The 57,671-nt window shown below is 51.3% G+C and carries 54 protein-coding genes (1 of these 54 only partly in view); 22 read left to right on the forward strand and 32 right to left on the reverse strand.

Features of this window, described 5'->3' with window-relative positions:
* Positions 1-217 precede the first annotated feature (217 nt).
* The 3 genes from pfkA to cpxP all read right to left on the reverse strand — a co-directional run bounded on the left by pfkA (position 218) and on the right by cpxP (position 2,917).
* Positions 218-1,180, reverse strand: coding sequence for a 6-phosphofructokinase (pfkA, locus tag AC07NP_RS13455; RefSeq protein WP_162379691.1), 963 nt, complete (start codon positions 1,178-1,180; stop codon positions 218-220).
* A gap of 185 nt (positions 1,181-1,365) precedes the next feature.
* The gene (fieF, locus tag AC07NP_RS13460) at positions 1,366-2,268 is read right to left on the reverse strand and encodes a CDF family cation-efflux transporter FieF (protein ID WP_494660775.1); all 903 of its coding nucleotides are present in this window, start codon (positions 2,266-2,268) and stop codon (positions 1,366-1,368) included.
* A 148-nt stretch (positions 2,269-2,416) separates the two neighbouring features.
* Positions 2,417-2,917: a cell-envelope stress modulator CpxP gene (gene cpxP, locus AC07NP_RS13465; RefSeq protein ID WP_494660776.1), complete on the reverse strand. Its 501-nt coding sequence runs from the start codon at positions 2,915-2,917 to the stop codon at positions 2,417-2,419.
* A 150-nt stretch (positions 2,918-3,067) separates the two neighbouring features.
* Here cpxP and cpxR point away from each other — a divergent pair, with 150 nt between their 5' ends.
* Together cpxR and cpxA are read left to right on the forward strand one after the other, a co-directional pair.
* A complete protein-coding gene (gene cpxR / locus AC07NP_RS13470; protein ID WP_038635960.1) occupies positions 3,068-3,766 on the forward strand; it encodes an envelope stress response regulator transcription factor CpxR in 699 nt (232 codons plus the stop codon).
* The gene (gene cpxA, locus AC07NP_RS13475; protein WP_203359388.1) at positions 3,763-5,136 is read left to right on the forward strand and encodes an envelope stress sensor histidine kinase CpxA; all 1,374 of its coding nucleotides are present in this window, start codon (positions 3,763-3,765) and stop codon (positions 5,134-5,136) included. The genes cpxR and cpxA overlap by 4 nt, the downstream gene beginning before the upstream one ends.
* A gap of 35 nt (positions 5,137-5,171) precedes the next feature.
* Here cpxA and yiiM read toward each other — a convergent pair whose 3' ends face one another.
* Positions 5,172-5,846 carry a 6-hydroxyaminopurine reductase gene (gene yiiM, locus AC07NP_RS13480; protein WP_494660777.1) on the reverse strand — a complete coding sequence of 225 codons (675 nt, stop codon included), beginning with the start codon at positions 5,844-5,846 and terminating at the stop codon, positions 5,172-5,174.
* 153 nt (positions 5,847-5,999) lie between these two features.
* On the opposite strand from yiiM, the gene AC07NP_RS13485 reads away from it, so the two are divergent.
* The gene (locus AC07NP_RS13485) at positions 6,000-6,896 is read left to right on the forward strand and encodes a dihydrodipicolinate synthase family protein (RefSeq protein WP_494660778.1); all 897 of its coding nucleotides are present in this window, start codon (positions 6,000-6,002) and stop codon (positions 6,894-6,896) included.
* A gap of 45 nt (positions 6,897-6,941) precedes the next feature.
* Here the strand turns inward: AC07NP_RS13485 and sodA are convergent, their stop codons facing one another.
* Positions 6,942-7,562 (reverse strand): superoxide dismutase [Mn], encoded by a 621-nt coding sequence (gene sodA, locus AC07NP_RS13490; RefSeq protein ID WP_203359391.1) that lies wholly within the window; start codon positions 7,560-7,562, stop codon positions 6,942-6,944.
* Between the two features lie 286 nt (positions 7,563-7,848).
* Here sodA and rhaT point away from each other — a divergent pair, with 286 nt between their 5' ends.
* Positions 7,849-8,883 (forward strand): L-rhamnose/proton symporter RhaT, encoded by a 1,035-nt coding sequence (gene rhaT / locus AC07NP_RS13495; RefSeq protein ID WP_494660779.1) that lies wholly within the window; start codon positions 7,849-7,851, stop codon positions 8,881-8,883.
* Here rhaT and rhaR read toward each other — a convergent pair.
* Positions 8,880-9,728 carry an HTH-type transcriptional activator RhaR gene (rhaR, locus tag AC07NP_RS13500; protein ID WP_203359392.1) on the reverse strand — a complete coding sequence of 283 codons (849 nt, stop codon included), beginning with the start codon at positions 9,726-9,728 and terminating at the stop codon, positions 8,880-8,882. The two genes, rhaT and rhaR, sit on opposite strands and share 4 nt — an antisense overlap.
* 88 nt (positions 9,729-9,816) lie before the next feature.
* The gene (gene rhaS, locus AC07NP_RS13505) at positions 9,817-10,653 is read right to left on the reverse strand and encodes an HTH-type transcriptional activator RhaS (RefSeq protein ID WP_192613892.1); all 837 of its coding nucleotides are present in this window, start codon (positions 10,651-10,653) and stop codon (positions 9,817-9,819) included.
* Positions 10,654-10,956: 303 nt separating this feature from the next.
* On the opposite strand from rhaS, the gene rhaB reads away from it, so the two are divergent.
* The 5 genes from rhaB to rhaM all read left to right on the forward strand — a co-directional run bounded on the left by rhaB (position 10,957) and on the right by rhaM (position 16,186).
* Positions 10,957-12,426: a rhamnulokinase gene (gene rhaB / locus AC07NP_RS13510; protein WP_203359393.1), complete on the forward strand. Its 1,470-nt coding sequence runs from the start codon at positions 10,957-10,959 to the stop codon at positions 12,424-12,426.
* Entirely contained in the window at positions 12,423-13,682 is a 1,260-nt protein-coding gene (rhaA, locus tag AC07NP_RS13515) for an L-rhamnose isomerase (RefSeq protein WP_494660780.1), read from the forward strand. Before rhaB ends, rhaA begins: the two co-directional genes overlap by 4 nt.
* A 149-nt stretch (positions 13,683-13,831) precedes the next feature.
* Positions 13,832-14,656 (forward strand): rhamnulose-1-phosphate aldolase, encoded by an 825-nt coding sequence (gene rhaD, locus AC07NP_RS13520; RefSeq protein WP_203359395.1) that lies wholly within the window; start codon positions 13,832-13,834, stop codon positions 14,654-14,656.
* Between the two features lie 70 nt (positions 14,657-14,726).
* Positions 14,727-15,875: a lactaldehyde reductase gene (fucO, locus tag AC07NP_RS13525; RefSeq protein WP_494660781.1), complete on the forward strand. Its 1,149-nt coding sequence runs from the start codon at positions 14,727-14,729 to the stop codon at positions 15,873-15,875.
* Positions 15,872-16,186, forward strand: coding sequence for an L-rhamnose mutarotase (rhaM, locus tag AC07NP_RS13530; RefSeq protein WP_203359397.1), 315 nt, complete (start codon positions 15,872-15,874; stop codon positions 16,184-16,186). The genes fucO and rhaM overlap by 4 nt, the downstream gene beginning before the upstream one ends.
* A gap of 41 nt (positions 16,187-16,227) precedes the next feature.
* On the opposite strand, the gene AC07NP_RS13535 is transcribed toward rhaM, so the two are convergent.
* Together AC07NP_RS13535 and AC07NP_RS13540 are read right to left on the reverse strand one after the other, a co-directional pair.
* Positions 16,228-17,619 carry a carbohydrate porin gene (locus AC07NP_RS13535; RefSeq protein WP_494660782.1) on the reverse strand — a complete coding sequence of 464 codons (1,392 nt, stop codon included), beginning with the start codon at positions 17,617-17,619 and terminating at the stop codon, positions 16,228-16,230.
* A gap of 346 nt (positions 17,620-17,965) precedes the next feature.
* Positions 17,966-18,514, reverse strand: a complete 549-nt coding sequence (locus tag AC07NP_RS13540) for a helix-turn-helix domain-containing protein (RefSeq protein WP_203359399.1) — start codon at positions 18,512-18,514, stop codon at positions 17,966-17,968.
* Positions 18,515-18,614: 100 nt separating this feature from the next.
* On the opposite strand from AC07NP_RS13540, the gene AC07NP_RS13545 reads away from it, so the two are divergent.
* Both AC07NP_RS13545 and AC07NP_RS13550 read left to right on the forward strand, forming a co-directional pair.
* Positions 18,615-19,274, forward strand: coding sequence for an AzlC family ABC transporter permease (locus tag AC07NP_RS13545; protein WP_203359400.1), 660 nt, complete (start codon positions 18,615-18,617; stop codon positions 19,272-19,274).
* Positions 19,274-19,597 carry an AzlD domain-containing protein gene (locus AC07NP_RS13550; RefSeq protein WP_162381570.1) on the forward strand — a complete coding sequence of 108 codons (324 nt, stop codon included), beginning with the start codon at positions 19,274-19,276 and terminating at the stop codon, positions 19,595-19,597. Before AC07NP_RS13545 ends, AC07NP_RS13550 begins: the two co-directional genes overlap by 1 nt.
* A gap of 42 nt (positions 19,598-19,639) precedes the next feature.
* Here the strand turns inward: AC07NP_RS13550 and AC07NP_RS13555 are convergent, their stop codons facing one another.
* Positions 19,640-19,852, reverse strand: a complete 213-nt coding sequence (locus AC07NP_RS13555; protein WP_494660783.1) for a YdgH/BhsA/McbA family protein — start codon at positions 19,850-19,852, stop codon at positions 19,640-19,642.
* A gap of 129 nt (positions 19,853-19,981) precedes the next feature.
* Positions 19,982-20,818 carry a formate dehydrogenase accessory sulfurtransferase FdhD gene (gene fdhD / locus AC07NP_RS13560; protein WP_494660784.1) on the reverse strand — a complete coding sequence of 279 codons (837 nt, stop codon included), beginning with the start codon at positions 20,816-20,818 and terminating at the stop codon, positions 19,982-19,984.
* Between the two features lie 191 nt (positions 20,819-21,009).
* On the opposite strand from fdhD, the gene fdnG reads away from it, so the two are divergent.
* From fdnG to fdhE, 4 genes are read left to right on the forward strand one after another with little or no spacing between them, the layout of a single operon-like run.
* Positions 21,010-24,060 carry a formate dehydrogenase-N subunit alpha gene (gene fdnG, locus AC07NP_RS13565; protein ID WP_276293311.1) on the forward strand — a complete coding sequence of 1,017 codons (3,051 nt, stop codon included), beginning with the start codon at positions 21,010-21,012 and terminating at the stop codon, positions 24,058-24,060.
* A gap of 12 nt (positions 24,061-24,072) precedes the next feature.
* On the forward strand, positions 24,073-24,975 hold the full coding sequence (gene fdxH / locus AC07NP_RS13570) for a formate dehydrogenase subunit beta (protein WP_494660785.1): 903 nt from the start codon (positions 24,073-24,075) through the stop codon (positions 24,973-24,975).
* Positions 24,972-25,607, forward strand: coding sequence for a formate dehydrogenase cytochrome b556 subunit (gene fdoI / locus AC07NP_RS13575; RefSeq protein WP_192613906.1), 636 nt, complete (start codon positions 24,972-24,974; stop codon positions 25,605-25,607). Before fdxH ends, fdoI begins: the two co-directional genes overlap by 4 nt.
* Entirely contained in the window at positions 25,604-26,533 is a 930-nt protein-coding gene (fdhE, locus tag AC07NP_RS13580; protein WP_494660786.1) for a formate dehydrogenase accessory protein FdhE, read from the forward strand. Before fdoI ends, fdhE begins: the two co-directional genes overlap by 4 nt.
* 37 nt (positions 26,534-26,570) lie before the next feature.
* Here the strand turns inward: fdhE and AC07NP_RS13585 are convergent, their stop codons facing one another.
* Both AC07NP_RS13585 and AC07NP_RS13590 read right to left on the reverse strand, forming a co-directional pair.
* Positions 26,571-26,945, reverse strand: a complete 375-nt coding sequence (locus tag AC07NP_RS13585; RefSeq protein ID WP_494660787.1) for a type II toxin-antitoxin system VapC family toxin — start codon at positions 26,943-26,945, stop codon at positions 26,571-26,573.
* Positions 26,945-27,187, reverse strand: a complete 243-nt coding sequence (locus tag AC07NP_RS13590; protein WP_494660788.1) for a ribbon-helix-helix domain-containing protein — start codon at positions 27,185-27,187, stop codon at positions 26,945-26,947. Before AC07NP_RS13590 ends, AC07NP_RS13585 begins: the two co-directional genes overlap by 1 nt.
* A 200-nt stretch (positions 27,188-27,387) precedes the next feature.
* Between AC07NP_RS13590 and AC07NP_RS13595 the strand changes: the two genes are divergently transcribed.
* Positions 27,388-28,296 (forward strand): alpha/beta hydrolase, encoded by a 909-nt coding sequence (locus tag AC07NP_RS13595; protein WP_494660789.1) that lies wholly within the window; start codon positions 27,388-27,390, stop codon positions 28,294-28,296.
* 86 nt (positions 28,297-28,382) lie between these two features.
* Positions 28,383-28,472 (forward strand): type II toxin-antitoxin system ParD family antitoxin, encoded by a 90-nt coding sequence (locus tag AC07NP_RS13600; protein WP_494660809.1) that lies wholly within the window; start codon positions 28,383-28,385, stop codon positions 28,470-28,472.
* Positions 28,473-28,480: 8 nt separating this feature from the next.
* Here the strand turns inward: AC07NP_RS13600 and fabY are convergent, their stop codons facing one another.
* The 15 genes from fabY to yihU all read right to left on the reverse strand — a co-directional run bounded on the left by fabY (position 28,481) and on the right by yihU (position 47,332).
* The gene (fabY, locus tag AC07NP_RS13605; protein WP_203359406.1) at positions 28,481-29,422 is read right to left on the reverse strand and encodes a fatty acid biosynthesis protein FabY; all 942 of its coding nucleotides are present in this window, start codon (positions 29,420-29,422) and stop codon (positions 28,481-28,483) included.
* Positions 29,423-29,466: 44 nt separating this feature from the next.
* A complete protein-coding gene (gene dtd, locus AC07NP_RS13610) occupies positions 29,467-29,904 on the reverse strand; it encodes a D-aminoacyl-tRNA deacylase (protein ID WP_494660790.1) in 438 nt (145 codons plus the stop codon).
* 213 nt (positions 29,905-30,117) lie between these two features.
* A complete protein-coding gene (locus tag AC07NP_RS13615; protein ID WP_494660791.1) occupies positions 30,118-30,960 on the reverse strand; it encodes an AraC family transcriptional regulator in 843 nt (280 codons plus the stop codon).
* A gap of 127 nt (positions 30,961-31,087) precedes the next feature.
* Positions 31,088-32,869 carry a DUF2264 domain-containing protein gene (locus AC07NP_RS13620; protein ID WP_494660792.1) on the reverse strand — a complete coding sequence of 594 codons (1,782 nt, stop codon included), beginning with the start codon at positions 32,867-32,869 and terminating at the stop codon, positions 31,088-31,090.
* A gap of 38 nt (positions 32,870-32,907) precedes the next feature.
* Positions 32,908-34,098 carry a glycoside hydrolase family 88 protein gene (locus AC07NP_RS13625; RefSeq protein ID WP_494660793.1) on the reverse strand — a complete coding sequence of 397 codons (1,191 nt, stop codon included), beginning with the start codon at positions 34,096-34,098 and terminating at the stop codon, positions 32,908-32,910.
* A 16-nt stretch (positions 34,099-34,114) separates the two neighbouring features.
* Positions 34,115-35,362 (reverse strand): oligosaccharide MFS transporter, encoded by a 1,248-nt coding sequence (locus tag AC07NP_RS13630; RefSeq protein WP_494660794.1) that lies wholly within the window; start codon positions 35,360-35,362, stop codon positions 34,115-34,117.
* A gap of 401 nt (positions 35,363-35,763) precedes the next feature.
* Positions 35,764-36,630 carry a virulence factor BrkB family protein gene (locus AC07NP_RS13635; protein WP_494660795.1) on the reverse strand — a complete coding sequence of 289 codons (867 nt, stop codon included), beginning with the start codon at positions 36,628-36,630 and terminating at the stop codon, positions 35,764-35,766.
* Positions 36,624-37,223 carry a glucose-1-phosphatase gene (gene yihX, locus AC07NP_RS13640; RefSeq protein WP_494660796.1) on the reverse strand — a complete coding sequence of 200 codons (600 nt, stop codon included), beginning with the start codon at positions 37,221-37,223 and terminating at the stop codon, positions 36,624-36,626. Before yihX ends, AC07NP_RS13635 begins: the two co-directional genes overlap by 7 nt.
* 140 nt (positions 37,224-37,363) lie before the next feature.
* Positions 37,364-40,138 carry an autotransporter outer membrane beta-barrel domain-containing protein gene (locus tag AC07NP_RS13645; RefSeq protein ID WP_494660797.1) on the reverse strand — a complete coding sequence of 925 codons (2,775 nt, stop codon included), beginning with the start codon at positions 40,136-40,138 and terminating at the stop codon, positions 37,364-37,366.
* 522 nt (positions 40,139-40,660) lie between these two features.
* Positions 40,661-41,536 carry an aldose epimerase family protein gene (locus AC07NP_RS13650; protein ID WP_494660798.1) on the reverse strand — a complete coding sequence of 292 codons (876 nt, stop codon included), beginning with the start codon at positions 41,534-41,536 and terminating at the stop codon, positions 40,661-40,663.
* A gap of 4 nt (positions 41,537-41,540) precedes the next feature.
* A complete protein-coding gene (locus AC07NP_RS13655; RefSeq protein ID WP_494660799.1) occupies positions 41,541-42,893 on the reverse strand; it encodes an MFS transporter in 1,353 nt (450 codons plus the stop codon).
* 89 nt (positions 42,894-42,982) lie between these two features.
* Entirely contained in the window at positions 42,983-44,416 is a 1,434-nt protein-coding gene (locus AC07NP_RS13660; protein WP_203359412.1) for an MFS transporter, read from the reverse strand.
* 69 nt (positions 44,417-44,485) lie between these two features.
* Entirely contained in the window at positions 44,486-45,496 is a 1,011-nt protein-coding gene (locus AC07NP_RS13665; protein ID WP_203359413.1) for a zinc-dependent alcohol dehydrogenase, read from the reverse strand.
* Between the two features lie 32 nt (positions 45,497-45,528).
* Positions 45,529-46,416 (reverse strand): aldolase, encoded by an 888-nt coding sequence (locus AC07NP_RS13670; protein WP_301702205.1) that lies wholly within the window; start codon positions 46,414-46,416, stop codon positions 45,529-45,531.
* A gap of 25 nt (positions 46,417-46,441) precedes the next feature.
* Positions 46,442-47,332, reverse strand: coding sequence for a sulfolactaldehyde 3-reductase (gene yihU / locus AC07NP_RS13675; protein ID WP_494660800.1), 891 nt, complete (start codon positions 47,330-47,332; stop codon positions 46,442-46,444).
* A 172-nt stretch (positions 47,333-47,504) separates the two neighbouring features.
* Between yihU and AC07NP_RS13680 the strand changes: the two genes are divergently transcribed.
* Together AC07NP_RS13680 and AC07NP_RS13685 are read left to right on the forward strand one after the other, a co-directional pair.
* Positions 47,505-48,401, forward strand: a complete 897-nt coding sequence (locus AC07NP_RS13680) for a sugar kinase (protein WP_203359416.1) — start codon at positions 47,505-47,507, stop codon at positions 48,399-48,401.
* Positions 48,402-48,440: 39 nt separating this feature from the next.
* Positions 48,441-49,229 (forward strand): DeoR/GlpR family DNA-binding transcription regulator, encoded by a 789-nt coding sequence (locus AC07NP_RS13685; protein ID WP_203359417.1) that lies wholly within the window; start codon positions 48,441-48,443, stop codon positions 49,227-49,229.
* Between the two features lie 65 nt (positions 49,230-49,294).
* Here the strand turns inward: AC07NP_RS13685 and AC07NP_RS13690 are convergent, their stop codons facing one another.
* From AC07NP_RS13690 to typA, 4 genes are all read right to left on the reverse strand, one after another.
* Entirely contained in the window at positions 49,295-50,560 is a 1,266-nt protein-coding gene (locus tag AC07NP_RS13690) for an MFS transporter (protein ID WP_203359418.1), read from the reverse strand.
* A gap of 104 nt (positions 50,561-50,664) precedes the next feature.
* Entirely contained in the window at positions 50,665-51,645 is a 981-nt protein-coding gene (locus AC07NP_RS13695) for a sugar phosphate isomerase/epimerase family protein (RefSeq protein ID WP_494660801.1), read from the reverse strand.
* Positions 51,646-51,652: 7 nt separating this feature from the next.
* A complete protein-coding gene (locus AC07NP_RS13700; protein WP_494660802.1) occupies positions 51,653-52,363 on the reverse strand; it encodes a GntR family transcriptional regulator in 711 nt (236 codons plus the stop codon).
* A 242-nt stretch (positions 52,364-52,605) separates the two neighbouring features.
* Positions 52,606-54,429: a ribosome-dependent GTPase TypA gene (gene typA, locus AC07NP_RS13705; RefSeq protein ID WP_203359420.1), complete on the reverse strand. Its 1,824-nt coding sequence runs from the start codon at positions 54,427-54,429 to the stop codon at positions 52,606-52,608.
* 378 nt (positions 54,430-54,807) lie between these two features.
* Between typA and glnA the strand changes: the two genes are divergently transcribed.
* From glnA to glnG, 3 genes are all read left to right on the forward strand, one after another.
* Positions 54,808-56,217: a glutamate--ammonia ligase gene (gene glnA / locus AC07NP_RS13710; RefSeq protein ID WP_203359421.1), complete on the forward strand. Its 1,410-nt coding sequence runs from the start codon at positions 54,808-54,810 to the stop codon at positions 56,215-56,217.
* 351 nt (positions 56,218-56,568) lie between these two features.
* Positions 56,569-57,618, forward strand: a complete 1,050-nt coding sequence (glnL, locus tag AC07NP_RS13715; protein WP_276293329.1) for a nitrogen regulation protein NR(II) — start codon at positions 56,569-56,571, stop codon at positions 57,616-57,618.
* Between the two features lie 11 nt (positions 57,619-57,629).
* On the forward strand, positions 57,630-57,671 hold the 5' end (the start) of the coding sequence (gene glnG / locus AC07NP_RS13720; RefSeq protein ID WP_494660803.1) for a nitrogen regulation protein NR(I). The gene runs 1,368 nt beyond the window's last position; only the first 42 of its 1,410 coding nucleotides appear in the window; it begins with the start codon at positions 57,630-57,632; its stop codon lies beyond the right edge, outside the window.

A 57,671-nucleotide genomic window follows, 5' to 3' on the forward strand; every position in this document is an offset into this window, starting at 1 on the left:
AACTCTCTTATGCTGTGTTGTGATGATCAGAGCGTGCCAGAAAGGAATTCAAACATTAAAGAATAAAAAAAGATTTGCTATAACTATGGGGAATATAAATAAACGTAAAAAAGGCGGGATTCACTCCGCCTTTATACCTGATGGCGCTACGCTTATCAGGCCTACATGCTGCATTTGTAGGCCGGATAAGGCGCAAGCCGCCATCCGGCAATTGCGATCAGTACAGTTTCTTCGCGCAGTCCAGCCAGTCACCTTTGAATGGGCGCTTCATGTTTTCGATAGCGTCGATGATGTCGTGGTGAACCAGTTGTTCGTTCTGGATACCGACGCAACGACCGCCGAAACCTTCCTGCAGCAATTCAATGGCATACGCCCCCATGCGGGACGCCAGAATACGGTCGTAAGGCACCGGAGAACCACCACGCTGAATGTGTCCCAGTACGGTTGCACGGGTTTCACGTTTGGTCTCTTTCTCGATGAAATGCGCCAGTTCGTCAACGTCACACATGTGTTCAGTGATAGCGACGATGGCGTGTTTTTTGCCTTTCGCAATACCGGCTTTGATTTCAGCGACCAGATCTTCGCGGCTGAATTCCACTTCCGGCACCACAACAAACTCACAACCACCGGCAATCGCTGCCGCCAGGGTCAGGTCGCCACAGTAACGTCCCATCACTTCAACGATAGAGATACGTTGGTGAGAGGAGGAGGTATCACGCAGACGGTCAATCGCTTCAACCACCGTCCCCAGCGCCGTAAAGTAACCGATGGTGTAGTCGGTGCCTTTGATGTCGTTGTCGATAGTGCCTGGCAGACCAATGCATGGGAAGCCCATTTCAGTCAGGCGTTTTGCACCCATATACGAACCGTCACCGCCGATCACCACCAGCGCGTCAATGCCCCGTTTTTTCAGGTTTTCGATAGCCACGGCACGCACATTTTCATCACGGAATTCCGGGAAACGCGCGGAACCGAGGAAGGTGCCGCCACGGTTGATCATGTCGGACACGCTGTAACGGTCAAGCTGAACCATACGGTCTTCATACAGACCCAGGTAGCCGTCATAAATACCCATTACTTCCAGCCCTTCCGTCAACGCTGCGCGCACAACGCCACGGATTGCTGCGTTCATGCCCGGCGCATCACCGCCGCTTGTCAACACACCGATTTTCTTAATCATGACTACCTCTGAACTTTGGAATGCAAAATGAAATCTGTTGCCGGAAGCCGATTCTGCATATCGACACGATCCAACGCATATGCAGATAGTATAGCAATCACTTCCTGCTGAATTGATTCAGGTCAGGCCAAAAGGCGGTAATTTATACACAAAATGCTGGCCTGGTTCACTTTTTTTACAACGAATTACGAAAGCTCAAACCTTTTACCTTCCCTGGGTACGACGGAACACGGGTCCTGATGGATAATGACATCAGAGCCCGGAAAACGCCGTAAAATCGCCTGCTCCACCTGTTCAGCCACCAAATGGGCCTGAACGAGAGGCAGATGATCTTCCATTTCCAAATGAATCTGAATAAAGCGAGTCGGCCCTGACTGCCGTGTGCGAAGATCGTGAGCGCCGCTGACACCCGGCCATGATGTCACGATACCAATAATTTCCTGACGTTCGTCGTCGGGCAATGCGCGGTCCAACAACGATTGCACCGCCTCATATCCCATTCGCAACGCGCTATATAGAATATAGATGCCGATTCCCAACGCAAACAAGGCGTCTGCACGATGCCAGCCATACCAGGCGAGGCCAAGCGCCACAAGAATCGCTCCGTTCATCATAACATCAGACTGATAATGAAGCATATCTGCCCGCACAGCCTGACTTTGCGTCCTGCGCACGACCCAGCGCTGAAACGTGACCAAAATAAGCGTGCAGACCAGTGCGATAACCGTCACCACGACGCCAACGCCCGGATCCTTCATCGGCGTGGGTTGGATGAGGTGTTGAATGCCGGTCAAAAATAAAAACAGCGCAGAACCCGAAATAAACATACTTTGCGCCAGCGCCGCCAGCGATTCGGCTTTGCCGTGCCCGAAAGTATGTTCATCGTCTGCGGGTTGCAGCGAATAACGCACCACCAGAAGATTCGTTAGCGACGCGGCAATATCCACCAGCGAGTCCACCAGCGCCGCCAGAATACTTACCGACCCGGTGTACCACCACGCAAAAATCTTGATTAAAAGTAGCAACGACGCCATCACTGTTGCAGCGATTGCCGCCCGGCTTACCAGCCGTCCATAGGTTTGATTCATAAACACTCCTGCCAGGACATGCCGGTAGTATAACGGATGACGTAAAACAGTCAGACAATAACCGGATGACAAATTGAGGGCAAAAAAAACCCCCACATCATGTGGGGGAAGACAGGGATGGTGTCTATGGCAAGGAAAACAGGGTTTGTTACTGGGAACGTGAGCTGCTACTACTCAATAAATTCAACGATGAGCCTTTTTGCCATTGCGCCACGTCGCGCAGCTGCTCCATTCGTTGCTGATGTTTCTCATTTAAAACCGCTTGCTGCTCCGGCGTTAACAGGCGATACATCTGGTTGCGAACCCTGGCCATTTCGACCTGGCGGGCAACCTGTTCTTGTGCCATTTTTTCTGCCTGAGCGCGCACAGCGCTTTCATCAAATTTTTCTGCGGTGACAAGGCGATGCATTGTCTCCACTTCGCTAACATTAACAGGAGGCTGTTCGTGTCTTGCCTGCTGCATCAGATCTCTCATCTGTTGACGCTGATGTTCGGTTAAACTTATGCCGTCAAACATATGGCTCTGCGTACTGCGCTGCGTCGATCCTTCGCCCTGGTGCCAGTTATCGCCTGTAACGACTTCAGCAGCGTGGCTTAAAGAACTGAGTGCCAGCGTTGAGGCCATGACGGCAGCGGTAACTTTGCGCATCACTTGCTCCCAAAATCTTTTCTGTCGCGATTCAACGAGAGACAGTTTACGATTCGGGCTGCAAACATGCGTCAGGGGGTGTAAAACAACGTAAAGTCATGGATTAGCGACTCCTGATGACGTAATTTCTGCCTCGGAGGTATTTAAATAATGAATAAAATCCTGTTAGTTGATGATGACCGAGAGCTGACTTCCCTGTTAAAGGAGTTGCTCGAAATGGAAGGCTTCGATGTGCTGGTTGCCCATGACGGGGAGCAGGCGCTTGAACTTCTGGACGACAGCATTGATTTACTTTTGCTCGATGTCATGATGCCGAAGAAAAACGGTATCGATACATTGAAAGCGCTTCGCCAGACACACCAAACCCCCGTAATCATGCTGACCGCGCGTGGCAGCGAACTGGATCGCGTACTTGGTCTTGAGCTGGGCGCGGACGACTATTTACCCAAACCGTTTAATGACCGCGAACTGGTCGCGCGCATCCGCGCTATCCTGCGCCGCTCTCACTGGAGCGAACAACAGCAAAGCAGCGATAACGGCTCGCCAACGCTGGAAGTGGATGCCTTAAGTCTCAATCCAGGTCGCCAGGAAGCCAGCTTTGATGGCCAAACTCTGGAGTTAACCGGCACCGAATTCACCCTGCTCTATTTGCTGGCTCAGCATCTCGGCCAGGTGGTTTCGCGTGAACATTTAAGCCAGGAAGTGCTGGGCAAACGCCTGACGCCGTTTGACCGTGCGATTGATATGCATATCTCGAACCTGCGCCGTAAGCTGCCGGAACGTAAAGACGGACATCCGTGGTTTAAAACCTTACGTGGCCGCGGCTATCTGATGGTCTCCGCTTCATGATAGGGAGCCTTACCGCGCGCATCTTTGCTATCTTCTGGTTGACGCTGGCACTGGTGTTGATGTTGGTTCTGATGTTACCCAAGCTCGACTCACGCCAGATGACCGAGCTACTGGACAGCGAACAGCGCCAGGGGTTGATGATTGAGCAACACGTTGAAGCTGAACTCGCGAACGATCCACCCAACGACCTGATGTGGTGGCGTCGCTTGTTCCGGGCGATTGACAAGTGGGCGCCGCCTGGACAGCGGTTATTGCTTGTTACCACAGAAGGACGCGTGATCGGCGCAGAACGCAACGAAATGCAGATCATTCGTAACTTTATTGGTCAGGCGGATAACGCCGATCATCCCCAGAAGAAAAAGTATGGCCGCGTTGAGATGGTGGGACCGTTCTCCGTCAGAGATGGAGAAGATAACTACCAACTCTATCTGATCCGCCCGGCCAGCAGTTCGCAATCCGATTTTATTAATCTGCTGTTTGACCGCCCTCTGCTCTTGCTGATTGTGACGATGCTGGTCAGCACCCCGCTGCTTCTCTGGCTGGCCTGGAGCCTGGCAAAACCAGCGCGTAAGCTCAAAAACGCGGCGGATGAAGTGGCGCAGGGTAACTTACGACAACATCCGGAACTGGAAGCAGGCCCGCAGGAATTTCACGCGGCTGGCGCCAGCTTTAACCAAATGGTGACTGCGCTCGAGCGAATGATGACCACGCAACAGCGTCTGCTGTCGGACATCTCTCACGAGCTGAGAACCCCGCTGACACGTCTGCAACTCGGCACCGCCCTGCTGCGCCGCCGTAGTGGCGAGAGTAAAGAGCTGGAGCGTATTGAAACCGAAGCGCACCGACTCGACAGCATGATCAACGACCTGTTAGTGATGTCGCGTAATCAGCAGAAAAATGCGCTGGTCAGTGAAACGATGAAAGCCAATCATCTGTGGGGCGATGTGCTGGATAACGCCGCCTTCGAAGCCGAGCAGATGGGCAAATCGTTGACGGTGAATTTCCCGCCGGGACCATGGCCGCTCTATGGCAACCCGAATGCGCTGGAAAGCGCGCTGGAGAATATTGTCCGTAACGCCCTGCGCTATTCACACACGAAGATTGAAGTCGGCTTCGCGGTGGACAAAGACGGGATCACGATTACCGTGGACGACGATGGTCCGGGCGTCAGCCCTGAAGACAGGGAACAGATTTTCCGACCCTTCTACCGTACCGACGAGGCGCGCGATCGCGAATCCGGCGGGACCGGCCTGGGTCTGGCGATCGTTGAAACCGCCATTCAGCAACATCGTGGCTGGGTCAAAGCGGAAGACAGCCCACTGGGTGGTTTACGCCTGGTGATCTGGCTACCGCTGTATAAACGCGCTTAATTGTGGCGCCGGGCATCATCCCGGCGCGCAATTTTTTATTTTCCCCACAAACGACGCGAATTGTCTTCGATCTTGCCGCTTAAGCGCCGCTTCTGCATCGTTCTGGTCCAGCTTTTTGATAACCCTGCCGCCGACAACAAACGGTGATACTGCGCATCATCAAACGGCATATGCCAGGCAATAGCAATTGCCTCCTGTACCGTGACGTCACTGACGCGCGACACCAGAACCAGCGGCGCATCCGCCGAGACTTTCCCGGCAGAGATAACGCTGTACAACCAGCCCGTTTTACCAGCGTTTTGCATCTGGCTCGCCATGTCGCTGATGCCGAAATGATAGTTGAGTTTGAAGCAGGGCGAACGCGGTTGCGTTACCTGAATCAGCGTCTCTCCCCACTGGAAGATATCGCCAATATAGACATTCTGTTCAGTCAGACCGTCGGTTGAGAGGTTTTCACCAAACGCGGGCGCGACAAACCTATCCGCCTGTTCCGGGAATTCCCTGGCCCAGTGCAGATAATGCTCTCGCGGGTAATGGCACAGTGCGCGATCGGGCCCACCGTGGATTTTCGCCTCCGCCTGCTCATCGCCCTCCAGACCCAGTTCCGTCAGCATCAGTTCGCCATCCACCTGAATCTTCGCAATCGCGCTGGGGCGGCTTCCCGTATAGTCCAGAACCTTGCCTGTAAACACCTCGACTGGATATCGCATCTGTTCCCTCTCCCCGATAAATAATCCTCATTAGAGCATATTTATTTTACCTCAGCCGCTCAAAATGAGAGCCGGATTCACATGATGAATGGCCAGACATGCTATCAATTAGGATGATTTTAAAACGCCATTTCATAACAAGGAGTCAACAACGTGACAGTACAATCGCAATTTGCTGGTGTCTGGTGTCCCTCCATTACGCCGATGGATAATGATGGAAACGTCGATCTCTCCGGTCTGAAGCATCATCTCAAGCGTCTTACCGACGCCAAAATCGATGTTATTTTGCTGATGGGCAGCATCGGTGAATTTGCCTCTTTTAGCCTTGAAGAACGGCTGATGCTGATCCGGGAAGCGAGATCAATGAGCTCGCTGAAGATGGTCGCCAACGTCTCCTCCACCTGTATGAGCGACGTTTTACAGATGGCGCAGGAAGCCGACAAAGCGGGTTACGATGCGGTGATGGTATTACCGCCGTACTATTACGGACAAACAACAAAGCAGCTCCTGAGCTATTTCCGCAAACTTGGTGGCGCATTACGCGGAAAATGGTTTGCCTACAATTTCCCGGCACGGACCGGCTGTGATTTAACCCCCGACCTGGTCGCCACTCTCGCTGCCGAGTTCCCCAATTTTGCTGGTATTAAGGATACCGTCGATTGCCAGTCCCACACCCGCAGCATGATCCAGACCACCCGTGCCGTGCGTGATGACTTTGCCGTCCTCTCCGGCTATGACGAGTATTACATCCCTAACCTGATGGCGGGCGGCGCAGGGATCATTTCCGGCTTAAACAACGTGATGCCTGAGCTTTTTGTCGACGCGCGCGAGGCGTTTAAACAGGGCGATTTGCAAAAGTTGCGTGAAATTCAAGACAAGATCGGTACCTATATGTCCATTTACGCCATTGGTGAGGATTTTGTCACCACGATTAAAACCGTGGTATCGCGTAAATTTGGTTATTGCACCGGGGTTTCGCGAAATGCAGGCGGTGAGCTGAGTGAGAAGGACTGCCGAACGATTGACGAGGTGTTTTTGACAAAAGGTTGAGTCATGCAGCCTGATGGCGTTACCGCCATCAGGCAACAATCAGACTTATTTTTTCGCGGCGAAACGCGCTGCTGCTTCGTCCCAGTTCACCACGTTCCAGAACTCTTTAATGTAGTCCGGACGGCGGTTCTGGAATTTCAGGTAGTAAGCGTGTTCCCACACGTCCAGACCGACGATCGGGAAGCCAGACGCGCCAGAAACAGCTTCACCCATCAGCGGGGAATCCTGGTTCGCGGTAGACACGACGGCCAGTTTGTCGCCTTTCAGCACCAGCCACGCCCAGCCAGAACCAAAGCGAGTGGCAGCCGCTTTCTCAAACTCGGCTTTGAAATTATCAACGGAACCGAAGTCACGTTCGATAGCGGCTTTCAGATCGCCCTGCAGGGTAGTGCCGGTTTTCAGGCCTTTCCAGAACAGGCTGTGGTTAGCGTGACCGCCTGCGTTGTTACGCAGTACGGTTTTCTTGTCCGCTGGCAGTTGATCCAGTTTCGCGATCAGCTCTTCGGCAGACAGGCCAGCGAATTCTGGCAGGCTTTCCAGCGCCGCATTGGCATTGTTGACGTAGGCTTGATGGTGTTTGGTATGGTGAATTTCCATCGTCTGCTTATCGAAGTGCGGTTCCAGTGCATCGTAAGCGTACGGCAGGGATGGCAGGGTATAACTCATAATCATCTCCATTATTATCGAGCGGCTGGGTGTTAATGCCGCGTAAGCAGTTGGTTCATTATAGTTAATTAAATGATATTGAAAATGATTATCAATGCCGTACTTTTCGTAAGGATATAAACCCTCCCCCACTTACCAAAGATGTGAACTAAATCACCCGCTTAACGCGCCTATTGCCAAAAAGAACAAAAAAGCGGCAACGGGAAGAAGGTTAAGAATCTGCGCAATTTTTACACTCATCACGTCGAAGGGGTAACGCGACAATAAAAACGATGAGGATGACGTCATGAGTAACGCGATTACGATGGGTATTTTTTGGCATTTGATAGGTGCGGCCAGTGCAGCCTGTTTCTATGCCCCGTTTAAGCAAGTAAAACAGTGGTCATGGGAAACGATGTGGTCGGTTGGCGGGATTGTCTCCTGGATTATCCTGCCGTGGACCATAAGCGCCCTGCTGCTGCCCGATTTTTGGGCCTACTACAGCTCTTTTAACCTTTCTACTTTATTACCTGTTTTCCTGTTTGGCGCCATGTGGGGTATTGGCAATATTAACTACGGCCTGACCATGCGCTACCTCGGTATGTCGATGGGGATTGGTATCGCGATTGGCATTACGCTGATTGTCGGTACGCTGATGACGCCCATTCTCAACGGTAATTTCGATGTCCTGATCAACACGGAAGGCGGACGCATGACGCTGCTTGGCGTGTTGGTGGCGCTTATCGGTGTGGGGATTGTGACCCGTGCCGGGCAGTTGAAAGAGCGTAAAATGGGCATCAAAGCCGAAGAGTTCAACCTGAAAAAAGGTCTGTTGCTGGCAGTAATGTGCGGGATCTTCTCTGCCGGCATGTCCTTTGCGATGAATGCCGCCAAACCGATGCATGAAGCCGCTGCCGCCCTTGGCGTAGACCCGCTGTATGTCGCTCTGCCCAGCTATGTCGTGATCATGGGTGGCGGCGCACTGGTCAACCTGGGTTTCTGTTTTATTCGTCTGGCAAAAGTGAAGAATCTGTCGATAACCGCCGACTTCTCGCTGGCAAAATCCCTGATCATCACCAACGTGCTGCTGTCAGCGTTGGGCGGTCTGATGTGGTATTTGCAGTTCTTCTTCTACGCCTGGGGCCACGCACGCATTCCGGCGCAGTATGACTACATCAGTTGGATGCTGCACATGAGTTTCTACGTCCTGTGCGGCGGTATTGTCGGGCTGGTGTTGAAAGAGTGGAAAAACGCCGGTCGACGTCCTGTGAGTGTGCTGAGCCTGGGCTGCGTGGTGATTATCATCGCCGCCAATATTGTCGGAATGGGAATGGCGAGTTAGTCGTTGTGATGACTGAGATGACGCCACTGGCTTGGCGTCATCCCAGTTTCCCGCGTGAACACCACTGAAAAATAGTTACTGTCCTCAAACCCACATTGCATCGAAATCTCACCGATCATCAGGCGGCTATGCTGGAGCAAATATTGCGCGTGGCAGACGCGGATCTGGCGCAAATATTGGTTGATGGTCATACCGGTTTGTGCGCGAAACTGCTGGCGCAACACGCGTTCACTGCAGGTTTCCCTGGCGCAAAATTCATCCAGCGCAAACGGGTGCTCCAGGCTGCCCGCCAGCGCGGTGATCAGTTTATCCAACAGCGTTTCGCTTGAGGTAGCAGGAAGATTATCCGTGGCATAGCGATGGCGCTGCAGGATCATCACCAGTTGCCCAAACAGCAGTTCCGCCATACCGTTAGCCAACGGGCAGCTCTGCTGGCTTTCATGCTCAAGCTGGCTGATAACCTGCCGCGCCTGAGTCATACCGGCGCTGGTCAGACGCCAGTGTGGCTGCCATTGGGTTCCGTTAAATCCAGGTATCGCCTCTTCCCACCGCAGATTTAGCTTCAGCCGCTCCGGGCAGTAGATGATGTTCTGTAATACCAGATCATTAACAGACGTATAGGAGTGTTTATCTTCGGCACGAATGTAGAACAGGTCGCCGCGTGTAATGCGATAGGGACGTTCATTGAGCACATGCAAACCGTTGCCACGCCAGACCAGCACCAGTTCACAAAAATCATGGGTATGTTCCGCAAAGACATTTTGCGGATAGCGATCGGCGACAGCAACCGCCTGCGCGTCGCTTGCAAAAAAGTCGGCTTTATGAAGAACGAGCTGATTTGCCACCACATCACCTCTACCAATAACAACACTCTATTATGCGTCAAGCGGCGGCAAAAAATATTGATATACCCGTCATACTTCAGCATCTGCGTTATTGCAGCAATGCGTCGCGCCCCTGGCGGATATCACGCGGCGACCAGTCAAATTCGCGGCGAAAAAGCGTCGAAAAGTGGTTACTGTCGCCAAATCCGCAGCGATAGGCGATATCGGTAACACTGTCATCGCTATGGCGTAGCAAATGACGCGCTTTAATTAAACGCAGCCGGTTCAAATAGCGCTGCGGCGTCAGCCCGGTTTGTTGTTTCAACTGACGGTGCAAGGTGCGTAATGAGAGCGAAAACCGATCGGCCACGGCTTCCCAGCAGACCTCTTCGGCAAAGTGATCTTCCAGCCAGGCCATCAGGTGATTCAGCCGCGCATCATTATCCGTCGCCCCTTCCATCAGACTGCTTTTGCGCAGCAATACCAGCAGCTGCATAAACACGATTTCGCGATTGGCGACCGCTGGCGTGTCCATCTCTCCATCGGGTTGTTCCAGTTGAGCAACCAACTGGCGCACCTGCTGTAACACCCCCTGGTTTACCCGCCAGTGGGACGGATACAGCCCATCTTGTTCCTGCGGTAAAAGCTGGTTCAGCCCTGCCAGAAACTGGAACGCATCCGGCGAACGATAGAGCACGTTGGTCAGACACAGATTGTCAGTATGTTCATACATGTGTCGGTCATGATCGCGAACAAAACAGACGGTGCCGCCGCTGATGGTATACGGCTGTCCGTTGAACACATGAATGCCTGTGCCATGTTCAACGATCACGATTTCATGAAAATCATGATGGTGTTCAGGAAAAGCAGACTGCGGAAGCCGGGGTTCAATGGCGATAGGGACCTTACCTGACGGAAAAAAATCCACGCTGTGCAATAGGGTCATGATGGCTTCCTGACATGAAGTGGAACATGACTGAAATAGTAATTAAGGGGTCGCCACCTCACCTTAAAGTTTTGACACGAAAGCGCGCATATCCGGTCATTTTTTCAAGACAGGGCAGGAAAGTTCGCTAAATGCGGACGCCGTCACATCAGGTAAAAACAGGCTCATTACTGGAAACTGTGAACGTCATCACGTTCATCTTTGCTTTCTTGCCAGCGGCTAATTTTGGCTGTCAGTAGCAAGAAGGTACCTTTTCCCCGGGGTTCTTAGACTCATAGCCATCACTCCTGGAAGGACCTCATTATGACTTTTCGCCATTGTGTCGCTGTCGATCTCGGCGCATCCAGTGGACGCGTTATGCTGGCGCGTTACGACAGTGAACGCCGTTCCCTGACGTTGCGTGAAATCCACCGTTTCGTGAATTGCCTGCAAAAAACAGACGGCTTCGACGCCTGGGATATCGACAGTCTGGAAGGAGCCATTCGTCTTGGACTGGAGAAAGTCTGCGATGAAGGCATCCGCATTGACAGTATCGGGATTGATACCTGGGGCGTGGACTATGTTCTGCTGGATAAACACGGTCAGCGCGTCGGCCTGCCCGTCTCCTACCGTGACAGCCGCACCACAGGCGTGATGCAACAGGCGCAGGCGCAACTCGGGAAAGCGGAAATCTATCGCCGCAGCGGTATTCAGTTTTTGCCGTTTAACACGCTGTATCAATTACGCGCGCTGGTTGAACAACAACCGGAACTGATCCCCCAGGTGGCGCACGCTCTGCTAATTCCTGATTACTTCGCCTATTGCCTGACCGGCAAAATGAACTGGGAATATACCAACGCCACCACTACGCAGCTCGTCAATATTCATACCGACGGCTGGGATGACACGCTGCTGGCGTGGACCGGCGCGAATCACGCCTGGTTCGGCACGCCAACGCATCCGGGCAATGTCATCGGTCACTGGATTTGCCCGCAGGGTAATCAGATCCCGGTCGTTGCCGTCGCCAGCCACGATACCGCCAGCGCGGTGATTGCCTCTCCGCTGGCAGAAAAAAACAGCGCCTACCTCTCTTCCGGTACCTGGTCGCTGATGGGCTTCGAGAGCAGAACGCCTTATACCAATGATGCCGCGCTAAGCGCCAATATTACCAACGAGGGCGGTGCGGAAGGACGCTACCGCGTGCTGAAAAATATCATGGGACTGTGGCTGCTGCAGCGCGTCCTGAAAGAACGCCAGATTACCGATCTGCCTGCGCTGATCGCGCAAACGCAGGCACTGCCCGCTTGCCGTTTCGTGATTAATCCCAATGACGATCGCTTTATCAATCCTGCCGATATGGGCGCGGAAATTCAGGCTGCCTGCCGTGAAACCGGTCAACCGGTGCCCACGCAAGACGCCGAACTGGCCCGCTGTATTTTCGACAGCCTGGCGTTGCTGTACGCCCGCGTCCTGCAGGAACTGGCCGACCTTCGTGGTGAAGCCTTCACCAGCCTGCATATCGTCGGCGGCGGTTGCCAGAACGCATTACTGAACCAACTGTGCGCCGACGCCTGCGGTATCCGTGTGATGGCCGGTCCCGTAGAGGCGTCCACGCTCGGCAACATCGGTATCCAGCTTATGACGCTGGACGAGCTGACCAACGTTGATGATTTCCGTCAGGTAGTGAGCGCCAACTACGACCTGACCACCTTTATTCCTCATCCTGATAGCGAAATTGCCCGCCATGTTGCGCAGTTTCAATCCACACGACAGACAAAGGAGCTTTGCGCATGACCACTCAACTTGAACAAGCCTGGGAACTGGCGAAACAGCGTTTTGCTGCGGTAGGTATCGATGTCGAAGAGACCCTGCGTCAGCTCGATCGTCTGCCGGTCTCTATGCACTGCTGGCAGGGCGATGACGTCGCCGGTTTTGAAAATCCGGAAGGCAACCTGACCGGCGGTATTCAGGCGACGGGTAACTACCCGGGCAAAGCGCGTAACGCGACCGAATTACGTGCCGATCTGGAGCAGGCGCTGAGCCTGATCCCTGGGCCGAAGCGCCTGAACCTGCACGCGATTTATCTCGAATCCGACACCCCGGTTTCCCGTGATCAGATCAAGCCAGAACACTTCAAAAACTGGGTGGAGTGGGCGAAAGCCAACCAACTGGGTCTCGATTTTAACCCGTCCTGCTTCTCGCATCCGCTGAGCGCTGACGGTTTCACCCTTTCCCATCCGGACGCGAAAATTCGCCAGTTCTGGATCGATCACTGCAAGGCCAGCCGCCGCATCTCCGCCTATTTTGGTGAGCAACTGGGCACCCCGTCGGTGATGAACATCTGGATCCCGGATGGCATGAAAGACATCACTGTTGACCGTTTAGCACCACGTCAGCGTCTGCTGAATGCGCTGGATGACGTCATCAGCGAGAAACTGGATCCGGCGCATCACATTGACGCCGTAGAAAGCAAGCTGTTCGGTATTGGCGCAGAAAGCTACACCGTCGGCTCCAATGAGTTCTACATGGGCTACGCCGCCAGCCGCCAGACCGCGCTGTGTCTGGATGCGGGCCACTTCCACCCGACTGAAGTGATCTCCGACAAGATCTCCGCCGCCATGCTGTATGTACCGCGTCTGCTGCTGCACGTAAGCCGCCCGGTGCGCTGGGACAGCGACCACGTGGTGCTGCTGGACGATGAAACGCAGGCGATCGCCAGCGAGATTGTACGCAACGATCTGTTCGACCGCGTGCATATCGGCCTCGACTTCTTCGACGCGTCTATCAACCGCATCGCGGCTTGGGTTATCGGCACCCGCAACATGAAAAAAGCGCTGCTGCGCGCCCTGCTGGAGCCGACTGCCGAGCTGCGTAAGCTGGAAGCCGAAGGCGATTACACCGCGCGTCTGGCGTTGCTTGAAGAGCAGAAATCCCTGCCGTGGCAGGCCGTGTGGGAGATGTATTGCCAGCGTCACGATACGCCAGCGGGCAGCCAGTGGCTGGAGAACGTGCGCGCGTACGAAAAAGAGATTCTGAGCAAACGCGGCTAACTGAGCGCAATTGGTCTGTAGGCCGGATAAGAGGCATCGCGTCGCCATCCGGCAATCAATAAAACACGAATGCCGGATGGCGCTGTGCTTATCCGGCCTACGTAAGACCCGAGCGATTTCGGGCAACAAAATAGACAGGAACACCGAACATGCAGAACATTATGAATTCCTGGTTCGTCCAGGGGATGATCAAAGCCACGTCTGACGCCTGGCTGAAAGGCTGGGACGAGCGTAACGGCGGCAACCTGACATTGCGTCTGGATGAAGCGGATATTGCGCCATTTGCTGGCGATTTCCACGCAGAACCGCGCTATATCGCGCTGAGTCAGCCGATGCCGTTACTGGCAAACACCCCGTTTATCGTGACCGGCTCCGGTAAATTCTTCCGCAACGTTCAACTCGACCCGGCAGCAAACATCGGCGTGGTGAAAGTCGACAGCGACGGCGCGGGCTATCACATCCTGTGGGGTTTAACCCACGAAGCGGTGCCGACCTCCGAACTCCCGGCGCACTTCCTGTCCCACTGCGAGCGTATCAAGGCCACCGGTGGCAAAGACCGCGTGATCATGCACTGCCACGCCACCAACCTGATCGCCCTGACCTACGTGCTGGAAAACCGCACCGACGTCATTACCCGCCAGCTGTGGGAAGGTAGCACCGAGTGTCTGGTGGTTTTCCCGGATGGCGTCGGCATTCTGCCGTGGATGGTGCCAGGCACCGACGAGATCGGCCAGGCGACTGCGGTCGAAATGCAGAAACATTCGCTGGTACTGTGGCCGTTCCACGGCGTATTCGGCAGTGGCCCTACCCTGGACGAAGCGTTCGGTTTGATAGATACCGCAGAGAAATCTGCTGAAGTTTTAGTCAAAATCTATTCGATGGGTGGCATGAAACAAACGATCACGCGTGAAGAGCTGATTGCGCTCGGTAAACGTTTTGGCGTGACCCCGCTGGCCAGCGCCCTGGCGCTGTAATAGCACCGCCCGCACCCGGCGACACGGACACTGCCGCCGGACATACAGCTATAATTTAAGGAGAGTAATCATGAGCTTTATGTTGGCACTTCCGAAAATCAGTCTGCATGGCGCAGGGGCAATTGGCGATATGGTTAACCTCGTGGCGAATAAGCAATGGGGTAAAGCGCTGATCGTCACCGATGGTCAACTGGTCAAACTGGGTCTGCTGGATAGTCTGTTTGCCGCACTGGATGCGCATCAAATGTCTTACCACCTGTTCGATGAGGTGTTCCCAAACCCGACCGAAGCGCTGGTGCAAAAAGGCTATGCGGCATACCAGGACGCGAACTGCGATTACATCATCGCGTTTGGCGGCGGCAGCCCGATCGATACCGCCAAAGCGGTGAAAATTCTGACGGCAAACCCTGGTCCCTCAACGGCGTATTCCGGCGTCGGAAAAGTAAAAAACGCAGGCGTGCCGCTGGTCGCGATTAATACCACTGCCGGTACCGCAGCGGAAATGACCAGTAACGCGGTGATCATTGATTCTGCGCGCCAGGTCAAAGAGGTCATCATCGACCCGAACATCATTCCTGACATTGCCGTCGATGACGCCAGCGTCATGCTGGAAATCCCGGCATCCGTGACGGCTGCGACCGGTATGGACGCGCTGACACATGCGATCGAAGCCTATGTTTCCATTGGCGCGCACCCGCTCACCGACGCCAACGCGCTGGAAGCGATTCGCCTGATCGCCCTATGGCTGCCGAAAGCGGTAGACGAGGGTCATAACCTCGAAGCGCGTGAGCAAATGGCGTTTGGCCAGTATCTGGCGGGCATGGCGTTCAACAGCGCCGGTCTTGGTCTGGTTCACGCGCTGGCACACCAGCCGGGCGCCACCCACAACCTGCCGCACGGCGTCTGCAACGCCATTCTGCTGCCCATCATCGAAAACTTTAACCGCCCAAATGCCATTGCGCGTTTTGCTCGCGTGGCGCAGGCGATGGGTGTCGACACGCGCAATATGAGTGATGAAGCGGCCAGTATGGAAGCGATCAACGCCATTCGCGCATTGAGCAAACGCGTCGGTATTCCGGCAGGTTTCAGCCAGCTTGGCGTGACCAAAGAGGATATCGAAGGCTGGCTGGACAAAGCCATGGCCGATCCGTGCGCGCCATGTAACCCGCGTACCGCCAGCCGCGACGAGGTCCGCGAGCTGTATCTGGAGGCGTTATGATCCGCAAAGCCTTTGTGATGCAGGTGTATGCCGACACGCACGAAGAGTATCAGCGTCGTCATAACCCCATCTGGCCAGAACTGGAAGCGGTGCTGAAAGCACACGGCGCGCATCACTATGCGATTTATCTCGATAAAGAACGCAACCTGCTGTTCGCGACCGTCGAGATTGAATCAGAGGAGCGCTGGAACGCGGTTGCCAGTACCGACGTCTGCCAGCGTTGGTGGAAACACATGCGTGAAGTGATGCCAACTCACTCGGACAACAGTCCGTTGAGTGCAGAGCTAAAAGAGGTGTTTTACCTGGCGTGAGTTGTGTGCCCGGTGGTGAAAACGCCACCGGGCCATTTCGGTTAGAAATAGTATTTAAAGCGAACGCGGGCACCGTAACGATCGTCTGAGTCGTCGCCATTTATGCCATCACCATCGCTATCCAGAATCGAATAATACAGACCGAGGTAGATATTGAAGTTTTGCATATCCATCACGTTGGCGAACTGATACGAAGCGTGGATAGTATGGATGTCATAGGTGCCTTCATTGTTAATCCAGCAGTCGTCATCACACACGACCCCTTCAAAATCATCAATCTTGTTATGTGCATAGATATAGCCTAGCTCAAAGCGTTTCCACAGCGCATTCAGCCCGGCGGTAAAATCTTGTTCATCGCTGGCGTCAAGATACGCGGTATTCAGGTTCACCACCACGCCGTTATCCGCATCGGTCTTGAGTCCATTCCACGTCATTGTCAGACCGTAACCGGTTCGGTCGGACTGATCGACAAACTTGCCTTCGCCGTTGGTGTAGCCGTAAGCGTTATTGACCACGTTCGATTCCATCGCCGCAGCAACCGAGAACGCACCCTGCGACCACGAGATTACCGGACGCAAATAGGCAACGTTTTTCTGCTGCTCCATTGCGCGACCATGGAAATCGTCATCGTTATAAAGTGATGTACCGTCTTCCAACAGCGTGTTTAATTCAAAGTACCAGTTATCGATCTGTTTACTGACCAGGAAGTTACCGCCAGCATCAGAACGTCCACGGCCCTCTTTCATCATGTAGATATAGCCACTGCCGTCGTCATAAAGATCGTTGGCGGTATTACCCGAATGCTCAATAAAGGTATCCTGATTGAGTGGGAACATATCGTACGCTTCGAAGCGTCCAACCTTCACTTTCCAGTCATTCTCTCTGCCAAAGAAGAAGACCGAGTCATCGATATTCACCGAGCCTGACAGATCACCCAACGGTTGGGCGGAGAATCCGGCATAATAGCCATTATCCAGCTTACGCATGCCATCAAAGCCCAGCAAAATTCGGCCATTAATATTCCACTTTTCGTTAGTCGGATCATGATCAATATTGGCATTGGTCATCGCCAGCAGGCCATGATTACTTTCCGCATCCATATTGAATTCCACATCACCGTAAATTTTCAAATCGCCATATCCGGAAAGCAGTAGATTCGGTGTGGATACATTCTTTTTGGTCTCTTCCGCAGCCGTTTGACCATTGACTGGCGTATTCCCCTGTGCGGCTTTAATTTCGCGAATTTCACTCGTCTGTTGCGCCTCTAATTGCTGGAGCTGCGTTTCTGCTTTCGCCGCCCGGTTTTCAGCTGCCTCCAGCCGGGATTCAAGTTGCTCAAGACGTTGTTCCAGAGTCATTTTTTGCGTTTTAGCAATACTATTATTTGCTACTAATAATAGACCTATTGCTAACGCTAACGTCGATTTTTTCATTTATCCTCGTTCCTTGAAGTAAAGGATGACCCGCATATTCACTTAGGAATACGCGCAATGAATATAAAAATAAAATGTATTTTGTTTTTATATTTAATAGCAACAACAATCGAATGCATAAATAAATCACAATCGCTTGCCAGGTTGTCACAGGAGAATAAGTATTAGCATGCTGATTTTTTAGTGTAAATGCAGTGATTTTTCAGTTCGTGAGGAATATAACAATAGTGGCGAAATAAACGAAATATCGTAAAAACAAATAAATATAGTTTTTGTGAAGGGATAATCGTAATTAATAAATCAGCGTGGTTTGGTAAAAACCACGCATGAGAAAATCGAGGCTCGCTTAATTTTGCTCAGCCACCAGAATCGCCTGAGTGTCCGGTTCCAGCGCTTTGAAAATATGCTCCTGATCGGCGGGGTAACAAATATAATCACCCTCGTTTAACTCTTCTGGCGCTTCCGTCAGACCGACCAGCGCTTTTCCTTTCGTCACAAAAATGTGCTCAATCGCCCCCGATGAATGTGGATGTGAAATGCGATCCGCCCCGGGTTGCGTCAACAGCAGATAGATGTCACGCCGTGCGCCGGGTGGGCAACTTGCCAGCAAAATAGCCTGATAGTGCGCCAGCTCTGCCACGACTTTCGTCCCTTCTCCGCGACGGAGCACCTGCGTTTTTTGTACCTGGGGTTCAAGTAAGCGTGCAAAAGGAATATCCAGCGCAACGCAGAGCGACCAGAGCGTTTCCAGGCTAGGATTACCATTCCCCGCCTCCAGTTGCGAAAGCGTGGATTTTGCAATCCCTGCCCGCCGGGCGATTTCTGCCAGCGACAAGCCTGTACGTTGACGCTCACGCACCAGGCTTTTGGCAATCACGCTGATGGGTTGTGTCATACACGACTCCATGTTTTTTATATCGAACGAATCGTTCGTCTTGTAATGCAAATCTGTTGCGTTCATTATAATGGAAATTCGTTCGATATGGCTAAATAACATGAAGCACTTTCTCTCTTGTCTCAAAGGAGACACGATCAAAGCGATATTTTTAGTCTGTCTGGCTGTGGGGGTTGTCGGCATGTCTTACGGCTCGCTGGCGATGGCCTACGGTTTCCCTCTCTGGGTGCCGTTTGTGCTCTCCATCACCGTGCTGGCTGGCGCATCCGAATTTATGTTCATTGGCATTATCGCCAGCGGTGGAAATCCGTTAGCTGCCGCCGCTGCTGGCTTGTTGGTTAACGCCCGTCATATCCCGTTTGGCGTGACGGTACGCGACCTGGTAGGCACCCGCGCCGCGAGTTTTCTCGGCTGCCATATTATGAACGATGAAAGCGTCGTCTTTGGCCTGTCGCAAAAAACACCTGAACAGCGCAAAGCGGCCTACTGGCTGTGCGGCGCGGGTGTGGCGATTTTATGGCCGCTGGGCACACTGCTTGGCGCAGTGGTCGGCAAAATGCTGCCAGATCCGGAAACCATCGGGCTGGATGCCGTATTCCCGGCTATTTTACTGGCGCTGGTTGTCCCGGCATTCAGGAATCGAACCACACTGATCCGCGCCTGTAGCGGGGCGACACTCTCGCTCGCCGCCGTTCCTTTTGCTCCCGTGGGACTTCCTGTGCTGCTTTCCCTGCTTGGCTTACTGACGAGGAAAAAATAATGGGCAACATGACGCTGTTTATTATCGGCATCGCCATCCTCTCGGCAGGCACCTATCTGATGCGACTGGGCGGGGCAAAACTTGGGAGCCGCTTAGCCCTTTCTGAGCGTTCTCAGGCATTACTCTCCGATGCGGCCACCGTGTTGCTGTTTTCTGTGGCGCTGGCGACCACCTTTTATGAAAGCGACCATTTTGCCGGCATGGCACGCGTGTTGGGCGTCGCCTTTGCCGTATTTTTAGCCTGGCGCAAAATGCCATTGATTGTGGTGATTATCGCGGCGGCCGTGGTCACGGCATTGCTGAGACTGGCGGGCATAAACTAAAAAAGCGCCGCAAGGGCGCTCTTTCGACTGTTGGCTGGCTGCTTATTTCAGCAGTTCGGCCGTCATATGCACGCGGTTACCGGTGTAAGCCTGGGTGATTTTGTAGGCGCTGGCACCCGCCTGTTCAGCCTGAGCGGCAATTTTCGCTTCAGCGCTTTCCAGCGTCGAACCTGTCGCAGTAATCGACTGAGCGGCAAAAGAACCGAAAGACGTAGCGAGAGCGATAACTGCGACAAAAGTTTTGATGCTTTTCATGGTATAACCCTTTTAATTTAGTTGTTTGTATAAGGCATGCTGCCTTGATGTGATAAATAATAGCCTTCACATCACACAACTAAAAGCGGATGGATTTGCCAAACTCATTCAAAATAATTGACTGTTATTTTACTCAACAATCAATCGCTGTGGATGGGTATAAATCGTCGCTCTGCCCGGTTTGCAAAAACCCACCAGCGTCAGATTACAGCGCTCGGCGACTTCAATCGCGAGCGTGGTGGCGGCGGAAACGGCGAACAGAATCTCGACGCCGCACATCGCTGACTTTTGTACCATCTCATAGCTGGCGCGACTGGAAACCAGCGCGGCGCCGCTTCGCCAGGTGTCATCTTCCTTGCCACGCCGACCCAGCAGTTTATCAAGTGCAACGTGTCGACCCACATCCTCATGTCCCCCAGCCAGATGACCGGAGGGCAGAACCCATGCCGCGGCGTGAGTACATCCAGTGAGTTGCCCAATCGGCTGAAAATCGCTCAGATGCCTGAGGGCATGATCAAGGTTCGCAAGGTCAAACGTCTGGGTAAATGGCAGAGGTTGAACGGGTTTACCGATATCGTTGAGTTGCTCAACGCCACAAACCCCGCAACCGGTTCTCCCGGCCAATGCCCGGCGCCGTTCTTTCAGCCCCATGAAGCGCCGGCTGGAGAGCTCAACCTGGACTTCAAGGCCATTGCAGGAAGGTACAACCTCCATCCCATAAATATCGCGCGGGTGGTCGATAATGCCTTCAGAAAGCGAAAAGCCCATCGCGAAGTGCTCAAGATCTTTTGGAGAAGCCATCATCACGACGTGAGAAATCCCGTTGTATACCAACGCGACGGGCACTTCTTCAGCTACCTCATCCGGCTGAGGATGTTGTAAATCCTCACGTTTCCATAAGGTCACCTGGCGAGAACCTGTGACACACGTCACGTTTTTGACTTCTTCGGGATGTATCTTATTCACTTTCTTTTAACCGTATAAGAACACGCATACCAACATTGTGGTATTCTTTACAAACCCCTCCTGGATGGAGGGAAATTACCCCAATTCTGGACCTTTACGGGCATATCCGTAAAGAAAAATAACAACCACTCCCCGCGCATCTGGATACAAATGTAAAAGGGAAGTGACAATGTCGAAACAAGGAGCAAACCATGCAGGTCAGCAGAAGGCAGTTCTTTAAGATCTGCGCTGGCGGTATGGCAGGCACCACGGCAGCGGCACTGGGCTTCGCGCCCGGCGTAGCGCTCGCGGAAACACGGCAATATAAACTGCTGCGCACCCGCGAAACCCGTAACACCTGCACTTACTGTTCCGTCGGCTGTGGGCTGTTAATGTACAGTCTCGGCGATGGAGCTAAAAACGCCAAAGCATCTATCTTCCACATCGAAGGTGATCCGGACCATCCGGTAAACCGCGGTGCGCTCTGCCCGAAAGGGGCTGGTCTGGTGGACTTCATTCACTCAGAAAGCCGCCTGAAGTTCCCGGAATACCGTGCACCAGGCTCTGATAAGTGGCAACAAATCAGTTGGGATGAGGCATTTGACCGCATCGCCAAACTGATGAAAGAAGACCGCGACGCCAACTACGTTGCACAAAACGCCGAAGGCGTTACCGTTAACCGCTGGCTCTCCACTGGGATGCTGTGTGCATCCGCTTCCAGTAATGAAACCGGCTATTTAACACAAAAATTCTCCCGCGCGCTGGGTATGCTCGCGGTCGACAACCAGGCACGCGTCTGACACGGACCAACGGTAGCAAGTCTTGCTCCAACATTTGGTCGCGGTGCGATGACCAACCACTGGGTCGACATCAAGAACGCCAACCTGATCGTGGTGATGGGCGGCAACGCCGCTGAAGCTCACCCTGTAGGGTTCCGCTGGGCGATGGAAGCCAAAATTCACAACGGCGCGAAGCTGATTGTGATCGATCCTCGTTTCACGCGTACAGCGTCGGTGGCCGATTTCTATGCGCCAATCCGTTCCGGTACTGACATTGCCTTCTTGTCAGGCGTCATGCTGTACCTGCTGAACAACGAAAAATTCAACCGCGAATATACCGAAGCCTATACCAACGCCAGCCTGATCGTGCGTGAAGATTATGGCTTCGACGATGGCCTGTTTACCGGCTATGACGCGGACAAACGCAAGTACGATAAAACCAGCTGGAACTACGAGCTGGACGAAAACGGCTTCGCTAAACGCGATACCACCCTGCAACACCCGCGCTGCGTATGGAACCTGCTGAAACAGCACGTCTCCCGCTACACGCCGGACGTGGTGGAAAACATCTGTGGTACGCCGAAAGCCGACTTCCTGAAAGTCTGCGAGTACATCGCAGAAACCAGCGCGAAAGACAAAACCGCTTCGTTCCTGTATGCCCTCGGCTGGACACAGCACTCCGTTGGCGCGCAGAACATCCGCACCATGGCGATGATCCAGTTGCTGCTCGGCAACATGGGGATGGCAGGCGGCGGCGTTAACGCCCTGCGTGGTCACTCAAACATTCAGGGTCTGACCGACCTTGGCCTGTTGTCACAGAGCCTGCCGGGTTACATGACGCTGCCAAGCGAGAAGCAAACTGACCTGCAAACCTACCTTGCCGCCAGCACACCAAAACCGCTGCTGGAAGGCCAGGTGAACTACTGGGGCAACTACCCGAAATTCTTCGTCTCAATGATGAAGGCCTTCTTTGGTGATAAAGCGACAGCTGAAAACAGCTGGGGCTTTGACTGGTTGCCGAAGTGGGACAAGGGCTACGACGTTCTGCAGTATTTCGAGATGATGAGCCAGGGCAAGGTTAACGGCTATATCTGCCAGGGCTTTAACCCGGTCGCTTCATTCCCGAACAAAAACAAAGTGGTGGCATCACTCTCCAAACTGAAGTTCCTGGTGACCATCGACCCGCTCAACACTGAGACGTCCACCTTCTGGCAAAACCACGGTGAGTCGAATGACGTTGACCCGTCAAAAATCCAGACTGAAGTGTTCCGTCTGCCGTCCACCTGCTTTGCCGAAGAGAACGGTTCTATCGTGAACTCCGGTCGTTGGCTGCAGTGGCACTGGAAAGGTGCCGATGCCCCAGGGATTGCCGCAACCGATGGTGAAATCCTCGCCGGTATCTTCCTGCGCCTGCGCAAGATGTACGCCGAACAGGGTGGTGCGAACCCTGAGCAAGTGCTGAGCATGAGCTGGAACTACTCCACGCCACATGAGCCGGCTTCGGAAGAAGTGGCGATGGAGAGTAACGGTAAGGCGCTGGCCGATATCATCGACCCGGCAACGGGTGCCGTGATCGTCAAGAAAGGCCAACAGCTCAGTTCGTTCGCGCAACTGCGTGACGACGGCACCACCTCCAGCGGTTGTTGGATCTTCGCCGGTAGCTGGACGCCGGAAGGCAACCAGATGGCGCGTCGCGATAACGCCGACCCGTCAGGCCTTGGCAATACGCTGGGCTGGGCGTGGGCGTGGCCGCTCAACCGCCGCATTCTGTATAACCGTGCTTCCGCTGATCCGCAGGGCAACCCGTGGGATCCGAAGCGTCAGATCCTAAAATGGGATGGCGCAAAATGGAGCGGGATGGATATTCCGGACTACAGCGCCGCCGCACCGGGCAGCAATGTCGGACCGTTTATCATGCAGCCGGAAGGGATGGGGCGCCTGTTTGCTATCGATAAGATGGCGGAAGGGCCGTTCCCGGAACACTACGAGCCGTTTGAAACGCCGCTGGGCACGAACCCGCTGCACCCGAACGTTATCTCCAACCCTGCCGCCCGTATCTTTAAAGGCGACGAAGAAGCGCTGGGTAAAGCCGATAAATTCCCGTACGTCGGGACCACGTATCGTCTGACCGAGCACTTCCACTACTGGACCAAGCATGCGCTGCTTAACGCTATTGCACAGCCGGAACAGTTCGTGGAGATCGGCGAGAAGCTAGCGAATAAACTCGGCATCGCCCACGGCGATACCGTGAAAGTCTCTTCCAACCGTGGCTATATCAAAGCCAAGGCGGTAGTGACCAAGCGTATTCGCACGCTGAAAGCGAACGGCAAGGATATCGATACCATCGGTATTCCTATTCACTGGGGCTACGAGGGCGTGGCGAAGAAAGGCTTTATCGCCAATACGTTGACGCCATTCGTCGGTGATGCGAACACGCAGACGCCGGAATTTAAGTCCTTCCTGGTGAACGTGGAAAAGGTGTAACGGAGACGACTTATGGCTTATCAATCGCAAGATATCATCCGTCGTTCCGCGACTAACGGTTTCACCCCCGCGCCTCAGGCGCGGGATCATCAGGAAGAGGTGGCGAAGCTTATTGACGTCACCACCTGTATCGGCTGCAAAGCCTGTCAGGTGGCCTGTTCTGAGTGGAACGATATTCGTGATGAAATCGGTAGCAACGTTGGGGTGTATGACAACCCGGCGGATTTAACCGCCAAATCCTGGACGGTGATGCGCTTCTCGGAAGTAGAGCAGGACGACAAACTGGAATGGCTGATCCGCAAAGACGGCTGTATGCACTGTGCCGATCCGGGCTGCCTGAAGGCGTGTCCGGCGGAAGGCGCGATCATTCAGTACGCCAACGGCATCGTCGACTTCCAGTCTGAACAGTGCATCGGCTGCGGCTACTGCATTGCCGGTTGCCCGTTCGACGTGCCGCGACTGAATCCGGAAGACAACCGCGTCTACAAATGTACGCTGTGTGTTGACCGTGTGAACGTCGGGCAAGAACCGGCCTGCGTGAAAACATGTCCGACGGGTGCGATTCACTTTGGCACCAAAGAGGATATGAAAACGCTGGCAGGCGAACGCGTGGCAGAACTGAAAACGCGTGGCTACGACAATGCGGGTCTGTACGATCCGGCAGGCGTTGGCGGTACGCACGTAATGTACGTACTGCACCATGCCGACAAGCCGAATCTGTACCACGGTCTGCCAGAGAACCCAGAAATCAGCGCGACCGTGAAATTCTGGAAAGGCATCTGGAAACCTCTCGCAGCGGTCGGCTTTGCCGCGACCTTTGCAGCCAGTATCTTCCACTACGTTGGCGTAGGTCCGAACCGTACGGAAGAGGAAGATGACAATCTGCACGACGAGAATGACGAGGTGCGCAAATGAAACGACGTGACACCATCGTGCGCTACTCCGCGCCGGAACGTATCAACCACTGGGTCACCGCCTTCTGCTTCATCCTGGCGGCGGTGAGCGGGCTGGGGTTCTTCTTCCCCTCCTTCAACTGGCTGATGCAGATCATGGGCACTCCACAACTGGCGCGAATTCTGCACCCGTTTGTTGGCGTAATCATGTTTGCCTCGTTCATCATCATGTTTTTCCGTTACTGGCACCACAATCTAATCAATCGGGATGATATCTTTTGGGCGAAGAATATTCGTAAGATCGTCGTCAACGAGGAAGTAGGTGACACCGGACGATATAACTTCGGTCAGAAATGCGTTTTCTGGGCGGCCATTATCTTCCTGGTGCTATTGCTGGTGAGCGGTGTGATCATCTGGCGCCCGTACTTTGCGCCTGCTTTCTCAATCCCGGTGATCCGATTCGCGTTAATGCTGCATTCATTTGCCGCAGTGGCGTTAATTGTGGTTATCATGGTGCATATTTACGCCGCCCTTTGGGTTAAAGGCACCATTACCGCGATGGTGGAAGGATGGGTTACCAAATCGTGGGCGAAGAAACATCACCCGCGCTGGTACCGTGAAGTCCGCCAGAAACAGGAAAAGTCATCTGAATGAGTATTCGCATAATCCCGCAAGATGAGCTGGGTTCGAGCGAAAAACGCACGGCGGATATGATTCCGCCGTTGTTATTCCCCAGACTCAAAAATGTATATAACCGCCGCGCTGAACGTCTGCGCGAGCTGGCTGAGAATAACCCACTGGGCGATTACCTGCGCTTTGCCGCGCTGATCGCGCATGCCCAGGAAGTGGTGCTGTACGATCATCCGCTAGAGATAGATCTCACCGCACGCATCAAAGAGGCAAATGAGCAGGGTAAGCCGCCGCTGGATATTCACGTTTTACCGCGTGATAAACACTGGCAGAAACTTCTGCTTTCACTGATTGCCGAGCTGAAACCCGAAATGAGCGGTCCGGCACTGGCGGTGATTGAGAATCTGGAGAAAGCGTCCTCTCAGGAGCTGGAAATGATGGCCAGCGCGCTGTTTGCCTCTGACTTCTCGTTGGTGAGCAGCGATAAAGCGCCGTTTATCTGGGCCGCGTTGTCGCTCTACTGGGCACAGATGGCGAGCCTGATTCCAGGCAAAGCCCGTGCGGAATATGGCGAGCAACGCCAATTCTGCCCGGTGTGCGGCTCAATGCCAGTCTCCAGCATGGTGCAAATTGGTACGACCCAAGGGCTGCGTTACCTGCACTGCAACCTGTGCGAAACCGAGTGGCACGTGGTACGCGTGAAATGCAGCAACTGCGAACAGAGCCGCGATTTGCACTACTGGTCTCTCGATAACGAGCAGTCAGCGGTTAAAGCGGAAAGCTGCGGTGACTGCGGCACTTACCTGAAGATTCTCTATCAGGAAAAAGACCCGAAAGTAGAAGCCGTTGCCGACGATCTCGCCTCACTGATACTGGACGCGCGTATGGAGCAAGAGGGCTTTGCCCGCAGTTCCATCAACCCGTTCCTGTTCCCAGGAGAGGGGGAGTAAGTTCTCTTGTATTACCGGGCGGCGTAAGTCGCCCGAGTTACAGTTCATAGGGCGTCACGACGCCAGGTATTCCCGCAAAATCCTTCGTATTGCGCGTGACCAGTTCAAGGCGGTGAACCTGTGCCGTCGCCAGAATAATCGCATCCGGAAGCTTCATCGCATACTCCTGACGCAAAGCAACGCTTCGCTCAGCAATCTCCTGCGAAACACCAATGATGTTAAATGCGCTCATCGCAACCCGTGTGCGATGTTCCTGATTGTATTTCCTGGCGCCAACCAGCACTTCCATCCAGGTGATGAGGCTTATCGCGTTCTGTGGCGGCCATGCGTCCAGCGCTTGCTTTGCTTCCCCTCGCCCGCTGAACAAATCGATTAAAATATTGGTATCAAAAAGAGCCGATCCTTTAGCCATTACCACTCCTCGCGAAGTTTGCGCTGGTATTCAACGCCATCTTCTTCGCAGCCTTGCCACAGGCCGAGTGCGTTAGAAATCGTCGTATTTGACTGCCTTTCCAGATACTGCTCGACCGCTTCTCGCAACAGTTCCGCGCGAGGAAGATTGCGCTGCACCTTGAGGTCATCCAGCCGTTTAATCACTTCATCTGATAAATCGAGTAAAATTCTGCCCATATCCAGTCCAATCATTATGCTCATATATATTTCCAATATATCATCGCAGATTAAGGTATGAGCAATTTACACCCGGGATATTTTTAAAAATAGAGTGTTTGTGGGGGTATTTTCACTTTTGCGAGCACCTTTCCAGAATTCGTTTTTCCCTGCCGCCCCTATTCCCATCCGCCAAAAGTGAGCGTATAAAACTGTACATCTATACAGCAAAAAGGAATTTCACCATGGCACTGGAAAAGGGTATTGCTGAGCAAGTTGCCGCGTTTATCGCAGCGGGTCGCCCCTCTTCACGTCAACAGAGTATTGATGATCGAAGAGCGGGGTACATCGCCAGTGCAGTCCTGGCGGGAGAGACTGAGTCACGCGTCCATATCCAGACTATCGAACGGGAAGGGATGTCGTTTCGCGTCTATTCACCGCTTCGTGGTTCCACGATTCTGCCCACAATTATCTACTACCACGGAGGCTGTTTTGTGAGCGGTGGCTTTGCCACTCATGACAAGCAGCTGCGCCAGTTGGCATTCTATGGCGAATGTCGGGTGATCGCCGTCCAGTATCGACTGGCACCAGAATACACTTTTCCCGCAGCCCATGATGACGCTCTAAAAGGGGCAGACCTGATCTGGCAGCATGCCGAACTGTTTGGCGTGGATAAGCATCGCATCACGCTTGCAGGCGATAGCGCGGGCGGGCATCTGGCATTGGTGACGGCCTTACGGCTCAAGGCGGCAGGTGAGTGGCAACCTGCACAGCTTATCCTGATTTATCCCATGCTCGACGCAACGGCTTATTTTGAAAGTTATACCCGTAATGGACTGGACTACATCATCACCCGCGATACGCTGCTTAGCGGTTATGAAATGTACCTGCCGGGCATCGATCGCCACCATCTGGAAGCCAGCCCGCTGTGGCGAGATGATTTCAATGGCCTGCCGCCTGTTCATATCATTACTGCAGAATTCGACCCGCTATGCGACGAAGGGGAAGCGCTTTATCAGAGAATGACAGAGCAAGGCGTAGCGTGTACCTGTCAGCGCTATCTCGGAGTCATTCATGGCTTCTTTCAGTTGGGTGGGATCAGCGAGGCGGCACGCGAAGTCATACGAAATGTGGCATTGAAGGCGGGAAGGTAATATTCCCTGTGTCGTTTTGCATTGCCATCTGGTGCTAATAGATAACACACCATGATGAGTTGATGCCCGGTATAAACAGTATCACCATGAGCGATCACCCCGACCGTTTCATTATCAGAACAGTCGACACTGGCCGCTCTGGTTCAACCCGTGAAGTGGTCCGATCCGCCCTCTGAGCTAACCTCTACTCTTCCTCGTTACCACCCTCTTCGTACGCGCCAAACGGCTTCGCGGGTAGCACAATGTAAGTGCCTTCAAACACCACACCCGGCGCGTCATCACCGAATAGTTCCACCTGCATCTGCACACGGGCTTTACGTCCGCGAGCGAGCCTGTCCAGGTCCCCACTTAACGAACCTAAATCAGCGACTGCACTCGGTTTGCCGCTGATGGGCTTGCTGTAGCGAATATGGGCATCAGCAAGAATAATCGTGCCGCCAAGATGGCGTTCGCGCAGCATTAACCAGATAAGCCCCCACCCCGTCAGCGTTGCCAGAGAAAAAAGACTTCCGGCAAATAAGGTTTTATGCGGGTTCTGGTTGCCCATTTCAGGCATGGTGGTGATAAATTTTTGCCCGGTGTATTGCTGAATACGCACCCCCATTTTCTCACTCAGAGGGATGTGCTCATACCAGGCACTCTGTAGCTGCCCGCACCAGTCGCCGCGATGCAGAATGTCATCCAGTGTGGCGACAGGTTTAATCATTAAAAAGTGTCGAACCGGTGTGGTTTGCGGCGTGGTAATTTCGCCCTGATTAACAAAACCCAGTTTGGCGAAAAATTCGACGGCATCTTCACGGGCGCTACAGGTAACACGCTTTACCCCTTCCTGGCGCGCCACGGATTCCAGGGTCATCGCCATCAATGTTCCCAGCCCTTTCTCCTGCACCGCAGGATCAACAGCCATAAAGCGGATAGAGGCTTCGTTATCGGCATTGATATACAGCCTGCCAACAGCGACCAGATTCCCCTCTTCGTCCACGACCATCTGATGATGGGCCATGGCATCCCAGGCATCTCGTTCGGAGCCTTTTGGCTGATGCAGGGGTTTACGCAGCATTTCCCAGCGAAACTGATAGTAACGCTCTAATTCTTCTTCTGTTTGCGGTACTCGAAGGTGATACATAGCTGTACTCTCTCTTGTTACCCGCGGCCACACCGGAAGCTGGTTCATACCTGTAACCAGAACGTCACGGGGCCATCATTAACCAGCGAAACCTGCATATCGGCAGCGAAACGTCCGGTTTGCGTGTTCATTTCCTGTTGGCGGCAACGCTCAACAAAGTATTCATATAGCGCTTCTGCGCGATCCGGCGCGGCACCCTTTGAGAAACTCGGACGCATCCCGCGCTCGGTATCAGCTGCCAGCGTAAACTGTGAAACCACCAGCACGCTGCCTCCTGCCTGCTGCACGTTCAGGTTCATTTTGCCTTCGGCATCGCTAAAAATTCGGTAGCCCAGTACGCGTTCGCACAAGCGGTTCGCTTTCTGTTCGTCATCATCCTTTTCGACACCCAATAACACTAAAAGTCCTGGGCCAATTTCACCCGTCACCTCTCCCTCCACGGTGACGTTGGCACGGGTTACGCGCTGAATTAATGCAATCATAGCTGATCTGCTTCTTGTTTTTGTTTGCGGTAATTCTGAGAGTGACAGTTATTACTACGGCAGGCAAGACGAATACGCCACTCCAGGGCCCATTCAGATCAACAAATTAAGGCGTGTCTCCGGCACACCTTAAATCAGCTGACAGGAAAAATACCCTGCCAGGCACGGCGATCACCGCGCATGAAAGCGCTCCTGATGAGCGTGGGCGGGTACTTATGGGCGCTGTATTTTCTTATACTGCAAGGGAGTATATTTCATCAGTTTTTTAAAGCGCGTAATAAAATAAGTCACATCGTTAAAGCCTACGGATTTCGCAATATCCGATACCGATAAGTGGGTGGTTTGCAGGAGATCACACCCCTCTTTTATTCGTCGACAAAGAATATATTCCTGAAGTGTTCCGCCGGTTTGCTCTCTAAAAATTTTAGAGATATAGCCGGGTGAAAACCCTAACTCGGCAGATAACAATTCAAGCGATAACCGTTCAGAGTAATGACGCTCGACCCAATCCATAATATGCGTAGAGAGCGTGATATCTTTTTTCCTGAAGCTTTCATCGGTATCCGGCAGGCTATTCATCAGCTGCATAGTCAGCAGCATGACTTCGCTAATATGATAATCCGGCCCCTGATTAACCGCTTCAAACTGTTTTAACGTCGTCGCAATAAAATCCATTTTGTCTGATAAGTCATAAGCCTGCGCCGGCGATGAATCCGATGACAGATAGCGAAAATTTTTGTAGTGCCTGGGAAAGGACTCCAGTGCCTTCAGAACCTGGGTTTGATCAATATGCACAATAGTGCGTATGTAGGGATGCTTTTCACTTCCGTTGATTTGCACCTTGTGCAGGCGGAAGGGAGGGAAAATAAACATACGGCCAGGCCTTGCCGTATACTGCTGGTTATCAACCACCACCAGACCATAACCACTTAGAATATAGATAATTTCCAGACATGGGTGCCAGTGGTAGTAATGTGCGACGGCGGTATCTCTCTGGCGGAAAACCATAGAACTGCTGTCTAACTTGATGTTTTCAAATAAAGACGTCGATTTCATCTACCTGCACCTGGAATAATGTCTACTTAATTTGATCACATACTCTTTATCCATATTGCATAGCTTTCTGGAAAAACGCAAAAGCGGCAGCCAGTCAGTACGGCTGGCTGCCGCTTTTGCTGGCGCATCAGGTAATCGCTATTTCTACATGATTAATCACTAACTGCTGTGCAGAAACGTTGAAGTGAATCTCCGGCAAACGCTCCTGAACGCCGGTCAGCGATGAGTAATACCAACCCGCCAGCCAGTGCGTACCTGCCGACAAATCCATCGCCAGGCACGGCACGATAGAAGGTTCGGGGTACATAATATTACTGTTAGGCGGCGTCACAACTTTTGTCGAACGACGATTGCTCACCAGGTCCTGAACACCACTACCGCCATTTTCTGAACGTAAAAAGAGGGCAGACGTACTATCGACTGTATCCAGCAAATGATGATAATTAACCGCAAAACCACCCTCAACGCAGTCTATTTCTCTTGTTGTTTCAACGCGATGAATACGCACATGCCCCTGTTCACAGGGTACCAGCCAGGTCGTCACGTTAACATCAGACCAGGGGAGCCATTCACTACGAATAAAATTATCTGTTATCGTGACCGACTGACATTTCTGCCTTCCGCGGTAATAGTTATCATGCTCGCTGAAAAGCAACATCGAATCACATGACGCATGATTCAAACCATATGCCCCGCGTTCAATGGTAAACCCAAAATGGCTGGAATAAGCGAATTTGCAATATTTAGGGTCTGTGTTAACAAAATTAAGCGGGTGAAATTGATCTGACATTAACATCCAGGCATGACGATTATCTTCTGAATGGACAATAGCCTGAGTCGCCTGGACAATAAAATGCACTTTCTCCAGTTCAGGAAATGGCTCCGGCTCGCTTTGCCAGAATTCACTCTCGTCACTGATAGCCAGTATTAATAATGACTTCAACGCCCAATATGGAGAACCAGGGCTATTATAGTCGTCAGCCATGGCCAGATTAGGATAAGCATACCCAATCGAAAATAAACCATCGTTGTGGATAAACGGTTGCTGTAGCCACCAATCAATATGGCGAAGAATAATCCCTTTAATAATCCCGGGGCTAAAAACATCCAGCCCTGTCCAGGCAACCGCACTCCAGAATGCGGTCTGCACAAAACGGTAGGTCAGACTACGTCCAAAAGGAATGGCTGGCCCGTCAGAAGAAAACCAGTAGATATGCTCATGCGCAAATTCCCGGGCGCGCTGGCGGTATCGTTCACAACGTATCGGGTCGACATCCTGCATAAAGTGGCTGTAAAGCAAACCATAATAATGGAAGGCGGAAGAGTTATAGTAGTCGCGAGGCCTGCCCATCCCATCGGAATACCAGCCATTTCCCAGCCAGAAAGGTTCAATAGCGTCCAGATGCGCCTTAATGACGTTCATATCATAATCGCGCCCAACACACTTGAGACCCACCTGCACCAACACAGGGAAAAAATGCCAGTTATTATTCGGAACAGGAAGGTCCCTGCTTTGCTGTAGCCATGCAACCAAATTGTCCTGCTCCTGAGCAGACAACGATGCCCAAAGCAGCGACCCCGGAAGTGCCATTGCCAAAGCGTAGGCGGCCATTTCCACACAGCGCTGATCCGGCCCGTTCACCTCGCCCCAGTATTCTTCATGCTGTGGATCACAACCATGACGTACCCCGTCGGTATATTCCGCCAGCAAATCAACCGAATGACCCGCGCTCCAGAGAGGCAATAAACCCCAGAGCATCCTGGAGAAACCCTCCATTTGCGCCACATCATCAGAATAATGCGCCGCGGTATTTCCCATCTTTATACGACTATGGTGAGGAGAGAAAAAAGGTTTTGCCGATTCAGCCCAGTTTCTCATGATGTCGCAATAATCATTTTTTGATTTCATCAGAACACCTTAACTTACTAAACAGGTAAATCTTTCGACTACCAGTAGGGATTCCATGTCTGGTTTATCTTCGTCAGCGCTTCCACAAAGAAATAGTCACCAAAAATATTGCAGGCATCCACGCCCTTATTTTTATTCACATTACAGGCGCCATGTTTTAACAGCCCATCACAGGACTCCGCAATACACGATGAATAATTATCGATAAGTGAATTCACAATATTCAGCGCTGCGTCCTCATAATATGTTTTGTACCGATCGGTTGCCGGAAGCGCGCTGGCAAGATCGAGTAAACCGCATGCTGCAATCGCCGCAGCAGAACTATCACGGTAAACGTCCGCTCCGTTCAGGTCGAGATCCCAATAACAGACGAGATCGTCAGGTAAACGGTTTAGAAAGTAGTGCGCCAGGCTGCGTGTGATATCAACGTATTCACGTTGGCCTGTATATCGGTAACTCAGCATAAAACCATAGATCCCCCAGGCCTGCCCACGAGACCAACACGAGACATCGCTGTAACCCTGGTGGGTTTTCCCGTAGCGCGGCTGCCCGGTGTTGATATCAAGATAAAAAGTGTGATGTGTGGAAGCATCGGGGCGAACAATATAGTTGGCGACCTGCTGAATATGCTGCGCTGCCGCTAACGCAAATTTATCATCACCGGTTTGCTGCGAAGCCCAGTACAATAATGGCAGGTTCATATTACAGTCGATAATCATCCGACCTTGCTGTTCAGGGTCATTTAAATCACCCCACGCCTGAATCACTTTTGACACGGGATTAAACCGCTCAAACAGGGATTCTGCAGCCTGAATCGCCGTTTCCCTGGCCTGTACATTTCCGGTTAATTTCCAGGCTGAAACACAGGATAATGTATAAAGAAAACCCAGGTCATGGTGATCCACATCGATACGATTATTGAGACGCTCCGCAAAAGAGGAGATCAGCTGTTCTGCCTGTTGGCGAAACGACTCATGACGGGTTAACTCCCAAAGTAACCAGAGTTGACCCACCCAAAATCCCGTGGTCCAGCCGATATTTTCCGTGCGTGGCCAAACGCCCTCAATGCAAATCTCACCCGGTAGCTGCCCATCCAGCTTAGCGATATTCAGCAGCGTTTTTTGCGTCGCCGTATCAATGGCAGCCTGAACCTTCTGCTTAAGCAAAAACCGATTTGGCGTTGGCAAACAAACCTGTTTCAGATGTTCTGTTGAAATTTTTGACAGCATATTCCCCACTCCGTGACTAAGCTTTCGCGTCTACATAGGTATTATTTTCTTTCTTAACACCGGAACGGCATTTAGAAAGGGTAAATGAAGAAACAATAGTGAACATTAATGCCCACATCCCCATATAAAGGTAGGTTTGCTCAAAACCATACTTATCATATAAATGTCCTACCGGAGCAGAAACAAGGGTTGAACCGATATAAATCATCGTCTGGTATCCCAGCAGATACATAGTGGCATTGACTTTTTTATCAAAATGCTCAGCAATATATTTAAATGCTGACACGAGCAACAATGCCATTTCCAGACCATAGAATGTCTTAAGTACTGAAATAGCAATATGATTATGCACCACGCCACAAAGCATCAAACGTACGCCGATTATCGCTCCACACAGCAGTAAAGCGTTTTTTGCACCAATGCGGTTAACAATAACTGGCGCGAACAGCATGGTGACAAATTCAAACCCGTTTTTAACGGTCATCATATAACCATACCATTCATTACCCTTTTCTTTTGTTTCAAAGAACGTCACAAAGAAACGCGGGAATTGTTGCTCAGCAACAAACATCATCCACACCACGCCAGCAATATAAAGCGCAAACATCCAGAATTTTTTAGTTCTTAAAAGAGTAAAAATATCTTTTGATTGAATTCTTTCTTTTGATACCACACTGTTTTCAGCCAGTAATGTATCGTCAATTTTAACACTCAGCAGAACCAGCAGCATCAGGATCGCCCCTACACTACTGATAACCAAGTTAATATTTGGCGAAATATTAAAGAGTATCCCGGAGATTGACGCCCCCGCGGTGCTACCGATAGATCCCATCATCCTGATGCGCCCAAACTCGGTGCCATACAGGCGACTCAGCCGATCCATATAGGATTCATTGGCGGCAACCCCCGCATACCAACCAAGCGCAAGAAAGACTGAACCCGCAATTATTCCAGCCAGTGTATAATTTAGCAGCAAGGGTTTATAAACATATATAAAGAAAGGCGCCACCATCGTCGTAACTAACCCGATAAAATAAAGTAGCTTTTTACTCATCCCAATTTTATCAAGAGTGTAACCATAAAGCGGCTTAAATATAACTGCAAAGACACCATTTACAGCAAAGACAGTACCAATAGCAACACTATTCAGCCCTATGACTTCACTTAACCAAAGTGTATACAACGTAATAACTTCAGCCCACGTAAAGTAATAAATAAAAGAGTACACCCTCATTTTAGCAATGACATGCGAATTTCTATTCATATAAAACTCCTCATTGATGTATGAAAGCACCCAATGAAATAGTAATTCAAATTCAATTATGATTATCACAATCTACATTTAAAGAATGATAGTTTAATTTTTATTTAGCCATGCAGTCAGGACCTTCACTTATTCGGTGTAAACAGACTATACACAGAGCCTTCGCAAAGGTGATTTGACGCGCATCACAAAAAAAAACACACTGCTGTCAAAAACGAAAAACAGTTTTAAAAATGATTGAAAATTTAAATTATCGACACGAAAGTTTAATTTTCTTATTCAGCTACGGTTTGCTGGGAAGCACAGCCATTACAGACTACAGCGAAAAACATTTTTTGTGCATGAGAAAATAGGTGTGACACCTGCCGCCGCAGGAACGTCGCGCAGGTGCATTGAGAGGATTATTTTGCTTCTTCTTGTTCTGCGGCTAGTTTGAGTTTGCGGTATTCCCCGAGAGTGACAGTTATTTCTGCACCAAGCAAGACGATACACCACGTCCAGTAAACCCAGACAAACAAAATTGGGATCACCGCCAGGACGCCATAAATGAGCTGATAAGAGGGGAACATGGTGATATAGAGCGCAAATCCTTTCTTCCCCGCCTCAAACAGTATGGCGGCGACAAACGCCCCGACTATCGCATCCCGGTTTGGAACGCGGATGGTGGGGACAACGCTATACAGCAACCAGAATGAGATCCAGGAAAGCAAAAGCGGAAAAATGCGCAGCACATCATCAATAACGCTATTGAGTTCACTGGCCCAACGAAGGGAGAGCAGATATGAACTGATCGCAAGGCTGGCACCTGCCAGCAGCGGACCCAGCGTCAGGATCATCCAGTAAACGGCAAAAGAGTAGACTTTTGGGCGCGTGCGCTTACTGCGCCAGATGGCATTTAACGCACTATCAACAGCATACATCAGCAGCAACGCCGTCACGATCAGCCCGCAGGCCCCCACCACCGTCATCTTGTTGGAATTGGCGACAAACTGTTCGATATAACGCTGAATGACATCCCCGGTCGCGGGGAGAAAGTTGGAGAAGATAAAGTGACGCAGTTGAAGACTCACGTCAGAAAACATGGGAAATGCAGCGAAAAGGGCAAAAACAACAGCAATGAAGGGCACTAATGAGAGCAATGAGACGTAGGCCAGATTACCTGCCAGGGTCGTCATATTGTCCTCATCAATGCGCTGCCACAATAACTTAAGCCAGGCCCATATTGGACGCGTATGATGCCTGGCTTTTTGGTGAACGTTTTTTAGCATAACAACTTCGCGAAATAGTCCGGGATGGTTGTTTTGTCGGTCACCCTGATGCTGGTGATCCCCAACTGGTTAGCCCCTTCTATATTATCGCCGTTGTCATCAAAAAAGACGGCATCGTCCGCAGAAAAACCTTCTGCCTGCAGGACGTGCTGGTAAATACGCGCTTCCGGTTTACGCATCCCCAGTTCCTGGGAAAGATAAATATGGTCGGCGGCCTGGCGAACCTCCGGGTATTCGTCCGGCCAGAATGTGGTATGCAGTCTGTTAGTGTTAGAAAGGACGACAACCCGATGCCCTTGCTCACGCAGCTTTTGCATAATGCCAATCACGTCCGGGCGAATGCCGACAAAAATAGCCTGCCAGCCATGAGAAAATTGTTCGTAACTGAGCGGCAGCGCCATTTCATGACAAACCGCCTCGGCGAAAGCCTCATCGGTTATTTCACCCCGTTCATGCTGGCGAAAGGCCTCTCCCATCGTAAAACTGTGCTTCAACGAAGCCAGCGGGACACGGCTCAGATCGCTCCAGGTGCCTAACACGCGGTTGAAGTCGATATCGACAATCACATTACCTAAGTCAAAGATATAGAGCATGTTCTTCTCCTTGCTAGCCGTGGATGAATAACTGTAGCGGGAAAGGAGAGGTTTGACTATGTGTCACATCGTGAAACCGGTAACGGTCATATCTGAAAAAGGCGATGCTATGCATCGCCTTGTTTCCCCTGGTGTCGCGTTTAGAAACTGTACTTAACACCCAACATAGCCGCAGTATCGCTATAACTGTTGTCGCCAACCTGCTGAGCGACGTTGCCCCACACCTGCAGGCGCGGGTTAATTTGCCCTTCAACCCCGACTTTCAGTTCGCCGATATTTTTAGTGCCGCTGATTTCATCCTGAATGGCCCCCATCTGGACACTCTGGTTGTGGGTATTGTGGATCCAGTTAGCTTCTACAAACGGCTGGAACTCACGGTTTTTACCATCGTCGATTGCATTATGGCCTTTCAGGTATGCACGCACGCCGAGTCGGGTCATCAGGTTGCCGTCTGTTGTATCTTTCACCTGGGTGCCGTTGCTTTCGCGGTGCGAATCAGCCTGCACGTCCATCCAGATAACCTGCGCTTTTGGTTGGATCCAGTAGCTTGCACGCTCACTTTCCCCCAACAGGACGCTGTAACCGCCTTCAATAGAGGCCGTAATACCGTCTGACTTATATTTCTCGCTGGCCAGATGATCGCCGCTCACGGTGTTATCAAACCAGTTGTACAGAACCCAGCTGTCCAGGTAGGTTCCTGTTTTATCCGCTTCGTTTGCATACCAGGTCGCGTACAGGCCTGCACTGTAGCCATTCACATGACCGCGGGACGCATACCCGGTGTATGTGTTATGCGTTTTACTTTTCTGATTGGCGTAACCCGCCATTACACCCAGATGCCAGCGATCCAGGCCATCACTGCTCCATTGCGCCAGGTCACCACCTATCTGCATCACATAGCGGTTCGCTTTCGTTTTCAACTGGTTGCTACCGTCAGTAAAGCGAGTATGTCCCCCTTCGTTACGCAGCCACAGGCTGGTCACTTTTCGTTCACCCGTCAGCATGTCCGTATATTGCGTTTCCCCCAGTCGGTCATGCAATCGGGTGATAAACAGGGTATTGGCCGCATAGTTGTTCGCCAGATAGCTACCAAATTCCGGGCGATACTGATGTTCACCGGGCTCGGGGGCTGGCGGCGTTGGTGGTTCAACCGGGTCAACCGGGCCAGGAGGTGCTGGCGGGTCAACAGGGTCGACCGGGCCCGGAGGCGCAGGGGGATCAACAGGGTCAACCGGACCAGGAGGTGCTGGCGGATCAACAGGGTCAACCGGACCAGGAGGTGCTGGCGGATCAACGGGATCAACCGGCCCCGGAGGCGTTGGTGGATCGACCGGATCGGGATCTTCCGGCTCTGGGTCGGGTTCCGGGTCAGGATCGACTGGGCTCAATTGACTGGTGAGATACCAGTTGCTGGCATTCTTCACCACATCGTAGTCGTAGCCACCCGCCACGATACGCCCGGCTTTGGTAAAGGTACCGTTGGAGTTACCCTCAACCTGCACAATCTCAATGCCATTAAGGGTCAGATCGCCCATACCACCGATATTGTTAATACCAACATTGGTATTCCCGGCTGTATCACCTTTTACGATCAGTTTATCAGTTAAGGATTCATCGCCTTCAAGCACGGTGTTAAGTACCAGTAACGCATCGGTACCAATAAAGTTCCCCATCACGGTCAGCGTCTTAAAGGTGCTTGCATCGTCTCCAGACACACCATCGGCACTGTAGCGCAGTGTGGATTGATCCAACGTCAGATTAGAGAGAACGGAGGTCCCGGTCATCGTCCATTCACTATTGGCGCCCTTCATGCTCAGATCCAGCGTGCCATGATAGTTGGTATTACTGTTCTGTTGTGAAGAGTCGGTTTTACCCACAAAACGACTCCCCTCTTCCATACGCAGATCCATGATGCCGCCATAGTAGGCACGCAGGTTGCCTTTTATGTCATACACACCGGATGATGCGCTATCAGAAACGTAATCCCAGGAGCGAATCAGCGCCTGCGTACCATAAGCGTAAAGCGCGTAGGCGTTACTATCCGAAACCTCAATAAACGTATTGCCACCCAGGTTCACAATGGCAGGCTCATAGCTCGAATAAGCGTAAACACCATGCGCAGTCGCCCCCGTGGTTTTTACATCCACATGGTTCAAGTTAATCTCGCCCAGCCGTCCGGCATATATTGCATGCGCACTTCGACCTGATGTGGCGATTTTTGTGGTGCCATTTATCGTGACATCCGGGTCGCCTTTCCCGGTACCGGTATACTGAGCAGGATCTTTCCCTGCATATATTCCATATCCTGTGTTGGCCCCCCCTGGACCACGGGTCACAATATCGGCATTACCATGAATAATAATGGACGATCGCGCGTTATCTTTATTCGCCGAGGCATTCGCACGCAGCCCCATACCGTTTTCAGTATCAATCGTGACATTGCCACTGACTTCAACAATGGAATAATCAGCCTGTAATTCGCGACCGATATTTATACCATCTGAACTACTGCCGGTCGCTGTAATATAAATATTATCTGCAACCAGCTTGCCACCCGCATTTTTGGAGTGAATACCATCGGCGGCCTTGCCTATGGTATTAATGACCAGATTTTTAAATTTATATCCCGTATTATCAATATAGACACCCCACCCCGTTAACCCCGACGTTGTGCCTTCTGACGTTGTATCAATACGAACTTCATCAAATCCGCTGTAATCCCGGCCTGCTCCGCCAAGTGGATTCCCATAGTGGTAGATAGTCGTATTGTCACATAACAACTGCGCCGTGGTTGTGTAACTACACCCCGCAGCTGCTGCCTGTCCGCTGAGTCCACCGAGTGCCAGCGCACAGGCAATACAAAGTGAGAGCTTTGTTGGAGGAAATCGTTTTTGAATAAAACCAGGAGTTTTCATGAGAGTTCACCTTTTCCGTAAGGCTTTTTTAGCAAAGTGCATCAACGCTGCATTTAAATAAAAACTGAAGGCAAAACAAACCTGTAACTCTTTAAAGAGATAAAGAATATGTAACACAAGAAATGAGTGAGTCATTGCCTTTTTAAATTAAATATAATTAATTATTCAACATGTCAATAAATAGCCAGCGACGACAGGATGGCAAAATTAAAATTGCAGTTAATATATTTGCATTATTCTTATCAAATAATTGTATAAAATAAAAAGCTGAACTTTCAGGAAATAAAAAGCTTATAAAACAATGAAGATGAAAAGCACATGTGAACGTAGAGTAAGGCTTTAGGAATTTTGCATGAAACGCCAGGAAGATTATCTATTTATAAAAAATGTGAAGGGAACCGTCTTTGCAGACGGTTCTTTTATGAAACACCTCCAGGACATAGACATAAAATATGCACTGCCATGAGGTGTGCTGAAAATAAAAAGCTGACGTTCAGTCTCTTTTCATTTCAATGAGATACGTTAACCCAATTGATTAAACTGCCAACATGATTCAATGACCAGAGGAGCATCTGTTGTGACAAACTGTGGCGTGAGGTTAATCGCATTCGGCGCCTGGGTGAGCGGATTAACGCATGTCGCATCGGGCTGTTTATCAAAGACCACCAGGCTTTGTGCAGCCGATGTCATGTTCAAACTCAGTTTTCCTGGCCATTGCAATGTGACATCTAACCCGGAGGAAAAACCAAAACAGTCGTCCCACGGCCCTGGCTGAGGTGACGTTCTTCTGCCTGTTGGCAGTTCGTCACTTCCCGCTTCTTCCTGCCAGTCTGCATCAAAAACGACCTGTAATTGACCGTCGCTATTCTGTTGATTCAGTTGTTTGACAAACCATGGATGCCAGCCTGCAGATGCAGGGAAGGATTCCGCCTTTGAGTGGATCTCAAGACGTAAGACCAGCGAATTTTCTTTAAGCGTCAGTATTTGCAGAACCTCACCCGCCCAGGGCCATGGAGAACCAAGCGGCATTCGCAGCGTCAGCGCATCCGTTTTATGCTCGACGATTTCCCATGATGAGTAGCATGCCATACCGTGCAATGCATGAGGCGGTTTATTCGCGGGTAAGGCATAACGTTGATCGTTAACGTTCAATGTCGCATACCCGAGACGTCCAGCCCAGGGCACCATCGGAAAGCACCCATACTGGAATGCTTTTCGTTGTGGCTCCCACTGTCGCAAAACCTCAAAACCGAATGCCTGTAATGACGTTATCCTTGCCCCATCATGGGGATAAATCCGCAGGCAAATATGTTTATTTTCCAGGTGCACGGGATCGCCCATAGGGCCGGGCCAGGTGGCGTCAAAAGCGTGTTGTAGCGCTTGCTGGTGCTCATTCATGTCGTTACTCCCTGATATAGCGGTAAGGTTTTAATTGTTTTTTCACATCGGGGTTATCGTGTGAATGTGGTTCGATAAGCCAGACGCAAATAAATGAGAGGATTGAAATACCAAAAAGGAACAATGCCACATACCATGGCTCACCTCCGCCCAACGCGAGTAGGCTTGATGCGATAAGTGGGCTTAAACCGCCAAGAATTGCGGAAAATTGGTAGGCAAAAGAAAGGCCCGTATAGCGAACCCGGGTACCAAACATGCGGGTGAACAGTGTAGGTTGCACAGCGAACATCATCGTTGGGCCAAAGTTATAGCCCAGGATCATACTGCACCAAATAATGAGTGTACTTTTTGTATCCAGCAGTAAGAAAAATGGAAATGCAAACAGGATGCAAAAACCGGCACCGAACAAATATAATTTACGCTGACCAACCCGGTCAGAAAGCCATCCAAACAAAGGGCAACAAAAAATACCAATCGCTGAAGCGATAAGCATACCTGTTAATGGTACATCCCTTGATAACGCCAGTTGGCTGGAAATATAAACAATGCCAAAGGCATTAATAATATTCGATGAAACGCTCTCTGCTAACCGGGCTCCCACTGCGAGCAGAATATTACGCGGGTGCTTGCGGAAGAGTTCAATCAGCGGCAAGGGTGCTTTATCGTCGGTCTCAACCGATTTTTGTTTTTGAAAATCCAGGGTTTCTTCGGTATGCAATCGTATAAACATACCGACAATCAGCATCACGGCAGATAACCAAAATGGAATACGCCATCCCCAGGAAAGAAATTGCTCCTGGGTCAGAAAATGATTACAGAGCGCAAAAACCCCTGTAGCCAGCATAATGCCCACTGACGCTGCCGTTTGCGGCAACGAACCCAGAAATCCACGTTTTTTCTCCGGCGCAGACTCTATCGTCATCAACGCCGCACCGCCATATTCGCCGCCAAGGCCAAATCCTTGTATCAGGCGAAGCACCATCAGAATGAGCGGAGCCCAAATGCCAATCTCCTGATATGTTGGAATAAAACCAATTAAAAAGGTTGAAGTCCCAACAATACCCAGAGTCCAGATCAGCGTTATTTTTCGCCCGACTTTATCACCAAAATGGCCAAAAACAATGCCACCCAACGGGCGGGTTAAAAAGCCCACGCCAAAGGTAGCAAAGGCGGCAATCAGACCAATAAAGGGATCGCTGTCAGGGAAGAACAGAGGAGCAAAAACCAGTCCTGCCGCCGTTCCGAAAATAAAAAAATCATACCACTCCATCAACGCACCAGCGAAGCTTCCCATGACAACACGTCTCATGGCTTTGCCGGATAGCCCTTCACTCGATCCAGGTAATTTCTCAGACATAATTTTCCTCTCCATCTCGGCGAGAAAGCTGCGGAACAAAACCACTTTCTATGAGTCAGCGCATCGGCAGAAGCCGACGCGCATTGTGATTACTTTTCCAACTCAGCTAATACCTGTTCATCCTCAGCATCAACATTCGCTCCCAGCGGTTCCCACTTAATCAACACACAAGTAAGGAATCCAAGGAAAGGGACGATCGCCAGCCAGTAAAACGCCTCAGTCTTCAACGCCCCCCATAACATAGGCCAGAAGATAAGCCCGGCAATGGCCCCGGTACGCATGATGGCGCGCGCAAATCCGACACCTGTGGGTCGTATAGTGGGTGGGTAAGAGAGTGTTGCAATGGTCATTCCTAATCCGCCAGGACCGGCAGAGTGGAAGAATATAATCGTGCCCAGCAGACTTAAGGAAAGCCAGGGACTCGTGGTTGCCAGGGCACCTAACGCCAGCAGCGCCACGGTCACTAACGCAAATCCATACATCGACTGGAGACGCGTTCCCAAACGCTGGAGAATGAGCGAGCCGATTAAGCCGCCGGTGACCCCACAAAGTGCGTTCACTACCGCGGAACCCGTTAATGCGCCGGTTAATCCCCCACTCAGTATTCCGGCCAGCGTCAGCGGTAAATAAACGCCCACGGCGTTATATTGCCAGGCCTGCATGGTTGCCACGACACAGCCAAGAATGGTGCGTTTACGGTAGCGTGAATTGAACAAGATGCCATAACCGCCACGAAATTTACTTTCTGGTTTTTCAGCAGAGGTAGCATCTGATTTAGATGACTTAGCAACCTGAGCTTTAACGCCATAGCGTTTTTCCAGAATCCCGCAGGCTTCTTCATAGCGACCGACCCTTGCAGCCCACATCGCAGATTCACCGATAAAAAAGTAACGCAGGATCATGATAATGACGGCAAAGATGGCACCCGCGAAAATTCCGTAGCGCCAGAGTTGTTCTTCAGCAATACCAGACAGAAGCAACGGAAGCAGAACGAGATAAACAACGGTGGTTGAAACATACCAGGCCATTTGCCAAAGATTAACGGACGAACCGGTCTTCTTCGATGTTGATCCCCGTAATTCCGCCACAGCGTTAGTGGCCAGTGGGAAATCAATACCTAACCCAAAGCCCATCACGACACGGCATACCAGCACCCACCAGATATTAGGCGCAATGGCGACGGCTGCCGCCCCGATCGTGCACAACCCCATTCCGATGATAAATGCACGCTTTTGACCAAAGCGGTTAATAACACGGTTCGCTAATAGCCCGCCAATCAGAGCGGCCACTAACACGGAGGCGTTAACTGTCGCCGCCAGACCCGGAGAAATGCCAAACTCGGCTGCAATGTACTTATTACCAAAACCCACCATCGCAGCCTGGTACGCATCAATAAGAATGCCACCCAATGCGATAAAAATGACACCGATGCTGGTATTAACTGCTGAGTTTTTATTTACTATATCAATCACATCCTGTGGACGACCGATTGAATATGGTGCAGGACTGGTGATTTGACTCATCGCAGTGTCCTTCTTCATTGTTGTAGGGTGGCGCTGCTGTTACGCAGCGCCAGACAGAGGTTTACACCATCAATCTTCAGCGAACTGCAGCATGACTTTTATTGAGTCATTTTGCTGCGCGCGTTCAAATGCCTTCGCCGCATCATCGACAGGGAACAAATCGGTTACCAGTTCACTGGTATCAAACCGACCATCCGCCAACCACTCAATAACGGCATCAAAATCCTCTGGTATATACATGCCGGAATTGAGCAAATCGCGCTCAAAGCGTTGCATCATCGGAAGTGGGACTTCGCGAGGCCCACTCGGCACGCCCATACACACCACCGTACCGCCCGCATACACGCGCATGAATGCATCGTTAATCGTGGCCTGAGCCGCAACCACATCAATCGCGCCCGTGAAACGAACATCCGCATCAAGCTCGCCCGGCGCCCAGACATCTGCGGCGCCGAGTTTTAATGCCAGCGCGCGTTTGGCTTCATCGGGTTCGATAACGGTAATTTTTCCCGCGCCCATGATGCGTAATGCCTGAACAATAGAGAGTCCAATGGTTCCGGCCCCGATGACTAACACGCTCTCCAGCGAGGCTTGCGGCATGCGGTTTACACAATGACGCGCGCAGGCTGCCGGTTCAGCAAAGGCCAGAACCTTCAGCGGTAAAGACGCAGGAGCAACGTGGCAGTTCCGGGCAGGGACGATATGCTGTGAACGGGCAAATCCTGGTGCACGAAAGCCTGCAACCTGCGGTGGTTCACAGAGATTAAAGCGCCCCGCCTTACATGCACGGCACTCCATGCAGGCCATAATCGGATCGACAACAACATGGTCGCCCGCGTGAATGTGGGTCACTTCGCTCCCCACCTCCGTTACACGTGCCGCAATTTCATGCCCTGGCACGACAGGAGGTTTCGCGAATGGATGCCCCCCTTTCAGGACGTGCAGATCAGAGCCGCATATTCCATAAAACACAGGGGCAATGCGGACTTCATGTGGTTTCAGTTCCTGGTGCGGCACTTCCACATACTGGGTGGTGACTTTTCCAATATCAGAAAATAAAACCTGGGTAATTTTATCCATTGTTATTCTCCAGAATCGTTATGATTGGGTGATTAGCGTTGCGCGATACCTTCATCAACAATTTCCGCCAGGCGTTGAAGACGTGGAACGGAAACATCACGCAGCATCGTTTGCGGATCTTTCGCCCCGACGACGGAAGCCCACACGGCACGCCCAGCCAGGAATCCTGAAGCGCCAGCTTTCATGGCAATGCGAACCGCACGCCCGAAGACATCCGCATCAACGCCAGATGAGAGAATGACCCAGGGCATCTTCATCTGGTCGTTAAGTTTCTGGCACGCAGCCAGTAACGTCTGTTCATCGCCTTTACCACCTAATGGCATTTCTGCCTTGTAGAGATCGGCTCCCGTACCGCCAAGCTCTGCAGCCGCCGCAACAATGGCAGCTTCTTTGTCAAATTCCCAACCCTGGCGAGGCGGGCGCACTACAGGTTCAATAATGCTCACCAACCCAGCGCTCCGGCAGCGCTCTACAAATTCTTCGACCATCGCAAGACGCACTTCGGCTGGCTCATCTTCCCGCCACAGCACCAACAGTTTCATCGCTTTTGCGCCCATCTGACGCGCCTGATGCGGATCAACCGTTTTGTCGATTTCAACACTATCAACCGGAATGCCATTGCCAGGCACAAAGTGGTCAGCAGCAACGATCAGGCCGCATGAATCAGCCACGGCTCCCTGAGAGACAATTTCATCAAGACAAAACTGTTTATCTGCCAGAACCGCCGAAGCATAAGGAGAAAGGATCTGTGTTGCGGCGACTTTAAAGTCAGTCAACACGCTATCGGCAACGGGTTTTGGATGTCCGGACGCGGCGAACATCAGACGCATGGCTTCACGTTGATCAACGGCCAGCATAGCGAATCCACCACCTGGGCGAGAAATATCTTTCAGCGTGTACGGGGTATTTTGGGAAGACATAGTAACTCCTGTGAATGTTTTAAATTTAAAGTGAATCCGGACGGCCAGCCTGCTGGCGAACCTGAGATAACAACGCACTCCAGTCCTGGCGTCCTCTGCCGTTTTCGCTGGCCGTGGTGTAGTAGGCTTCTGCCGCAATACCCATGTTCAACGGCGCGCCGGTCTGGTGTGCAACATCGACGGCAATGCGCAGATCTTTCAGTGCGAGGTCCACCATAAATGCCGGAGACAGATCCCCCTTCAGCACTTTCCCAGGCCAGGTTGTCGTAAAGTGTCCCTTGCCTGCGGCAGTTCCACTCATAACCTTAATCGCCACATCCAGGCTAAGACCCAGAGACTCACAAAGAACTGCGGCTTCCGCCGACAGCGCGTTCAGCGCAATACTCATGTAGTTGTTAATCAGCTTCACGCGGATCCCCATTCCCGGGCCGCCTGCTTCTACCAATTCGTTCCCCATACACATCAGAATTGGACGCGCCTGTTCGACTTGCTCAGGCGTACCGCCCGCCAGAATCAGTAATGTGCCATCAATAGCATTCACTGAGGTTCTGCCGACCGGGGCGTCCATCATGCTGATGCCTTTCTCTTTCAACTCATTGATCAGCGCATCCGTCTGGAGGGGGTGGATGGTGGACATATCGATAACTAACGCATCATGGGATACGGTTTCATGCACCCCGGAATCGCCCAACATCACCTGCCGAACAATGTCGCCATTTGGCAGCATGGTGATGATGAACTCTGCACCGTTAGCTGCTTCAGCAGGTGTTTGAGCTGCGGTTGCCCCTTGTTGGACTAACTCACTGACGGCCTGCTGATTAACGTCAAATACGCGTAAAGCATGCCCCTTTTGCAACAGATTACTGGCCATTGGGCTACCCATCTGGCCCAATCCCAGGAATGCAATGGTGGTCATGAACGATCTCCTGTCTTTAGTTGACAAAATAATTACAAATAAAAAGTCATTTTCGTCTGTTTTTGAGCATATTTGTAATTTATGACTAAAAACTAGAGGTGCGTCACTAATTTGATCATTTATGTCATTAAAATGAACAAAACAAGACAACTTCACACAGGACCAAACACATATGACCAGAATTGCTTGCGTCGGAATCGCCGTTCAGGATCGCATTTATTCTCTGAACACTTTGCCTGATGGAGGTGGTAAGTATCAGTCAAGTCAATATCTTGAGACGGGAGGTGGGCCAGCAGCGACTGCGGCGGTTGCTATTGCCAGGCTCGGGATTGAAGTCGACTTCATTGGGCGACTGGGTGACGATAGCTGTGGAAAAACGCTGATCAGCGAGCTTCAGGGCTGGGGAGTGAATACAACCTATTGTCGCCAATACACCAATGCGCGCTCATCACAATCCGCCATTCTGGTCGATAATCACGGGGAACGAATCATCGTCAACTACCCGAGTCCAGACCTGGACACTGATGCGCAATGGCTGGAAGAGATTGATTTCACAGGCTATGACATCGTACTGGCCGATGTACGTTGGCACGAAGGTGCATTAAAAGCCTTTACGCTAGCGCGGGCAGCCGGCGTACAGACACTGCTGGATGCAGATATGACACCGCAGGATATTACGCCTCTGGTTGCTCTTTCCGATCATGCGGTTTTTTCGACGCCAGGGCTAAAACGCATGACCGGTCAAGATGACCCAACCAAAGGTTTGAGTCTGGCGGCGACACAAACTGAAGGCCTGGTTTATGTCACACTTGGCGGGGAAGGATCGCTATGGATTGAAGATCAGCGCCTCCACCAGCAGTCTGCGTTTTCTGTTGATGTCGTTGATACAACCGGGGCTGGCGATGTCTTTCACGGGGCATTGGCCGTCGCGTTGGCAGAAAAAATGACGATTGAACAGTCAATTAGGTTCGCCAGTGCAGTAGCAGCAATGAAATGTACTCAGCCTGGAGGACGCGCCGGAATTCCTAATCGTGAGCAAACCGAATCATTTTTGTCACTTTATGCGTAAAATAGTGAACATTTACAGGGGAAGAGTACAGGAGTATTCATGAGCATCACCGAAGTCACCGGTAACCCTCGACACGATCAGCTTGTTCATTACATCGCTGAACGAGGCTATATGAATATCGAGGAACTGGCACAATTGCTTGATGTTTCCACACAAACGGTCCGCCGTGATATTCGTAAACTTAGTGAACAAGGACTGATTACACGACATCATGGTGGTGCCGGGCGCGTATCAAGCGTTATGAATACCGCTTTTGAGCAAAGAGAGCTATCGCTCACTCAGGAGAAAGGGGCGATAGCAGAAGCTGTTGCCGATTATCTGCCAGAACGCTGTACGGTTTTTATTACCATAGGAACCACAGTGGAAGCGGTCGCCAGAGCATTGCTCAATCGCCGGGACTTGCGCATCATCACCAACAGCCTGCGAGTTGCTCAAATTCTGTATAAAAACCAGGATATTGAAGTAATGGTGCCAGGAGGAACTCTGCGTGCGCATAACGGGGGAATTATTGGTCCTGCTGCAGTGAGTTTTATTGAGGAGTTCAGGGCCGATTATTTGATCACTAGCATTGGCGCTATTGAGCATGACGGGGCGCTACTGGAGTTTGATGTCAACGAAGCCCTCGTCGCCAGGACGATGATGAAACATGCACGTAATACGTTATTAGTTGCCGATCACACCAAATTTACGGCATCTGCCGCAGTGTCCATCGGTAACGCGCGTAAAGTGCAGGTATTTTTTACCGATGCCCCCCCTCCGACGTCATTCCAACAATTACTCAATGAGGAAAACATTGAGCTAGTGGTTGCCGATCAGGATGCTTCCTGACGCTTCAAATAAAAAAAGCCGCTGATAATCAGCGGCTTTTTTACATGCTTATCTCGGAGAAGGTATCAGGCTTCGGCTGCCTGCAACTCTTTCTTACGCTGGCTGATGCGTTTAACCAGCATCACCGACACTACCGCGCCGCAGAATGCGAAGCAGGCCATAATACCGAAGACAATCTTATAGCCGACCATTCCTGGGTTTAAATCCAGGATGTAGCCATAGAGACTGAAACAGAACATGGCAGGTGCGTAACCAATAAAGCTGCCCAGCGCCATCGCGGCCCCGGTATGGTTTTCCGCAATTTTCGCTTCGCCAATCGGTGCGAAGAAAACAGCACGCTGCGTAAATACGATCGCGCCAAATCCTAACGTACACGCCATCCCTAAATAGACCGGCATACTTTCATGAGGCAGCATAATGAGAAGCACCAGTGCGACCGTGCTGATCATGAAGGTGTAACATAAGTATTTACTGGGTGATTTCAGTATTTTATCTGAAATCATACCGCCAACCGGACCACCGATCATTTTCAGGCAATATTGGTTAATGATGCCGTAGGCCCCCACCAGCGCGACTGGCAGCATATAAATATTTTTCAGGAACGGAATGAAGAACGTTAATCCGCAGTAGACGGCATAGACAAAGAAGACGTTGAAGGCGATTAGCCAAATCGTTTTGTCCTTCAGTACCGTCGTCATACCCGGGCTTTTTTTCGTGTCTTCGGTATCGCTGACATTGACCGTAGGTGCATCCTCTTTATCGTTCAGAACAAAGAAGATGATTACCCCAACCGCAATGACAATGATTGAATAGAACCAGATACCGGCTTTGAATCCCAACAACCCACTACCAAACCAGGTAAAGACCGCCAGAGCAGAAAACGCCACAATCGTATCAACGATTCCGCGACCGGTTTCGAAGAAACCAAACAAGCGTCCTTGCTGTTCGCTATTACCCAATCGGCTCACCGATTTTAGTAGCACTGGCCAGTTCATCATGTCGCAGGTGACGCCAAACAACGCCCATACAAAGAGTATTCCCCAATAACCAGGCATTGTTGTCAGATAGACCCCTAACAACCCTGTGGCAATCAGCGAAAACGACATGGTGTATTTACGTGGCAATTTATCGGCAAAATAGATAGACAGGAAAAAACCCACCGTCGTAACAAATGAGTTCACCGACATCGCATTACCAATTTGACCATTGGTCAAATGAAAGTATTCCTGCATTGGTATATAAAACGCATCTTTTAATGACGGTAATTTATAAATTGTACCGCCACACAGCGTTAACAGGCTAAATAACGCCCATTTCTTTTTGGTGAGCATAACATCCCCTAAAGTATGACTAAATTCATTATTTTATAGGCAATAGCAACCCGACCATTCTCGAAGAATGGTTTTCCATGCATATAAGAGAAATTAAAACAACATTACGTATTTAGAATATCAATCGCCTCTTTTTTTATTTGTTGCAGAACACTGCGCACAAATTTTATCTGGTTAATCGCATCTTCTTTTTCTTTTATTAGGCGTTCTTCCAGGGCATTGGCTTCAGGCAGTGGTGTTTCACTCATTTGACGCCATGGGATCCAGGGGTTGTCGCCTTCATTTTCGAAACGAAATGCCGGGGCATAATAATCAACTTCTTCTTCCAGGCCATAGGCCATAACCTGAGGTTTTTCATCACCTAAACAGATCAGTTTTGTTAGCAATGCTTTGAACGGCATATCGCCCTGACCAGAGATACAGGCTTTATGACCCAGTCCACCTTCTTCATTAACGATCAGCGCGTCTTTAATGTGCACCTGAGTAATATGCGGTGCCATTGTGTCCAGTGCGTCGAGGGGATGCTCATTCGCATTAATCATATTGGCAAAGTCAAACAGCAGAGAGAGTGACTCCATTCCACTTTGCTTAATTAATGAGGCCAGCTCATGGCTTTTCAGATCTTCATGCTGTTCAAGTGTGAAGGTTAAGCCGCTGTTCTGGTAAGTGTCACGAATATAGGCGATATCTTTGGCGATAATCGACATGACCTCCTGCAGATTACCTTCATAGCGCGGATAAAAGCGGACGGATGACGCACCTGTTTTTAATGCAATAGCGGCAACCTGATCAATGGCTTTTTTATCTGAGGCACTGGTCTCAATATGAACGTCAAGATTCAGCTGACGTGCTTTATCACCAAAAACAGAAAGTTCGCTGTCATTCATGTTTTCGAGTGAATAGCGTTCCCCATCAAGAACATGAATTTTTACACCACGTAGCTGGTTCTCATGCGCGATATCCAATAAGTCATTGGGTAAAATTCGCTCGAGACGCATATTCAGATGATAAGCATATGCATGAAGATAAAGGGGAAGGTTATCTACACGCGCCAGAATTTTTTCTGCATTATTCATTGTGACCATAATACACCTACAAGTTAATAAAGAGATCAACTGCCTCAAATCGCCAGTATTCAAGGTCTATTTGTACGATATTCCCATCGCGGTCAGCCCGATGTTTTTCAATAAGAATGGCCGGCATCCCGGCGGAGCCGCCAATAAATTTACTGATATCGCCAGGCATGCGAACCGGTTTGAAAACCAGCTTCTTTACCACCGTTTCTTTTTTATAGACTTGTTCCCATACGGTAGAAAAAGATTGGTTTTCAAGCTGATCAATAAAACCTGGAGCCACAACGGGATTAATAAACGTTTCATGGTAGAAAACTTTATGCCCTTCCAGTGCACCCCACCCCGTCACCCGATACAGCTCGTCGGATGCGGTGACAATTGTCAAAGGAGCAACCATCTCCGGAAAATCGGAAATACGGCTTTTCTCAGTAAATCCCCATGACGGTTCCCTGCCCTGTTCAAGCGCAGCACGCTGAAAGCTTGCCGATAATTCCGGGCTGTAATTGAAGCGTGGCTGGGTGACGAACCATCCTTTACGATCCTTACGGAATATTTTGGATTCAGCCTCAAGATTTAACAGCGCCTGACGTAGCGTCATACGCTTAATACCCAGCAGCTCACCTAATTCCCGCTCAGAAGGCAGCTTTCCACCTGACGTGGTGATCCCATCGTTTAACCAACGGTCCAGCTTCTCTTTCGCATTTTCAACGGTCGACTGATTGCTCGTCATTGTTTAACCCATTTGGTTTAAACCAGTAAAAGCATCATACGCTGACGCTAAAAAAGAAAGCAAACAGCGCCGACATGCTTTGAAGATAAATGTGACAAAGCTCTCTTATGGCGAGGGTACGGGGGTTTGGCGGGTGAGGAGAGACGGGAGGGAACAGCGCCGGTGAAGTCGCAGTTCGGCCAAAAAGATCCAAAAAAAACCCCGCCACGAAGGCAGGGTCTTATTGTAGAAAGAAGCGTTAATTACTCTTCTTTCGCGCCGCGCATTGCGCGTTTACGATCGTTTTCAGTCAGGTGACGTTTACGGATACGGATGGAAGTTGGGGTAACTTCTACCAGTTCGTCGTCATCGATGAATTCCAGAGCCTGCTCCAGAGTCATTTTCTGAGCTGGGACCAGCGTGGTTGCTTCGTCAGTACCGGAAGCACGCATGTTGGTCAGTTTCTTACCGGTCAGGCAGTTTACAGTCAGGTCGTTAGAACGACTGTGAATACCGATGATCTGGCCTTCGTAAACTTCTGCACCGTGACCGAGGAACAGCTTACCGCGATCCTGCAGGCTGAACAGTGCGAACGCAACCGCTTTACCCTGACCGTTGGAGATCAGTACGCCGTTCTGACGCTGACCAACATCGCCCGCACGAATATCGTCGTAATGGCTGAAGGTGGAGTACAGCAGACCGGTACCGGAGGTCATGGTCATGAATTCTGAACGGAAGCCGATCAGACCACGGCTTGGGATCACGTAGTCAAGACGTACGCGGCCTTTGCCATCTGGATTCATGTTTTTCAGGTCGCCTTTACGCTCACCCAGAGCCTGCATGACAGAACCCTGATGCTGCTCTTCGACGTCCAGCGTTACGTTTTCGAACGGCTCTTGTTTACGGCCGTCGATTTCGCGGAAGATAACTTTCGGACGGGAAACCGCCATTTCGAAACCTTCACGACGCATGTTTTCGATAAGAACGGACAGGTGCAGCTCACCACGACCAGATACACGGAACGCATCCGCATCCGGCGTTTCTTCAACGCGCAGTGCCACGTTGTGCACCAGCTCTTTGTTCAGGCGGTCAAGGATCTGACGAGAGGTAACGTACTTACCTTCTTTACCACAGAACGGAGAGGTGTTTACGCAGAAGAACATGGATACGGTCGGTTCATCAACGGACAGTGCTGGCAGCGCTTCAACATTCTGTGTATCACAGATGGTATCAGAGATGTTCAGCTCGCCGAGACCGGTGATCGCGATGATATCGCCCGCTTCTGCAACGTCACTCTCGATACGTTCCAGACCCAGGTGGGTCAGAACTTTACCGACTTTACCGTTGCGGGTTTTGCCTGCGCTATCAATGATAGTGATCTGCTGGTTCGGTTTAACTTTACCGCGCTTGATACGACCGATGCCGATAACACCAACGTAGTTGTTGTAGTCCAGCTGAGAGATTTGCATCTGCAGCGGGCCATCAAGGTCTACGTTCGGTGCCGGTACGCGATCAACGATGGTCTGATACAGCGGAGTCATATCTTCAGCCATATCTTCGTGATCCAGACCTGCGATACCGTTCAGCGCAGATGCGTAAACGATAGGGAAGTCCAGCTGTTCGTCGGTTGCATCAAGGTTAACGAACAGGTCGAATACCTGATCAACAACCCAGTCAGGACGCGCACCAGGACGGTCAACTTTGTTGATAACAACAATCGGCTTCAGGCCATGAGCAAAGGCTTTTTTGGTCACGAAGCGCGTCTGCGGCATCGGACCATCCATTGCATCAACGACCAACAGCACGGAATCGACCATGGACATTACACGTTCAACTTCACCACCGAAGTCGGCGTGCCCCGGGGTATCAACGATGTTGATACGGTAGTCATTCCATTTGATAGCGGTGTTTTTCGCGAGGATGGTAATCCCACGCTCTTTCTCCAAATCGTTGGAGTCCATCACACGCTCTTGGGTTTCGGCACGCGCATCAAACGTACCGGATTGCTGCAGCAGCTTGTCGACCAGGGTAGTTTTACCATGGTCAACGTGCGCGATGATGGCGATGTTACGCAAATTTTCGATCACAACTTTGCCTCGGGCATTAGGAATAGCGCGTTATTGTACACGGATTAATCGCACTACAAAACAGGATCACAAACATCCTCCGCAAACAAGTATTGCAGAGTTTCTTTGTGATCGCTTTCACGGAGCGTTAAAAGGGTTACTCATTGCTCATTGCACCAACATGGTGCTTAATGTTCACATTGAAGCACTATATTGGTGCAGCGTGCTCACCATGGTGCAGCCCTTTTGCACGATGGTGCGCATGATAACGCCTTTTAGGGGCAATTTAAAAGTTGGCACAGATTTCGCTTTATATTTTTTACGGCGACACGGCCAATTTTTGCAGAATTGTAGACCTCGTTACCACGACGACAATGACCAATCCGGGAGAGTTAAAGTATGTCCGCTGAACACGTATTGACGATGCTGAACGAGCACGAAGTGAAGTTTGTTGATTTGCGCTTCACCGATACCAAAGGTAAAGAACAGCACGTCACTATTCCTGCTCATCAGGTAAATGCCGAATTCTTCGAAGAAGGCAAAATGTTTGACGGCTCCTCCATCGGCGGCTGGAAAGGCATTAACGAATCTGACATGGTTCTGATGCCAGATGCGTCCACTGCGCTCATCGACCCGTTCTTTGAAGAATCTACTCTGATTATCCGTTGTGATATCCTGGAACCTGGCACGCTGCAGGGCTATGACCGTGACCCGCGCTCCATCGCCAAACGCGCTGAAGAATACCTGCGCGCTACCGGCATCGCAGACACCGTTCTCTTCGGGCCAGAGCCAGAATTCTTCCTGTTTGATGACATTCGTTTCGGCGCATCCATCTCCGGTTCCCACGTCGCTATCGACGATATCGAAGGTGCATGGAACTCCTCCACCAAATACGAAGGTGGTAACAAAGGTCACCGTCCTGGCGTGAAAGGCGGCTACTTCCCGGTTCCTCCGGTAGACTCTTCTCAGGACATTCGTTCCACCATGTGTCTGATCATGGAAGAGATGGGTCTGGTTGTCGAAGCACATCACCACGAAGTAGCGACCGCAGGCCAGAACGAAATCGCAACCCGCTTTAACACCATGACCAAAAAAGCGGACGAAATTCAGATCTACAAATATGTGGTTCACAACGTTGCGCACCGTTTCGGTAAAACCGCAACCTTTATGCCAAAACCGATGTTTGGCGATAACGGTTCCGGTATGCACTGCCACATGTCTCTGTCCAAGAACGGCGTAAACCTGTTCTCTGGCGACAAATATGCCGGTCTGTCTGAGCAGGCGCTGTTCTACATCGGCGGCGTAATCAAACACGCTAAAGCGATCAATGCCCTGGCAAACCCGACCACCAACTCCTACAAGCGTCTGGTCCCGGGTTATGAAGCACCGGTCATGCTGGCTTACTCTGCCCGTAACCGTTCTGCCTCTATCCGTATTCCGGTGGTTGCTTCTCCGAAAGCGCGTCGTATCGAAGTGCGCTTCCCGGATCCGGCAGCTAACCCGTACCTGTGCTTTGCTGCCCTGCTGATGGCGGGTCTTGACGGTATTAAGAACAAGATCCACCCGGGCGAAGCGATGGACAAAAACCTGTATGACCTGCCGCCGGAAGAAGCGAAAGAGATCCCACAGGTTGCTGGCTCTCTGGAAGAAGCACTGAAAGAACTGGATCTGGACCGCGAGTTCCTGACCGCAGGCGGCGTGTTCACCGACGAAGCGATCGATGCGTACATTACGCTGCGTCGTGAAGAAGATGACCGCGTGCGCATGACGCCACACCCGGTAGAGTTTGAACTGTACTACAGCGTTTAACCGTATCTTAAAAATCCGACGAATTTCGCGTTGCGGCAAGGCGGCAACTGAGCAAATCCCCAGGAGCATAGATAGCTATGTGACTGGGGTGAGCGACAAATCTGTCTGGAACAGATTTGAACGTCACGGAGTGACGGCCCGTAAGGGCGAGGCTCATGGATGAGCCGAGTAACTCGTAGCCAACGCAGCAGCAGCGTGAAAGGCGTCAGGCGTTTTTTAGTTGCCGTGGAAACTTTTAGCCCATCCCCGGATGGGCTTTTTTCTCCACCAGCCACCTGACTTTACGCGCTTTTTATCAGTAAAAAGCTATAATGCACTAAATTGGTGCAAACTTTTCCAGGAGACTGCTGAATGGCAACTGGCATGCTGCCCGATGCTGGGCAGATCCTTAATTCTTTAATCAATAGCATCTTACTTGTCGATGACGAGTTGGCGGTGCATTACGCCAATCCCGCCGCGCAGCAGTTGCTCGCCCAAAGTTCCCGCAAACTGTTTGGCACACCGTTACCTGAACTGCTGAGTTACTTTTCATTAAACATCGGTCTGATGCGAGAGAGCCTGCTAGCGGGCCAGGGCTTTACAGACAACGAAGTCACACTGGTGATAGATAGTCACTCACATATCCTCTCCGTGACCGCACAAAGGCTGCCAGATGGCCTTATCCTGCTGGAAATGGCGCCGATGGATAACCAACGCCGTTTGAGCCAGGAACAGCTGCAGCATGCTCAACAAATTGCTGCCCGCGATCTGGTGCGTGGTCTGGCGCATGAAATTAAAAATCCGCTTGGCGGTTTACGCGGCGCAGCGCAGTTACTGAGCAAGGCGCTTCCCGATCCGGCGTTGACGGAGTACACCAAAGTCATTATCGAGCAGGCGGACAGACTGCGTAATCTGGTTGACCGTCTGCTGGGGCCACAACATCCGGGCATGCACATCAACGAAAGTATTCATAAGGTCGCAGAACGTGTGGTGGCGCTGGTTTCAATGGAGCTGCCAGAAAACGTGACGCTGATTCGTGATTACGATCCGAGTCTGCCGGAGCTACCGCACGACCCGGATCAAATTGAGCAGGTGCTGCTGAATATCGTGCGCAACGCCCTTCAGGCGCTGGGGCCGAACGGTGGTGAAATTATTCTGCGTACCCGCACCGCTTTCCAGCTAACCCTGCACGGAATGCGTTATCGCCTGGCGGCGCGTATTGACGTAGAAGACAACGGTCCGGGCATTCCTTCCCATTTGCAGGACACGTTGTTTTACCCCATGGTGAGCGGTCGCGAAGGCGGTACCGGGCTGGGTCTGTCTATCGCCCGTAATTTGATTGATCAACATTCCGGCAAGATTGAATTTACCAGTTGGCCGGGTCATACCGAGTTCTCGGTTTACCTGCCTATCAGGAAATAAAGGTGACGTTTATGCAACGAGGAATAGTCTGGGTCGTCGATGACGATAGTTCC

Source organism: Citrobacter sp. GW821-FHT07H02 (assembly GCF_059418505.1).

Excerpts from the sequence above, each read along its gene's own strand:
- pfkA (WP_162379691.1), bottom strand. The coding sequence starts at position 1,180 with ATGATTAAGAAAATCGGTGTGTTGACAAGCGGCGGTGATGCGCCGGGC.
- fieF (WP_494660775.1), bottom strand. The coding sequence starts at position 2,268 with ATGAATCAAACCTATGGACGGCTGGTAAGCCGGGCGGCAATCGCTGCA.
- cpxP (WP_494660776.1), bottom strand. The coding sequence starts at position 2,917 with ATGCGCAAAGTTACCGCTGCCGTCATGGCCTCAACGCTGGCACTCAGT.
- cpxR (WP_038635960.1), top strand. The coding sequence starts at position 3,068 with ATGAATAAAATCCTGTTAGTTGATGATGACCGAGAGCTGACTTCCCTG.
- cpxA (WP_203359388.1), top strand. The coding sequence starts at position 3,763 with ATGATAGGGAGCCTTACCGCGCGCATCTTTGCTATCTTCTGGTTGACG.
- yiiM (WP_494660777.1), bottom strand. The coding sequence starts at position 5,846 with ATGCGATATCCAGTCGAGGTGTTTACAGGCAAGGTTCTGGACTATACG.
- sodA (WP_203359391.1), bottom strand. The coding sequence starts at position 7,562 with ATGAGTTATACCCTGCCATCCCTGCCGTACGCTTACGATGCACTGGAA.
- rhaT (WP_494660779.1), top strand. The coding sequence starts at position 7,849 with ATGAGTAACGCGATTACGATGGGTATTTTTTGGCATTTGATAGGTGCG.
- rhaS (WP_192613892.1), bottom strand. The coding sequence starts at position 10,653 with ATGACCCTATTGCACAGCGTGGATTTTTTTCCGTCAGGTAAGGTCCCT.
- rhaB (WP_203359393.1), top strand. The coding sequence starts at position 10,957 with ATGACTTTTCGCCATTGTGTCGCTGTCGATCTCGGCGCATCCAGTGGA.
- rhaA (WP_494660780.1), top strand. The coding sequence starts at position 12,423 with ATGACCACTCAACTTGAACAAGCCTGGGAACTGGCGAAACAGCGTTTT.
- rhaD (WP_203359395.1), top strand. The coding sequence starts at position 13,832 with ATGCAGAACATTATGAATTCCTGGTTCGTCCAGGGGATGATCAAAGCC.
- fucO (WP_494660781.1), top strand. The coding sequence starts at position 14,727 with ATGAGCTTTATGTTGGCACTTCCGAAAATCAGTCTGCATGGCGCAGGG.
- rhaM (WP_203359397.1), top strand. The coding sequence starts at position 15,872 with ATGATCCGCAAAGCCTTTGTGATGCAGGTGTATGCCGACACGCACGAA.
- AC07NP_RS13535 (WP_494660782.1), bottom strand. The coding sequence starts at position 17,619 with ATGAAAAAATCGACGTTAGCGTTAGCAATAGGTCTATTATTAGTAGCA.
- AC07NP_RS13540 (WP_203359399.1), bottom strand. The coding sequence starts at position 18,514 with ATGACACAACCCATCAGCGTGATTGCCAAAAGCCTGGTGCGTGAGCGT.
- AC07NP_RS13545 (WP_203359400.1), top strand. The coding sequence starts at position 18,615 with ATGAAGCACTTTCTCTCTTGTCTCAAAGGAGACACGATCAAAGCGATA.
- AC07NP_RS13550 (WP_162381570.1), top strand. The coding sequence starts at position 19,274 with ATGGGCAACATGACGCTGTTTATTATCGGCATCGCCATCCTCTCGGCA.
- AC07NP_RS13555 (WP_494660783.1), bottom strand. The coding sequence starts at position 19,852 with ATGAAAAGCATCAAAACTTTTGTCGCAGTTATCGCTCTCGCTACGTCT.
- fdxH (WP_494660785.1), top strand. The coding sequence starts at position 24,073 with ATGGCTTATCAATCGCAAGATATCATCCGTCGTTCCGCGACTAACGGT.
- fdoI (WP_192613906.1), top strand. The coding sequence starts at position 24,972 with ATGAAACGACGTGACACCATCGTGCGCTACTCCGCGCCGGAACGTATC.
- fdhE (WP_494660786.1), top strand. The coding sequence starts at position 25,604 with ATGAGTATTCGCATAATCCCGCAAGATGAGCTGGGTTCGAGCGAAAAA.
- AC07NP_RS13585 (WP_494660787.1), bottom strand. The coding sequence starts at position 26,945 with ATGGCTAAAGGATCGGCTCTTTTTGATACCAATATTTTAATCGATTTG.
- AC07NP_RS13590 (WP_494660788.1), bottom strand. The coding sequence starts at position 27,187 with ATGAGCATAATGATTGGACTGGATATGGGCAGAATTTTACTCGATTTA.
- AC07NP_RS13595 (WP_494660789.1), top strand. The coding sequence starts at position 27,388 with ATGGCACTGGAAAAGGGTATTGCTGAGCAAGTTGCCGCGTTTATCGCA.
- AC07NP_RS13600 (WP_494660809.1), top strand. The coding sequence starts at position 28,383 with ATGAGCGATCACCCCGACCGTTTCATTATCAGAACAGTCGACACTGGC.
- fabY (WP_203359406.1), bottom strand. The coding sequence starts at position 29,422 with ATGTATCACCTTCGAGTACCGCAAACAGAAGAAGAATTAGAGCGTTAC.
- dtd (WP_494660790.1), bottom strand. The coding sequence starts at position 29,904 with ATGATTGCATTAATTCAGCGCGTAACCCGTGCCAACGTCACCGTGGAG.
- AC07NP_RS13615 (WP_494660791.1), bottom strand. The coding sequence starts at position 30,960 with ATGAAATCGACGTCTTTATTTGAAAACATCAAGTTAGACAGCAGTTCT.
- AC07NP_RS13620 (WP_494660792.1), bottom strand. The coding sequence starts at position 32,869 with ATGAAATCAAAAAATGATTATTGCGACATCATGAGAAACTGGGCTGAA.
- AC07NP_RS13625 (WP_494660793.1), bottom strand. The coding sequence starts at position 34,098 with ATGCTGTCAAAAATTTCAACAGAACATCTGAAACAGGTTTGTTTGCCA.
- AC07NP_RS13630 (WP_494660794.1), bottom strand. The coding sequence starts at position 35,362 with ATGAATAGAAATTCGCATGTCATTGCTAAAATGAGGGTGTACTCTTTT.
- AC07NP_RS13635 (WP_494660795.1), bottom strand. The coding sequence starts at position 36,630 with ATGCTAAAAAACGTTCACCAAAAAGCCAGGCATCATACGCGTCCAATA.
- yihX (WP_494660796.1), bottom strand. The coding sequence starts at position 37,223 with ATGCTCTATATCTTTGACTTAGGTAATGTGATTGTCGATATCGACTTC.
- AC07NP_RS13645 (WP_494660797.1), bottom strand. The coding sequence starts at position 40,138 with ATGAAAACTCCTGGTTTTATTCAAAAACGATTTCCTCCAACAAAGCTC.
- AC07NP_RS13650 (WP_494660798.1), bottom strand. The coding sequence starts at position 41,536 with ATGAATGAGCACCAGCAAGCGCTACAACACGCTTTTGACGCCACCTGG.
- AC07NP_RS13655 (WP_494660799.1), bottom strand. The coding sequence starts at position 42,893 with ATGTCTGAGAAATTACCTGGATCGAGTGAAGGGCTATCCGGCAAAGCC.
- AC07NP_RS13660 (WP_203359412.1), bottom strand. The coding sequence starts at position 44,416 with ATGAGTCAAATCACCAGTCCTGCACCATATTCAATCGGTCGTCCACAG.
- AC07NP_RS13665 (WP_203359413.1), bottom strand. The coding sequence starts at position 45,496 with ATGGATAAAATTACCCAGGTTTTATTTTCTGATATTGGAAAAGTCACC.
- AC07NP_RS13670 (WP_301702205.1), bottom strand. The coding sequence starts at position 46,416 with ATGTCTTCCCAAAATACCCCGTACACGCTGAAAGATATTTCTCGCCCA.
- yihU (WP_494660800.1), bottom strand. The coding sequence starts at position 47,332 with ATGACCACCATTGCATTCCTGGGATTGGGCCAGATGGGTAGCCCAATG.
- AC07NP_RS13680 (WP_203359416.1), top strand. The coding sequence starts at position 47,505 with ATGACCAGAATTGCTTGCGTCGGAATCGCCGTTCAGGATCGCATTTAT.
- AC07NP_RS13685 (WP_203359417.1), top strand. The coding sequence starts at position 48,441 with ATGAGCATCACCGAAGTCACCGGTAACCCTCGACACGATCAGCTTGTT.
- AC07NP_RS13690 (WP_203359418.1), bottom strand. The coding sequence starts at position 50,560 with ATGCTCACCAAAAAGAAATGGGCGTTATTTAGCCTGTTAACGCTGTGT.
- AC07NP_RS13695 (WP_494660801.1), bottom strand. The coding sequence starts at position 51,645 with ATGGTCACAATGAATAATGCAGAAAAAATTCTGGCGCGTGTAGATAAC.
- AC07NP_RS13700 (WP_494660802.1), bottom strand. The coding sequence starts at position 52,363 with ATGACGAGCAATCAGTCGACCGTTGAAAATGCGAAAGAGAAGCTGGAC.
- glnA (WP_203359421.1), top strand. The coding sequence starts at position 54,808 with ATGTCCGCTGAACACGTATTGACGATGCTGAACGAGCACGAAGTGAAG.
- glnL (WP_276293329.1), top strand. The coding sequence starts at position 56,569 with ATGGCAACTGGCATGCTGCCCGATGCTGGGCAGATCCTTAATTCTTTA.